Below are 55,525 nucleotides of genomic sequence, written 5' to 3'. Positions count from 1 at the left end.
GCAACTGGGCAAGAATCGGCGCTGGACGCCGGGCAACGCGGACAATCGCAGCCATGGCACCGTGCGCCTGATCGACGCGCTCGCGCGCTCGTACAACCAGGCCACCGTGCGCATCGGCATGAAGGTCGATCCGGAACGGCTGGCCGAGCTGCTGCGCGTGCTGGCCGGGATCAAGGCCGACGCCAATCCCGCGTTGATCCTGGGTTCGACCGACCAGAGTCCGTATGCGATCGCGCAGCTGTACCAGTTCCTCGCGTCCGGTGGCGAAATCCAGCCGTTGCACGCGGTGCGCGGCGTGCTGGATCCCAACGGCAAGCTGCTCAAGCGCTACGACAAGACGCCCGCGCCCGCGCAGGAGGGCGATTCCATCGCCGCCAACCTGATCAGCGTGGCGCTGCAGGAAGTGGTCAGCAACGGTACTGGCCGGCGACTGCTTGGCGACGGTCTGGGTCGCTTGCAGTCGGCCGGCAAGACCGGCACCAGCAACGATGGCCGCGACAGCTGGTATGCCGGTTACACCGGCGATCACCTCGCGGTGGTCTGGATGGGCAACGACAAGAACGAACAGACCGGCCTGCAGGGCGCCACCGGCGGCATGCGGGTGTGGTCCAACCTGTTCGCGCGACTGCCCAGCGCACCGCTGAACGTGTCCGGAAAGGGTCTGGACTGGCAGTGGGTGATGGGTTCCAACACCACCGATCCCGGCTGTCCCGGTGCCCGCCAGTTGCCGTTCGTGGCCGGCTTCGCGCCCGCCTACAGCGCCTGTGTCATCGAGGCGCCGGTGGCGCCGGAAGAAGAGAGCGGCGGCTGGCGCAGCTGGTTCGGCCTGGATCGCAAGCCTGAAGAAGCCCCGCCCGCCGAAGACACTCCCCCGCCCGCATCACCGCCATGAAGATGAAGTCGTTTCCGCGCACCGCCATCCTTGCCATTGCCACGGTATCGCTGGCCGCCTGCGTCACCACGCCGCCCGAGCCCGAGGCGCCCGCCGTCGCGCTGCGCACGCCCGCGCAGATGCTGGGTGCGGTCCACAAGGCCGCGCAGGGCGGCGACGAGCGCGAACTGAACGTGCAACCGCTGCGCGATCCGGAGGTCGAGGATCTGCGCGATACCGCCGGCAAGGCACTGGCCGCGGGCGATGCCGCCGCCGCCGCCGCCGCGCTGGACAAGGCGCTGGGCATCGTCGCCGACGACCCGGCGGTGTTGCAGGAGCGCGCCGAGGTCGCGCTGGCGCAGGGCGAATTCGATCGCGCCGAGCAGTTCGCCGCGCGCGCCACCGCGCTCGGTTCGGCGGTCGGCCCGCTGTGCCGCCGGCACTGGGAAACCGTCCGCCAGGTCCGCGAACGCCGTCGCGAGCAGGTGGCCGCGCCGCTGAAGCGTCCCAACCAGGCGCAACTGGACGAACAGGCGGCGAAGCTCGCGGCGCTGGATCGCGCCATCGGCGAGGCCGGCCAGCAATTCGATGCCTGCACGGTGCCCGGCATCAATAGAATGTAAGGATGTCCCAGCTTGCCCAAGCCAGTTGCGAAGCCCTCAGCGAGGGCGGCGCCATGGCCAGCCGTCTCGATGCTTTCGTTCCCCGCGAGGCGCAATTGCGCCTCACCCGGGCCATTGCCGATGCCTTCGATCAGCGCGATGTGCTGATCGCCGAGGCCGGCACCGGCACCGGCAAGACCTTCGCCTATCTGGTGCCGGCGCTGCTGTCCGGGCTGAAGACGATCGTGTCCACCGGCACCCGCGCACTGCAGGACCAGCTCTATCACCGCGATTTGCCGCGCGTGCGCGACGCGCTGGGCATCGGGTTGAAGAGCGCGCTGCTGAAGGGCCGCGCCAACTACCTGTGCCGCTACCGGCTGGAACAGGCCAAGGGCGAGCCGCGCTTCACCTCGCGCGAACAGGTCGACCAGTTCCAACGCATCGTCGCCTGGGGCGGACGCACCCACTTCGGCGACATGGCCGAACTGGCGACGCTGCCCGACGACTCGCCGCTGCTGCCGATGGTCACCTCCACGGTGGACAACTGCCTGGGATCGGATTGCCCGTTCTGGGAGGACTGCTTCGTGGTGCAGGCGCGCCAGCGCGCGCAGGCGGCCGATCTGGTGGTGGTCAACCATCACCTGCTGCTGGCGGACCTGGCACTCAAGCAGGAAGGCTTCGGCGAAATCCTGCCGGGCGCGCAGGCCTTCGTGATCGACGAGGCGCACCAGTTGCCCGAACTGGCGGCCAATTTCTTCGGCGAAGGTTTCGGCATGCGTCCGCTGCAGGAACTGGCGCGCGATTGCCTCAGCGAGTGCAAGGACGTGCCCGGCGCGCTGGCCGCGTTGCAGGCGCCGGTGCAGCGGCTGGAACTGGCGCTGCGCGACTTGCGCCTGGCGATGGAGGGGTTGCCGGTACGCGGTACCCGCGAACGCGCGCTGGGCAAGATCGAGGTGAGCGAGGGTTTCGATCACGTGGTCGAAGCGCTGGCCGAGCTTTTCCAGTGCGTGGTCGGCATGGCCGAGGCGTCCATCGGTCTGGATGCCTGCGCCGCCCGCGCGCGCGAATTGTCCACGCGGCTTTCGCGCTGGCTGGGCGAAGGCGAGAGCGAGGCGATCCCCGGATTCGACGACGACGAACACGCGCATGACGCCGCCGGCGACGTGTTCTGGTACGAACTCACCCAGCGTGGTTTCCGCTGCCAACGCACGCCGCTGGACGTGTCCGCGCCGCTGCGCCAGCACCGCGAACAGTCGCGTGCGGCGTGGGTGTTCACCTCGGCCACGCTGGCGGTGGGCGGTCGCTTCGACCACTACGCCGAACGCCTGGGCCTGGAAGATCCGCCCACCCTGCTGCAACCCAGTCCGTTCGACTGGCCGCGGCAGGCGCTGTGCTACCTGCCCGGCAGCCTGCCGGATCCTGGCTCGCGTGATTTCGGCCGGGCGGTGATCGAAGCGGTCAAGCCGGTGCTGCATGCCTCGCAGGGGCGCGCGTTCCTGCTGTTCGCCTCGCATCGCGCGCTGCGCGAGGCGGCGGAACTGCTGCGCGGCGGTCCGTGGCCGCTGTTCGTGCAGGGCGAAGCGCCGCGCGCGCTGCTGCTGCAACGGTTCCGCGAATCCGGCAACGGCGTGCTGCTGGGCGCGGCCAGCTTCCGCGAAGGCGTCGACGTGGCCGGCGATGCGCTGTCGGTGGTGGTGGTCGACAAGCTTCCGTTCGCGGCACCGGATGATCCGGTATTCGAAGCGCGCCTGGACGCCATCCGCCGGCATGGCGGCAATCCGTTCCGCGACGAACAGCTGCCGCAGGCGGTGATCGCGCTCAAGCAGGGCGTGGGCCGGCTGATCCGCAGCGAGACCGATCGCGGCGTGCTGGTGCTGTGCGATCCGCGCCTGCTCGGCAAGTCCTATGGCCGGGTGTTCCTGGATTCGCTGCCGCCGTTCGCGCGCACCCGACGGGTGGAAGACGTGCAGGCGTTCTTTGCGCCAGAATCGGCGGGCCAGAGGGAAATGGATCTGTCATGAAGCTGCTTGCATTCGAGACCGCCACCGAAGCCTGTTCGGTGGCCCTGTATCTGGACGGCGAAGTGCGCGAGCGCTTCGAGATCGCGCCCCGCAGGCATGCCGAACTGGCGTTGCCCTGGGCCGATGCACTGCTGGCGGACGCCGGGGTGGCGCGGACCGAACTGGATGCCATCGCGATCAGCCGCGGGCCCGGCGCGTTCACCGGCGTGCGCCTGGCGATCGCTTTGGCGCAGGGCATCGCGATGGCGCTGGACCGGCCGATCGTTCCGATCTCCACCCTCAAGGTGGTGGCGGCGTCGCTGGTGCTGCCGTATGCCACCGAGCCGGTCGGGGCGAAGCAACGCATTCTAGCCGCCATCGACGCGCGCATGGGCGAGGTGTATGCCGGTGCCTTCATGCGCGATGGCGCGGATCTGGTGGCGCTGTCGGAAGAGACCGTGTCCGCGCCGGACGCGGTCGTGCTGCCCGACGAGGACGGCCGCTGGCATGGCGCCGGCACCGGCTTCGCCGCGCTCGACGGCGCGCTGCAGGCACGCCTCCAGCCCTGGCTGGCCAGCGTGGATCCGCAGGTGCTGCCGCATGCGTCCGATCTGGCGCAGTTGGCATCGCTGGCTTATGCGCGTGGCGAAACCGTCGCGCCGGAGCGGGTGGAGCCCGCCTACCTGCGCGACAACGTCGCGCTGACGCTGGCCGAGCAGGAAGCCTTGCGGGCATCCAAGTAGGCAGGCGCGGCCGTCCCACATCCCGCCCGCGCGATGGCGCGGACGGGATGTCCCGCTTCATGCGCGGCGCTTGCGCGCATGGACCTCGACGACGTCCAGGATCAGCGGACGCTGCTGCTTCGGTGCCTCGCGGAACAACTGCAGCAGGGAGCGTTCGTCACTGTCACGGGCGAATTCTTCCGGGGCGGCGACCAGATGCGGAGATTCCTGATCGTCGTTCCCCGCGCCGCGCCCCGTCGCCAGCCATTCGAAGCTCACGCCGGTGAGTATCGCCAACCGGATCATGTGTTCGACCGTGGGCGTGACCTCGGAGTCGGACTCCCAGTTGGCGACCGCGCCGCGGGTAACGCCGATTCGCTCGGACAATTCCTGTTGCGACAGCCCGGCATTCTGGCGGGCGATACGGATGCGTGATGTGAGTTTCATGTCGTCATTCCAGCAGTGAAGGAGCAACGAGCGTAGTGCGCGCATTCGCATCGCTGCAACTAACATTGACTCTCACATTGCAAGTTGCGTTTGCGAGAATTGTTCGCCAACGGCTGTCCGCTGTTCCGGATTTGGATGAGCGGATGAACGAAATCAAGAAAGAAGTTTGTTCGAATGCAAGGAGCAAATGCTCCGGATAAATGCCGCGTATTGATGGAGTCAAGACTCGCTTGGTGAACTAGCGCATGGAAACGCCCAATGTTAATTGACCGGGGTGCAAACCGTGTACGAGAAAGGGGACGGAAAAATCCGGCCGAGATGTCGCCGAATTTTCCTGCCCCGGGCGCAGGGGATATACGTCGTCTTCAGGAGTAAGGAAATGCGTGAACTTTCAATGAGCGAGACGGCAGCGGTTGGAGGCGGTATCGCGCCGGTGGTAGTAGTGGCGATCGGAATCTTGCTTGCCACTGGCCCAGGGTGTGCCACCACGGGCGGCTTGCGGAAGGGGGAGAAACCATCCGGTGAAGTCGTGGATCCCGAGTAGGTGATTCCGAAGCATGGTCGATCGCTGCCTCTGCCATGCGATTCGCATGGCAGAGGCTTTTCTCGCGCGGGTGGGGGATGAACATATATCGGGTGTTTTATCGGACGCTCGGCGTCACTTTGCTGTTGTTGGCCATGAATCTGTTCGACGCCCTGCCAGGGTTGCGAATCGAGGTGGTTGCAGGCTGCCTCGTCGGCGCGGGCATGTGTGCGGTTCTTGCGCTGGGATTCCGCCGGGATTGGAAAGGAGGCCGCGTGACCATTCCCCTGCTGGCTGGTGCGGCCTTCATCGTCGGTGGAGCGGCATTCGACATCTACGCGACGTTGCACCACTCACCGGATCTGGAACACGAAGCGAATCCGCTGGCCAGGACGCTCCTGGATGAAGGATTGGCGCCGGCAACGGTGTTGATGCTGGGAGGAATTGGCCAAACCTGCCTTGTTTTCACTTCGCTCATGATCTGGATGAACCTGGTAATCCGGTTCAAATGGTATGAAGGAAAGATCGGGACATCGGAGAGATCCGGGCTGGCCGGCAGGATGCTTCTGGCGAACAGGATGTTTGGCGCCCCGGACAACGGACTGGCGTCCTTGCTGGGGATGCGCACGGATCCCGAAGTCCTGATCTGCGGGGTCGGATTCCTGATGCTGCCCCTGTATGCCTATCGCTGGTATCTGGGGCTGGAATGGTTCGGACTCGTTCCCATTTCCAGAATCGTCGTGCCCGTGTCGCTGGTGGTGCTTGCGCTCGCGGTGCAATTCATCTGGGCCACACGCGTGTCGCGCGCCTTCCCGGGTTGATCCATTGTTGGCTGGATGCAGCGGGTTGCCGCAGATCAGCGCTTCCGGACGCACGCTGAGGCGGCGGCGGGCATCGGCGGCTGGCGACTACTCATCCCGTACTTCACCGCCGGGCAGGAAATTCCAGGTGCGGGTGACGTGCAGGATGTCGATGTGCTCGTCGGTTTCCGGCAGCGGCGGGAAGGGTTCGGCGAGGCGGACGATGCGCAGCGCGGTGGAGTCGAGCAGCGGGATGCCGCTGGACTGGATGATGCGGGTTTGCTCGATCGAGCCGTCGCGACGTACCGCCACGCTGATCACCAGCTGCCCGGCCAACCGCTTGCGGCGCGCCTCGTCCGGATAGTTGAGATTGCCCACGCGTTCGGCGCGATCGACCCAGGCGCGCAGGTAGTTGGCATAGGCGTACTCGCGGGTGCTGGCGGAGACGAACTTGCGCTTGGGTCGCTTGGCGTACAGCTCCGAGCGCAGATGGATTTCGGCGGCCAGCCGCGCCATCTCGGCGTCGTGCTGGATCTTGCGCTCGCCCCGCGGCAGGTCGGGGCGTTCGATCGGTGGCGTCGATTCGGCCGGCGGCACCCGCTGCGCGCTGTCGCGGGTGGTGATGACGCGCGCCTCCGGCGGCGGTGCGGGCGCCGGCGATTGCGCGCGCAACGGCTGCGGCGCCAGCCCGGTCTCCTGCTGCGGCACCCAGCCGGCCTGGCTGTCGCGCGGACGCCTGGCCTTGTCGTGGTCGCCGCCGCCCTGCTGATTGGCGGCGGCCAGGAAGTCGGCTTCCTTCGGGGTCAGCGGGGTCTGGGTCTGGCTGAGCACCACGTCCAGGGTGGGCACCACCGGCGCCGCCTCGTCCAGGCTGAAGCCCACGCCCAGCACCAGCATGCCGTGCAGGATCAGCGACAGCGCCAGGGTCGCGCCCAGGCGTTCGTTCTCGCCGACGCGGGGCGGGGCAACGGCAACCGCGTTCATGTCAGCCGGCCAGCTTGCGCTCGATGACGTCGAACAACTGCCCGGCGATGTTCAGCCCGAACTGGGCATCGAGCTCGCGCACGCAGGTCGGGCTGGTGACGTTGACCTCGGTCAGGTAGTCGCCGATCACGTCCAGGCCGACGAACAGCATGCCGCGGCGCTTCATTTCATGGCCGACCTGACCGGCGATCCAGCGGTCGCGCTCGCTCAGCGGGCGGCCTTCGCCGCGGCCGCCGGCAGCGAGGTTGCCGCGGAATTCGTCGCCTTGCGGGATTCGCGCCAATGCGTAGTCCACCGGCTCGCCATCGACCAGCAGGACCCGCTTGTCGCCGTCCTTGATGCCGGGAATGAAGCGCTGGGCCAGGGCCAGGTGGCCGGGGCCGACCAGGGTTTCCAGGATCACGTTGGTGTTGGGATCGCCGGCGCGGACCCGGAAGATCGAGCGCCCGCCCATCCCGTCCAGCGGCTTGAGCACGGCTTCGCCATGCTCGTGGACGAAGGCCTTGAGCGCGGCCGGGTCGCGACTGACCAAGGTGGGCGGGCAGCACTGCGGGAACAGCAGCGCGGCCAGCTTCTCGTTGAAATCGCGCAGGCCCTGAGGATCATTGACCAGCAGGGCACCGGCGGCCTGGGCCACCGACAGGATGTGGGTGTCGTACAGGTACTCGCCGTCCACCGGGGGGTCCTTGCGCATCAGCACCACCTGGCCGGGGCCGAAGCGCTGGTCGACCGGTTCGCCGAGGATGAACCAGCCGGCCTTGTCGTCCTTCACCGCCAGCGGGGCGGTGCGCGCCCAGGCCTCGCCGCCGCGCAGCGACAGCCCGCCCGGGACCACGTAATGGAGCCGATGGCCGCGGCGCTGGGCTTCCAGCAGCATGGCGAAGGTGGTGTCCTTGGCAATCTTGATGGACCCGATGGGGTCCATGACGACGATGACATCGAACGGCATGGCGGGGAGGTGGCGGACCGGTGCGGAAAGTGCCGCGATGGTAGCAGGCCGCGCCCGTCGAACCCGCCGGGAAGCCTGCGAGCCAAGTGAGACGGAGTTCGCATCGCCGTGTTCAGCTGGGGCCTTTCCCGAGGCTCAACTTGACAGTCCGCCCCGGGGCTGGAATATAGGGGCATCGCAGCGACGCCGGTTGGTCAATGAAGCGTCGCGCGCACGGGGATTCCAGTAATGACGCAGAACGCTGACCGGGCCGGGGAACTCAATGGCCTCCGGGTCATGGTTATCGATGACTCGAAAACCATCCGCCGCACCGCGGAGACCCTATTAAAACGAGAAGGTTGCGAGGTGGTGACCGCGACGGACGGCTTCGAGGCCCTGGCCAAGATCGCCGACCAGCAGCCGCAGATCATCTTCGTCGACATCATGATGCCGCGGCTGGACGGTTATCAGACCTGTGCGCTCATCAAGAACAACCAGGTGTTCAAGAGCACCCCGGTGATCATGCTGTCCTCCAAGGATGGCCTGTTCGACAAGGCCCGCGGCCGGATCGTCGGATCCGAGCAGTACCTGACCAAGCCGTTCACGCGCGAGGAACTCCTCGGCGCGATCCGCGCGCACGTCAGCACTTGAGTGCCGTGACGCCGACTGCCACACCGCGCACTGGGAGCGGGACATGAGTCGTACGCCGTTCGATATCCTCGCAGAATACGAGCGCCGCAGCCTGGCGCATGCGGTCGTGCTGCCTGCCGTCGAGCAGGCGCCCGACCAATGGCGCGGGGTCGGCTACCGGGTCGGCCAGCGCCGGCTGGTGTCCAACTTCGCCGAAGTGGTGGAAATCGTGCCGCTGCCGCCGATGACGCAGGTGCCGGGCGCGCAACCCTGGCTGCTGGGCATCGGCAACCTGCGCGGCAACCTGTTTCCCGTTGTCGATCTCAAGCAGTTCCTGGAAGGCGAGCGCACCGTGCTGCACGAGGGGCAGCGGGTGCTGGTGATGCGCCAGCCGGGCGGGGATGTCGCCCTGACCATCGACGAGCTGTACGGACAACGCAGTTTCAATGAAACCCAGCGGACCGAGCCGGGGAGACTGGCCGAGGGGCGTTACGGATATTTCGTCGACCGTGCGTATCACGGCGACGAGCACGATTGGGGGGTGTTCGCGCTGTCGTTGCTGGCGCGCACACCGGAGTTCCGACAAGCCGCGCTCTGACGCGGACGACAACTAGAAACAGCCAGGGGTTTGGAAATGAGCACTGCGGCGGATTCCCCCAACACCAGCAAGCTGGGCGGCCTGGGCAGCACGTCCTGGCTGGTCCTGCTGGTGATTGCGGTATTGCTGTTCGGCGCCAACACGGGCGTCGCCACCTGGCAGGGCAGCCGGTTGTCCGGCGCCAGCACCGGCGCATCGGACATGCGCGTACTGTCGCAACAGCTGGCCAACTACGGCCGCGAGGCAGTGGCCGGCAACGCCGATGCGTTCAAGGCATTCCGGACCACCAAGGAACGCATCGACACCACGGTCACCGAACTGGAAGGCCGGTTCGGCAAGGAAGGCGCCATCGTCGGACCGCTGACCCAGCTGAAGACGACCTGGGCGCCGCTGGACAAGAGCGCCGACCAGATCATCGCCAGCGAGGCAGCGGTGCTGGCCCTGTCCGGCAACGCCGATCGCTTCGCCGGCCAGGTGCCGCAGTTGCAGGCGCAGTTGAACGAGGTGGTGCGCGCGATGTCGGCCGGCGGGGCGCCGTCCTCGCAGATCTACAGCGCGCTGCAACAGGTCGTGCTGGCCGGCACGATGGCCCGTCGCGTGACCGAAATCCGCGCCGGCGGCGCCGGCGCCTCGATGGCCGGCGACGCGCTCGGCCGCGACGCGGTGCTGTTCGGCCAGGTGCTGGAAGGCCTGCGCAACGGCAACGCCGACCTGGGCATCGCCGCGGTCCGCAACGCAGGCGCGTTGTCCGCGCTGGACCAGTCGCAGGCGCTGTGGAACAACATGAAGAAGGATCTGGACGCGATCCTCGGCAGTTCGCGCAACCTGTTCGGCGCGCAGTCCTCGGCCGCGGCGCTGACCAATGGCGCCGGCAAGATGCTGGAGGACAGCACCCGGTTGTTCGAGGCGTTCACCGCGTTCGGTTCCGTGCGCGATACCCGCCTGTTCCCGAACTTCTGGATTTCGGTGGGTGCCGGCTTCCTGCTGCTGGTCTCGATCGGCGGCTTCCTTTTCAGCCTGTACCGCAATCGCCAGCGCGAACAGGAAACGCGCTACCAGACCCAGGTCGAATTCAACAGCCGCAACCAGCAGGCGATCATGCGGTTGCTGGACGAAATCAGCTCGCTGGGTGAAGGCGATCTGACGGTCAAGGCCTCGGTGACCGAGGACATGACCGGCGCCATCGCGGACGCCATCAACTACGCGGTGGACGAACTGCGCAACCTGGTGACCACCATCAACGACACTTCGGTGCAGGTGGCCGCCTCGACCCAGGAAACCCAGGCCACCGCGCTGCAACTGGCCGAAGCGGCCGGCCACCAGGCCGACCAGATCACCAACGCCTCCGAGCGCATCAACGAAATCGCGGTCAGCATCGACCAGGTGTCGCGCAACTCCACCGAATCGGCGGACGTGGCGCAGCGCTCGGTGCAGATCGCGACCGAGGGCGCCGGCGTGGTCCGCGAGACCATCCGCGGCATGGACCAGATTCGCGACCAGATCCAGGAAACCTCCAAGCGCATCAAGCGCCTGGGCGAGTCCTCGCAGGAAATCGGATCGGTGGTGGAACTGATCAACGACATTTCCGAACAGACCAACATCCTGGCCTTGAACGCCGCGGTGCAGGCCGCTTCGGCGGGCGAGGCGGGCCGCGGTTTCGCGGTCGTGGCCGACGAAGTGCAACGGCTGGCCGAACGCACCTCCGGCGCGACCCGCCGCATCGAGTCGCTGGTGCAGGCGATTCAGGCCGACACCAACGAGGCGGTCAGTTCGATGGAACAGACCACCGCCGAAGTGGTGTCCGGCGCGCGCCTGGCCGAGGACGCGGGCACCGCGCTGGGCGAGATCGAGCGCGTGTCCAGCGATCTCAACGACCTCATCAAGAACATCTCCGGTGCGGCCCAGCAGCAGTCGGCCGCGGCCTCGGACATCACCGAGACGATGGGCGTGATCCGCCAGATCACCTCGCAGACTTCGCTCGGCGCCAAGCAGACCGCCGATTCGATCGGCCACCTGGCGCAACTGGCGGCGGACCTGCGTCGTTCGGTCGCCGACTTCAAACTGCCGGGCTGAGGACGGAACGCACGGATGAAAGCCCGAATTTCCACCGCATGGCACCCGTCCCGGACGGGCTGCCGCTCGCTTGCTGACGGAGCGTGCCGATGAGCGCGTTGCGCGAGGCCATGAGCCATGCCGTCCTGGGTTGGGTCAAACCCGAGCTGGACGAGACGCTGCGCCTGGCGCGCGGCGAGATCGAGGCGTTCGTCGAGACCCCGACCGACGGCAGCCGGATGCGGTTCTGCGCCGGTTACCTTCACCAGGTCCAGGGCACGCTGCGGATGGTGGAACTGTATGCCCCGGCGATGGTCGCCGAGGAGCTGGAACAGCTGGCGCAGGCATTGCAGGAAGGGAACGTCACCGACCGCGAGGAGGCCTGCGCCACCCTGATGCGCGGCGCGGTATTGCTGCCGGACTACCTGGAGCGCCTGCAGGACGGCCATCGCGACATCCCGATCGTGCTGCTGCCGCTGCTCAACGAAATCCGCAACGCCCGCGGCGCGTCCGGATTGAACGAAAGCATGTTGTTCCCGCCGGGAACCCAGGCAGCCGAGGCGCCGCAGCCGAGCGCCGAGGAAATCGATCACGCGCGCAGCAGCATCAGCGGACGCAACCGCGAACTGCTCGACACGGTGGGCGGCGCGGTCAAGGAAGAACTGCTGCGGGTGAAGGACGCGCTGGATCTGCACCTGCGCACGCGCGGCGATGCCGCATCGCTGCAACAGCAGGTTGCCGAACTGGGCAACGTCGCCGACACCCTGGGCATGATGGGCCTGGGCGTGGCGCGCGATGTCGTGCAGCAGCAGCGCGACGCATTGCGCGACGTGGCCGAAGGCCGCCGCCAGGCCGACGAGGGCACGCTGCTCGACATTGCCGGCGCGCTGCTCTACGTGGACGCGTCGCTGGACGACCAGGTCGCGCGCCTGGGCGGCCCGGCCGACGAAGGCCAGCAGGATCCGAGCGCGGTCGAATCGCAGCGCACCGTCGAGGTGCTGGCGCAGGAGGCGATCATCAATTTCGCTTCGGCGCGCGAGAAGTTCGTCGCCTTCATCGAGACCAACTGGGATCATGCCGAACTGGCCGAAGTTCCGCGCCTGCTGGACGAGGTCGCCGGCGCGATGCGCATGCTGGAACTGGATCAGGCCGGCGACTACCTGCTGGGCGTGCGCCGTTACGTCAGCAACGAGCTCATCGGCAAGCGCCGCGTGCCCGGCGGACAGCAGCTCGACACGCTCGCCGACGCGCTGGCCAGTCTGGAGTATTACCTGGAGGCGCTGCGCGAGCGGCGCCCCAATCGCGACGACATCCTGGAAATCACCCGCAGCAGCCTGGAAAACCTGCGGTACTGGCCGTTGCCGGAGGAAGCTCCGGCCGGCGCGCCCATGGAGGAGCCGCAGGCGCCGGCGCAGCCGGAAACCGTGGCGCCGACGGCAGCCCTCACCGCGTCCATCGACGGCACCGATGAGCCGGCACATCCCTTCGACCCGGTGGGTTTCGAGTTCACCGAGGAAGCTCCGCCGGCGCCGAGCACGGTCCCCGTCAGCTGGGAACCGGTCGAACTGGAAATCGAATCCGATACCGCCGACGACGACGAACTCGCCGCGGTGATGGCCGACATCGACGCCGCGGCCAGCGCGCTGGCCCCGTCCGGTGACGGCCACGCCATGCCGCAGGGCGCTCCGCAGGTACCGCACGCGCCGCCACCGGTCGCGGCGGTGACCGCGCTGGCCGGCGGGTTCGAAGTCGAGGGTGGCGACATCGACGACGAGATCCGGGAAGTGTTCCTGGAGGAGTTCGACGAGGAAATCGTCAATCTGCGCCAGCTGTTGCCAGCCTGGCGGATGGTGCCCGAGGATCTGGAACGGTTGCGTCCGATCCGCCGCGTGTTCCATACCCTGAAGGGCAGCGGCCGCCTGGTCGGCGCCAAGGCGCTGGGCGAGTTCAGCTGGAAGGTCGAGAACATGCTCAACCGCGTGCTGGACCGCACGCGCGCACCGAGCACCGCGGTGGCGGTGCTGCTGGAACAGGCTTGCGACGTGCTGCCGCAATTGAACGCGGCGCTGCGCGGACAGGCGCCGGTCAGCGCGGACCTGGAAGGCATCAAGGCCGTGGCCGATCGGATCGCGGCGGGCGAGGAAGCGTTCTACTCGAAGCAGGACGCGGCGGACGCCGAAGCCATCGAGGCGATCGAGGATGGCGAACCCGCGGCCCTCGAGCCGATGGTGGCCGCGGCCGCGGACAGCCGCAGCGCCGAACCGGAACCGGACTTCCTCTCGGGTACGCCGGCTTCGGTGGACTCGGTCCTGCGGGAGATCCTGGAAGCGGAAGTCGCCACTCATCTGGAGACCGTCCACGGCTGGCTGTCGGCGGCGCGGATCGCGCCACAACCGGCGACCGAACCGCTGCTACGCGCGATGCACACGATGAATGGCGCGTTCGCGATGGCGGACGTGCCCGAAATCATCGAGGTCACCGCACCGGCCGAGCAGTACATCAAGCGGTTGCTCGCCGTCGCCGGCACACCCGCGCCGGAAGGCGTGGACGCACTTTCCGACGCCGCCGCGGCGATTGCCCGCAGCATCGACGCACTCAACAGGCCTTCGCCGCGCATCCCGGTGTTCGCGGCGCTGTCCGCGCGCCTGGCCGCCCTGCGCGACAGCCTGCCCGACGTGCGCGCAGGCGCCCAACTGGTCAACGACAGTGCCCAGGGCACCTATGTCGAAACCGTGTCCGGCACCGCGGGCCCGGCACCGCTGGAAGACGTGCAGTTGGCGCCGCACGATCTGTCCCGCTTCATCGAGCCTGCGCAGGCCGACGCGCTCGGCGTCACCGGCTGGCGTGACGCGACCGGAACAGCGGCAACGACGGACGCAGGCGACGTGCAGGAGACCGGGGCGTTGCCACCGGTGGAAGCGGACGAGCCGCTTGCGCCTGCAGCGCTCGATCCCGCAATGGTCGATTCGACCTCGTCCGAAGCCGCCCCGTCCGAAGGCGCGCCGGAGGCGTCGGTCGCGGATGCCACCGCGGCGGCGCAGGCCGCCAGCACCATCAACTTCTACGATGTGCACGACGTGCGCACCTCGTATGTCTATACGCCCTGGTCCGATGCCGGATCCGTCCCCGCGATCGATGCGGCGTCCGGTTCCGCCGATGATGCGACGCCGGCTGCCGAGCCTGCACCGGAAACGACGGTCGAGACAACGGCCGGGCTTTCCGGCGATGCGCTGGTGGTCGAGGAGATTGGCCTCGACGCGACGGATGGAGAGGTCGGCGAGGAAATCGCGCTCGACGATGCCACGACCGTTGGCGATACCGCGAGCCTGGACGACGCGCTGGTATGGGAAAGCGTCACGCTGGTCGAGGAAGCCAGCGTCGAGCCCGCGTCCCCTGTGTCCGCCGCGCGCGACGACGCCGACGAGCCGGATGGTCGGGAAGAAGACACCGTTGCTTCCCTGGATTCGGAAATCACGCCCGTGGAAGTGGAAGCTTCCGCGGCCGACGCATTCGTCACGGAAAGCGCCGGCCAGCCAGGGCCGGAAGCGGATGGAGAACCGGTTTCCGCTGCCGTCGACGTTGAAGTCGCCGACATTGAATCGGAGGCATCTTTCGCCACGCCGGAGATCGGCGCGGGCGACGAACCGACGTCCGACCTCGAAGCCGGCGACGCCGGTTTGATCGCCGCCGGATTGGCCGAAGCGGAACCCGAACCGGAACAGGAACCGGATCTGGCGGAAGCCGGATTTGCGGAAACCGAAGCCACCGAAGCCACCACCGCGACCGAAACCACCTTCGATGCGGCCGTGATCGAGGCGGAATCCGAAGCCCTGCCCGCGGCCGGGCCGGCCCCGGAACACGTGGAAGCGGAGACCGCAGGTGCGGACGCGGATACGTCGCCGGCGCCGGCGGCGTTCGAGACCGCCGCTGCGGCGGAAGACGCGGTACAGGCATCCGCCGAGGCTGCAGCCATGGAAGAACAGCCCGAAGACGCGCTCGATCTGACCGGTCTGGATCTGGATCTGGTCGAGATTTTCGTCGAGGAAGGCAACGACCTGCTCGACCATTCCGACGACCTGCTGGCCAGGCTGCGCGAAACGCCGGAAGACCGCAGTCTGGTGACCGGCCTGCAGCGCGATCTGCACACCCTCAAGGGTGGCGCGCGCATGGCCGGCATCCACGCGGTCGGCGATCTGGGCCACGCGATCGAATCGATGCTGGAATCGATCGTGGCCCAGCGCACCGAACTGGATCGGCGCGGCGTGCAACTGCTCGAACGTGGTTTCGATGCGTTGCACGAACAACTCAAGCGGGTGTCCGCGCGTCGCGCGGTCCGCCTGCCGGAGGGGCTGATTGGCGAATTCGTCGCGCATGCGCGCGGGCTGGAGCCGCCCGCCGGACCCGAACGCGTGGTCGAGCCGGCGCCCGCGCCGGTCACGCTGGCGCCGCTGTCGGCACCGGTCGAGACCGAATTCGCGCAGGACGAGGAGTTCTTCCCCCATAGCCAGCAGGAGCAGGTACGCGTACGCGCGGATCTGCTGGACCGTTTGGTCAACCACGCCGGCGAAGTGGCGATCTACCGCGCCCGTCTGGAGCAGCAACTCGGCGCGTTCCGCGGCGCGATGGCCGAACTGGAGCGCACCAACATCCGCCTGCACGACCAGTTGCGTCGCCTGGACCTGGAGACGGAGGCTCAGATCGTCGCGCGCTACCAGCGCGAGCAGGATCACCAGGACGCCACCTTCGACCCGCTGGAGCTGGACCGCTTCTCCACCCTCCAGCAGCTCAGTCGCGCGCTGGCCGAGTCGGCCGCCGACATCAGCGGCCTGCAGGGCGTGCTGGACGATCTGGCGCGCAACTACGACAGCCTGCTGCACCAGCAGTCGCGCGTGAGTTCGGAACTGCAGGACGGCCTGATGCGCGCGCGCATGGTGCCGTTCGAAGGCATCGTGCCGCGCCTGCGGCGCGTGCTGCGCCAGGCGGCGGCCGATACCGGCAAGCAGGTCCGCCTGTTGCTGGAAGGCACCCACGGCGAAATGGACCGCAACGTGCTGGAGCGCATGACCGCGCCGCTGGAACACCTGCTGCGCAACTCGGTGGCGCATGGCCTGGAGTCGCCCGACAGGCGCACCAAGGCGGGCAAGCCGGAGGAAGGCACGGTGCAGGTCCACCTGCGCCGGGAAGGTTCGGAAATGGTGCTGAGCGTCCGCGACGACGGCGCGGGCCTGAACCGGACGGCGATCCGCGAGCGCGCCGAACAGCGCGGCCTGCTGCAGCCGGGCGCGGCCATCGACGACATCGATCTGGATCGGTTGATCCTGGAGTCGGGTTTCTCCACCTACGACAGCGTCAGCCAGTTGGCCGGACGCGGCGTCGGCATGGACGTGGTCTACAACGAAGTGCGACAGCTGGGCGGATCGCTGGACATCGCTTCGCGCCAGGGCGAGGGGGCGGAGTTCACCCTGCGCCTGCCGCAGACGCTCGCGGTGACCCAGGCCGCGTTCGTGCAGATCGGCGAAACCCAGTTCGCCGTGCCGGTCGCCTCGGTCAGCGGCATCGGTCGCATCAGCCATGCGCGCTTCGAAGCCGGCGAAGGCGGTTACGTCTACGGCGGCGAGGAGTACACCCTGTACAACCTGGGCCACCTGGTCGGCCATGCGCCGGCGCGCGCCGAAGGCGAGGCGCAGGTGCCGCTGCTGCTGATTCGCGCCGGCGACATGCGCGCGGCGGTGGCGGTGGATCAGGTGCTGGGCAACCGTGAAATCGTGGTCAAGGCGGTCGGTCCGCAGCTGGCCTCCATCCCCGGCATCTACGGCGCCACGATCACTGGCGACGGCAGCGTGGTGGTCATCCTGGACATCGCACCGCTGGTGCGTCGCCACCTGGCCCAGCCGCAGCAGCCGGCGTCGGCGGCACCGGTGCAGGAGCAGCGCCGCGTGCCGCTGGTGATGGTGGTCGACGACTCGTTGACCATGCGCAAGGTGACCGGCCGCGTGCTGGAGCGCCACAACTTCGAGGTCACCGCCGCGCGCGACGGCGTCGAAGCGCTGGAGAAGCTGGAAGACCGGGTGCCGGACCTGATGCTGCTGGACATCGAGATGCCGCGCATGGACGGCTATGAACTGGCGACCGCGATGAAGGCCGACCCGCGCTTCAAGGACGTGCCCATCGTCATGATCACCTCGCGTACCGGCGACAAGCATCGCCAGCGCGCGTTCGACATCGGCGTGCAGCGCTACATGGGCAAGCCGTACCAGGAACTGGATTTGATGCGCAACGTCTACGATCTGCTGGGAATCGCCCGTGTCCGCGAATGAGGTCAAGCGCGTCGCCCTTCTGGCCCGCTCCGGGCCGGCGCGGGAACGCCTGCGCAGCGCGCTCAACGAGGTGGGCGCGGACATCGTGCTGGAAGACGATCCGGCGGCGATCGATGCGCAGACGGTGACCGACGCGGCCCCCGAAGTGGTGCTGGTGGCGCTGGAGCCGGCCATCGAGGACAGCCTCGCCCGCTTCGATGCCGTGCTCGACGATCCGGCGATCGCCGTACTGTTCGAGGAGGCCGAACTGGCGGCCCGTCGCGATGGCTGGGAAGCACGGCGCTGGGCACGCCACCTGGCGGCCAAGATCAACGGCCACGACGATGTGCTGCCACCCGGCCGCGAAGAGGATGCATCGCTTGCGCTGGAACCGGGCCTGCCGCCCACGCCCGCGCAGATGCACGCCGATGCCGCGATCGAACCGCACGTGCACGAGGCGGTGGATCGCGCCTGGGAACTTCCCGACGACGACTTCGCCTACCGGCCGCCATCGGCGGCGGCCCAGTCCGCGGTGGTCGACGCGGACGATTGGCTGCGCGGCGCGGCGCCGAAGGAAGAACTTCGCGCGGAGACTCCATTGCCTCCGCCGCGTCCGCCGGCCATCGAGCCGGTCTGGGATCTGGCGCTGGAGCCGGTGACCACCGAACCCGCGCCTTCCTCCCCGGCATCGCCGTCCGTCCCGCCGTCGTCGCTGGACGGGAACCCGGCCCCGTCGAAGTGGGAACTGTCACTGGAACCGCTGGAACCGACGGCGGCGGGCGGCGGTCCGCGCACGCCCGGCGCGGTGCTGGTGTTCGCCGGCATCGGCGGCCCGGATGCGATACGCAAGCTGCTCGCCGAGCTCCCGCCCGATTTCGGCCGTCCGTTGGTCATCCACCTGAAGCTGGATGGCGGACGCTATGACAACCTGGTGCGGCAGATGGCGCGCGTCTCGACGATGCCGGTGATGCTGGCCGAGGCCGGGCACGCCGCCGAGGCCGCGCACGTCTATGTGCTGCCCGGCGATGTCGGCATCGGCGTGGAGCAGGACGCGATCGATTTCCGTGCCCATGGCGAACTCGAAACCGCGATCGCGCAGTTGCCGCCACGCGATAGCGCGGTGCTGCTGCTGAGCGGCAGCGACAGCCAATGGGTCAACGCGGCCTGGGCGTTGAACGCGCAGGGCGCCTGGGTCGCCGCGCAGGCGCCGGAAGGCTGCTACGACCCGACCGCGTCGCACGCATTGGCGGCACGCGGCGGAACGCTGGCGACGCCGGTCGAGATGGCCAGGCAACTGGCCGAACGCTGGATCTGAGGAGAATTCCCGCATGGCACATTCGAACGACGAGATCCGTGGCGTATTGGTACAGAGCGGCGATGACCGCCTGCTGTTGCCCAACGCGACGATCGCCGAAGTGCTTTCGCGCGCACCGATCATGCCGATCGAGGATGCGCCCGCCTGGCTGGCAGGCGCCATCGACTGGCACGGCTGGCGGGTGCCGCTGGTCGCCTTCGCCCGGCTGACCGGACTGGGCGGCGAAACGGCGCAGGCCAACAACAAGATCGTGGTGCTGAAAGCGTTGGGCGGTCGTGCCGAGCTGCCTTACTACGCGCTGCTGACGCCATCGTTCCCGCGTCTGGTCTCGGTGCCGCGCGACGGGCTGCTGGCCGACGCGACCGAGGAAGAGCTGCCGGCGGGCGTGCAGGTACGCGTGCTGCTCGGCGACGAGGTCGCGATCCTGCCGGACCTGCAACTGGTCGAGGATCGCATCCACGAGGCGCTGCAGGCGGCCTGAGCGCACACCCGTTCACGCCGTTTCCACCGCGCTGAACTTGCGCTGGCGCGGCGACACGCATTCACGCCCGGTTTGCGGCGGCGGTGACAGCGTGATCGTGCTGCCGAGCGCAGCTTGTCCACCGCGAAACGGGAGGCCATCATGAAAGCCTGGATCCTTCTTCCCCTTTGGCTGCTGACCGCGCAGGCCGTTGCCCAGCAGGCATCCCCGCAGCCGGTGCGCACCGAATCGCTGACCGCGTATCACGGCGGCGGCCAGAGCCGTCAGCTGCAGGAGCAGAGCGGCCCGGTCACCGTGCGCTGGGGACAGCCGGAAGCGCTGCCCAACGCCGCCGATTACCGGGTTACCGTGACCGATCTCGATCGCAACGGCGATGGCGTGGTAAGCCGCGACGAAGTGCCGGAGGGCCACGCGCTGGCGAGCGAATTCAAGCTGGTCGATCGCAACCACGACGGCCGCATCAGCGCCGAGGAACTGGCCGCCTGGCGATGAGACGCGTGACTCGCGCCTAGGCGAGATCGCCGAAACGCGCCTGCAAGGCCGCGATCGCGGCCAGGCCGGCGGTTTCCGTGCGCAGGATGCGCGGCCCCAGCCGCATGCCCTGGAATCCGGACGCCAGCAGGATCTCGCGATCACGCGGCGACCAGCCGCCCTCCGGCCCGATGGCGACGACAACGCCGGCGTCGGGCGGCAAGGTCATCGCGGCGAGGGACAGCTCGCCGACCGGATCCAGCAGCAGCCGCAGGTCGGACGCCGCGCACGCCTGCGCCGCCTGCATCAGCCCGGCCGGCGGCGCCAGTTCCGGTACCTGGCCGCGGCCGCTTTGCTCGCAGGCCGACACGATCACGCTGCGCCAGTGCGCCACCCGCTTGTCCAGGCGCTCGGCATCCAGCTTCACTTCGGTGCGCTCGGCGTTCACCGGCTGGAACCGGGCGACGCCGAGTTCGGTCGCCTTCTGCAGGATCAGATCCATCTTCTCGCCGCGGGCGATGCCCTGGATCAGGGTCAACCGCAGTGGCGATTCGCGATCGACCGGCAGCGCGGACAGGATTTCGGCGCGCACCTCGCGCTTGTTCACCTCGACCAGGCGGGCGGCGTAGTCCTGGCCGTCGCCGTTGAACAGCACGCACTCGTCGCCTTCGCGCAGGCGCAGGACCCGGCCGAGATGGTTGGCTGCGGACTCCGGCAGCGTGAAGGTCCGCGCCGGCGCCAGCGGCAGGTCGACGTGGCAACGGGTCAGGCGCATGCGATGGCTTCCTCGATGGCGGCGCGGGTGGTGGCGGCCAGCAGTTCGAGCTGCGCCTCGTCCACGCAATAGGGCGGCATCCAGTACAGCACGTCGCCGAGCGGCCGCAGCACCACGCCGCGGGCCAGCGCCGCGCGGTAGGCGTGCAGGCCGATGCGTCGACCGGATTCGAACGGATGGCGGCGATCGCCGTCGCGGGTCAGCTCGATCGCCAGGATCATGCCGGCCTGGCGCACGTCGGCGACCCAGGGCAATTCCTTCAGCGGCGCGGCCAGCGCCGCCATGCGGCCGGCGGTGGTCCGATTGCGGGCCAGCACGTCATCCTGGGCGAAGATGTCCAGGCTCGCCAGCGCAGCGGCGCAGGCCAGCGGGTTGCCGGTGTAGCTGTGCGAGTGCAGGAAGGCGCGTTCACGGGAATCATCGAGGAACGCGTCGTAGATCGCCTGCGTGGCCAGCACCGCGGCCAGCGGCAGGAAGCCGCCGGTCAGGCCCTTGGACAGGCACAGCAGATCCGGCATGACGCCACTCTGTTCGCTGGCGAACAGGGTGCCGGTGCGACCGAAGCCGACCGCGATCTCGTCGGCGATCAGGAACACGCCGTGCGCATCGCAGAGTTCGCGTGCGCGTCGCAGATAATCCGGATGGTGCATGCGCATGCCGCCGGCGCACTGCACCCGCGGCTCCAGGATCAACGCGCAGATTTCACCGGGGTGGCGGTCCAGCAGGTCCGCCAAGGCATCGGCCGCGCGCGCGGCGACATCGGCGTCGCTCTCGCCCGGTTCGGCCTGCCAGGCGTCGGGCGAGGGCGTGAACAGCGCTTCGGCGAGCAGCGGCGCATAGATGCGCCGGTACAGCGGAATGTCGCCGACCGCCAGCGCCCCCAGGGTTTCGCCGTGGTAGCCGTTCTCCAGCGCGATGAACTTCGTCCGCCGCGCCTCGCCGCGATTGTGGAAGTAGTGGAAGGCCATCTTCAGGGCGACTTCCACCCCGGCCGAACCGTTGTCGGCATAGAACACTTTCGCCAATGGCGCGCGTCCGGGTTGCCGCGGCGCCAGCGCCAGCAGGCGCTCGGCCAGTTCCACCGCGGGCGGGTGGCTGAAGCCGGCCAGGATCACCTGTTCCAGTTGCCCGGCCTGGCGTGCGATGGCGGCCGCGATGCGCGGTTCGGCATGGCCGAACAGGTTGGTCCACCAACTGCTGACCGCGTCCAGATAGCGCCGTCCGTCCTGGCCGATCAACCAGGCGCCTTCGCCCCGGGCGATGGGAACCAACGGCAAGGTATGGGGATGCTCGCGCATCTGGGTGCACGGATGCCACAGGACCGCGAGATCGCGCGAACGCCAGGCGTCGGCCTCTGCTAGCATTCGGGTTTCATGATTCGTTTCCGCCATCCCGCCATGATATCGGCGTGCCTGCCCTTCCGTCGCCCGGTTCCTGTCCGCGGAGCGCAGCCATGAGCCGGCGCCTGCCGATCATCCACGGCGTGACCGAGCGATCCGGCGGCCCGCTGGATCGCAACGTCGAGGAACTCGATCTGGAGTTCAGCAACGGCGAGCGCCGGCGCTTCCATCGCGTTCGCGCGGAAGGGCATGGCGCGGTGGTGGTGGTGCCGCTGATCGACGACGACACCGTGCTGCTGGTGCGCGAGTACGCCGCCGGCGTGCATCGTTACGAGCTGGGCCTGGTCAAGGGTCGCATCGACGCCGGCGAAACGCCGGAACAGGCCGCCGATCGCGAACTCAAGGAAGAAGCCGGCTACGGCGCGCGTCGCGTCGACGTGCTGCGCAGCCTGACCCAGGCGCCCCTGTACATGAGCCACCAGTCCTGGCTGGTGGTCGCACGAGATCTGTATCCGGAGCGCTTGCCCGGAGACGAACCCGAGGAGTTGGAAGTAGTGCCGTGGAAGCTTGATGCCCTCGACCAGCTGATGCTGCGCGAGGATTTTTCGGAAGGTCGTTCGCTGGCCGCGTTGTTCATCGCCCGCGAATGGCTGCGTACCTCGGCATGAGCCGGATGACCTCGGATCTGCACGAAGCCGTACTCGTCATCGCCCGCGAAGCCGGCGAGGCGATCATGGCGGTGTACGAACAGGGCTTCGACGTCACCCGCAAGGCCGACGACAGCCCGCTGACCGCGGCCGACCTGGCCGCGCACCGGGTGATCTCGGAGGGCCTGCGCCGGCTGACGCCGGAATGGCCGGTGCTGTCGGAGGAAGCGGCCGACATCCCCTGGCAGACCCGCTGCGCCTGGCCGACCTACTGGCTGGTGGATCCGCTGGACGGTACCCGCGAGTTCATCAAGCGCAATGGCGAGTTCACCGTCAACATCGCGCTGATCGAACAGCACATCCCGATCTTCGGTGTGGTGCAGGCGCCGGTCACCGGCGAGATCTGGCATGCCGAACGCGGCCGCCACGCATATCGGCGGCGCGGCCAGGTGGACGAACAGTTGCGCAGCCGCGCGCCGGCCAAGGCGCCGCTGCAGGTGGCCGCCAGCCGCTCGCACCGCGACGCGCGCACCGAGTCGGTGCTGGCGCGGATGGGCGACATCGAACTGGTGGGGCTGGGTTCGTCGCTGAAGTTCTGCCGCATCGCCGAAGGCACGCTGGACGTGTATCCGCGCTTCGGGCCGACCTCGGAATGGGATACCGCCGCCGCGCAGTGCGTGCTGGAAGCCGCCGGCGGCGCGCTGCTGGCGCCGGATGGACGCGCATTCCGCTACAACCGCCGCGAGACCCTGCTCAATGGCGATTTCATCGCCCTGGGCGATCCCGCGCTGCCGTGGCGCGAATGGCTGGAGGACGGCGCCGTTGAACAGACCGCCTGATCCGCGCGACATCCGTGAACTGCTCGACATCATGGCGCGCCTGCGCAATCCCGACGGCGGTTGCCCGTGGGATCTGGAGCAGGACTTCTCCACCATCGCGCCGTACACGATCGAGGAAGCCTACGAAGTCGCCGACGCGATCGACCGTGGCGATCTGGAGGATCTGAAGGACGAACTGGGCGACTTGCTGCTGCAGGTCGTGTTCCATGCGCAAATGGCGAAGGAGCAGGGTGCGTTCGCGTTCCCGGACGTGGTCGCGGCGATCTGCGACAAGATGATCCGGCGCCATCCTCACGTGTTCGGCGAAGCCAGTTTCGAGGATGCCGAAGCGCAGACCCGCAACTGGGAAGCGATCAAGCAGGCCGAACGCGCCGCCGCCGGCAACGCCGACACGTCCGCGCTGGCCGGCATTTCGCGCGGATTGCCGGAGTGGCAGCGCGCGGTGAAATTGCAGTCGCGCGCGGCGCGGGTCGGTTTCGACTGGCCCGGCCCGGCGCCGGTGATTGACAAGCTTCACGAGGAAATTGGCGAAGTGCAGGCCGAGCTGGCGCAGGGCGATGTCGTGTCCAACCATGATCGGCTGGAGGACGAGATCGGCGACCTGCTGTTCGTCGCCGCCAACCTCGCGCGCCATGCGAAGGTCGACCCGGGCGCGGCGCTGCGTCGCGCCAACCTCAAGTTCGAACGCCGCTTCCGGGCGATGGAAACCATCGCGGCCGAACGTGGGGAAGCAATGAAGGATCTCCCGCTGGAGCGGCAGGAAGCGCTCTGGCAGCAGGCCAAGCAGCGCGAGCGGGGCACGCCGGAGTGAGTTTTCGTATCGGTGCCGGCGAAGGAGGGGACACATGAAGACCCTGCTGCTGTTCGTCATCACCGCGCTGGCGGAAATCCTCGGCTGCTATCTGCCGTACCTGTGGCTGCGCAAGGGCGGCAGCGCCTGGCTGCTGGTGCCCGCGGCCGCCAGCCTGGCCCTGTTCGCCTGGTTGCTGACCCTGCACCCCACTGCCTCAGGTCGCGTCTACGCGGCCTACGGCGGCGTCTACGTCACCATCGCGATTGGCTGGCTGTGGGCGGTCGACGCGGTCAAGCCGACGCGCTGGGATCTGCTGGGCGCGGGGCTGTGCCTGCTCGGCATGGCGGTGATCATGTTCGCGCCGCGGACGGGCTGAATTCCAGCGCGGCGTTGCGCCGGCCACCGCGCGGCGCCATCATCTCCGGCGATCGCCGCGCACCGGGGCGCACCAGGGTCGGGAGAGCGAACCATGGGCCGTTTCGCCAGTTTCCGCGAGTTCTATCCGTTCTATCTGAGCGAGCACAGCAACCGCACTTCGCGGCGGCTGCACTTCGTCGGCAGCTGCGGCGTGCTGCTGCTGGTCGCCTGGGCGTTCGCCTCGGGCAACTTCTGGTGGTTGCTGGCCGCGCTGTTCTGCGGCTACGGTTTCGCCTGGGTGGGGCATTTCTTTTTCGAGAAGAACCGCCCGGCCACCTTCCGCCATCCGTTCTATTCCTTCGCCGGCGACTGGGTGATGTTCAAGGACATCCTGACCGGCAGGATTCGCTTCTGAGCCTGCGCGCTCAGGCCACCTCGGCCAGGCCGCGCTCCCGGTGGGGGGCGAACAGGCGGCGGCCGATATCGAAGGCGGTCGCCAGATGCCGCGCGGGCGCTTCGTCTCCCAGCGGCGCCAGCAATTCGGACGTGGACACCCGCGCGCCGCAGTACTCGAAGATGCCGTGGTCGACCTGGGTGCGCATGGCGCCAAAGTAGCCGTGGCGCGCATAGGTCCGCATGTCGGCGCCGCCGATCGCCAACAGGTGCACGCTCAGCCGGCCCAGCCTGCGCTCGTCGCGCCCCTCCCTTTCCTGGTAGGCCCAGCCCTGCGAGAACACCCGGTCGATCCAGCCCTTGAGCAGGCCGGGCATCGACCACCAGTAGACCGGGTACACCAGGGCCAACGCATCGGCGCGATCGATGCGCGCCTGCTCTGCCAGCACGTCGGCGTCGGCCGGTCCCTGCTGGAGGAAACGGGCGATATCCGTCGCGGTGAAGCGGGGATCGAAGCCTTCCCTGGCCAAGTCGGCGATCTCGGCGGTGTGCCCGGCATCCTCCACGCCATCGGCCAGCCGGCCGGCCACGGCATGGGTGAACGATTGGGACAACGGATGGGCGGTGACGATCAGGGCATGCACGGCGAACTCCGGGAGGGGACGGGTATATACTTCGAGTAACTTACGAAACGTAACTTACTTTTGGTATATAACGATGTCAAGCCGCCGGAAAGCCACCCGGGAGATTCCCGCCGCCGACACGCCCGCCCCGCGCCGGCGGCTCGCGCGCGAAGATCGCTACCGGCAACTGCTCGATGCCTCCTGGCGCCTGATCGGCGAAGAGGGCACCGAGGCCCTGTCGCTGGGACGCCTGGCGGAAGCGGCCGGCGTAACCAAGCCGGTCGTGTACGACCACTTCGGCACCCGTGCCGGCCTGCTGGCCGCGCTCTACCAGGATTTTGATTCGCGCCAATCAGCGCTGATGGACGAGGCGCTCCGCCACGGGGCCGAAGACCTGCCCGCGCGCGCGCACATCATCGCGTCCTGTTTCGTGGACTGCGTGCTGTCGCAGGGGCGCGAGATTCCGGGCGTGGTCGCCGCGTTGACGGGTTCTCCGGAAATGGAGCGGATCAAGCGCGAGTACCAGGGCGCCTTCATGGCCAAATGCCATGGTCTGCTGGCGCCGTTCGCGCCACGTCGCGCGCTGCCGGCGGCCAGTCTTTGGGCCTTGCTGGGCGCGGCGGAATCGCTGTCCTATGCGGCGGCGGCGGGCGCCATCGACGCGGCGCAGGCGCGGCATGCGCTGGCCGACCTGGTCATCGCGATCGTGCAGCGCGGCGAAGGCGTGCCGGCCTAGCGTCCCGGCTTACTCGTAGAACATCAGGAACGCGGCGCCGACGATCAGCGCGAACGCGGCGTAGTGGTTCCACTTCAGCGGCTGGCCCAGGTACCAGGTGGAGAAGCCGGCGAACACCACCAGGGTCAGGATTTCCTGGATGGTCTTCAGCTGCACCACCGAGTAGACGGTGCTGCCCAGGCGGTTGGCCGGCACCATCAGGGTGTACTCGAAAAAGGCGATGCCCCAGCTGGCGAAGATGGCCAGCAGCAGCGGTGCGCTGCGGTACTTGAGATGCCCGTACCAGGCGAAGGTCATGAAGACGTTGGAGCCGAGCAGCAGCAGCAGGGGCAGGATGCGGGCGAGCATGGGAGGGAGTCGGCGGGAGGACGCGCAAGCCTAGCTTCACTGGCGGCTGAATGGCAGGGTTTCCCTTCACGTGACCTCAACCTGGGGCCGGGTAGCTTCACAAACCTGAAGCACAGGAGCCTCATATGCGCCATTCACAGGAAACCGCGGGACTGGTCCTGGTTGTCGAAGACAACCGCAACATTTCGGAAATGGTCGGCGAGTATCTGGAAGGTCGGGGATTCGAGGTCGATTACGCCTCGGACGGACTGGACGGCTACCGGCTGGCCACCGAGAACAGCTACGACGTGGTCGTGCTGGATCTGATGCTGCCGCGCATGGACGGCATGGAAGTCTGCAAGAAGCTGCGCAATGAAGCGCGCAAGTCCACGCCGGTGTTGATGCTGACCGCCCGAGACACCCTGGACGACAAGCTGACCGGGCTCAGTTCCGGCGCCGACGACTACCTGACCAAGCCTTTCGCCATCCAGGAACTGGAAGCGCGCCTGCGCGCGCTGATCCGGCGCGAGCGCAGGCAGGTCGGCGCCGAAGTACTGAAGGTCGCCGATCTGGTGCTCGACCCGGTGAGCATGCGCGCGACCCGCGGTGGCAACGAGCTGATGCTGTCGCCGATCGGCCTGCGCTTGCTGACCATCCTGATGCGCGAATCGCCGCGGGTGGTCACCCGGCAGGAAATCGAGCGCGAAATCTGGGGCAACGGGTTGCCGGACTCGGACACCCTGCGCAGCCACCTCTACAACCTGCGCAAGGTGATCGACAAGCCGTTCGACAAGCCGCTGCTGCATACCGTCCAGAGCGCCGGCTATCGGATCGCGGACATCGGCTGAGGGCCACGGCATAATCCGGCCGGGGAGGGGAGCCGTCATGCCGCAGGGGTTGCCGCGAAAGCTACGCATTGCCTTCATCCTGCAGGCGGTGATGGTGAGCCTGGCGATCGTGCTGGGCGTCTACCTGATCTCGGCGGTCATCAAGCACAGCCTGATGAACACCGCCCTGCAGGAGGAGGCGACCCACTTCTGGGAGCTGTACGACGCCTCCACCGCGCAGCCGCCGCCGAACACCCACAACCTGCGTGGCTACCTGGTGGTCAAGGGCCACTCCAACCTGGTGCTGCCGGACAACCTGCGCGGCCTCAAGCCCGGTTTCCACGAGCTCAAGGACGACGACATGCTGGTGCTGGTGGACGAGCAGCCCGCCGGTCGGCTGTACCTGGTGTTCCTGCGTTCGCAGGCCGAACGGCTGGCGTTCTACTTCGGCACCCTGCCGATCATCCTGACCCTGATCGCCATCTACGTGGTGTCGTGGCTGACCTATCGCGCGTCCAAGCGGCTGGTGTCGCCGGTCAGCTGGCTGGCGCGGCAGGTGGCCGAATGGGATCCGCGCCGGCCCGACGTCAGCGGGCTGGCGCCGGATCGCCTGCCGGCCGAGGTGCAGGGCGAGGCCCGACAACTCGCGTCGGCGCTGCACGGCCTGGCCCAGCGCGTGGCCTCGCACGTGGCGCGCGAGCGCGACTTCACCCGCGACGCCAGCCATGAGCTGCGCACCCCGCTGACCGTGATCCGGGTCGCCAGCGATATGGCCATGGCCGAGGAGGCCTCGCCGCGAGTGGTGCGTTCACTGCAACGCATCCAGCGCGCCGGCCGCGACATGGAAGCGGTGATCGATGCCTTCCTGATCCTCGCCCGCGAGGCCGAGGTCGAGCCGCAACGCGAGGATTTCGATGTCGCCGACATCGTGCTGGACGAAGCCGAGAATGCGCGCGCGCTGTTGATCGGCAAGCCGGTCGACCTGGAGGTCACCTGCGTGGCCAAGCCCCGCCTGCACGCACCGCCGCGGGTATTCCAGGTGGTGGTCAGCAACCTGCTGCGCAACGCGTGCAGCTACACGGACACCGGCCGTATCGACGTGCTGGTCGAGGCCGACCGGGTGATCGTCAAGGACACCGGCATCGGCATGTCCGCCGAATCGATGGAGCGGGTGTTCGAGCCGTTCTATCGCGCCGATCCTTCCCGTCCGCGCGGGAGTGGGCTGGGCCTGTCGATCGTCAGCCGGCTGTGCGACCGGTTTGGCTGGAAGATCGAGTTCGAGAGTGAACTGGGCAAGGGCACGGCCGCGACCATCCGCTTCACCTGAGCATCTCCACCTGAGCATCCACGGGAAGGGAAAAATGAGCGGCAGCCCAACGGGCGCGGCCGCCGTCCATGCGCTGTCAACCGCCGTGCCCGGCGTGCGTTAATGGGCCCATACCTCTCCACCGACATTGCCGACTTGCCCGCATGAGCCAGCCGTCCCGCCGTCGTTCCGCGCTGATTTCCCGCATCGTCCTCGGCATCGCCGTCCTCGCCATCCTTGGCGCGGGCGCCTGGTACTGGAAGGGACGCCAGGCCAAGGCCGAAGAGGGCGCCTACCGCACCGCCCAGGTCGAGCGGGGCAACATCCGGGTGGCGATCTCGGCCACCGGTACCCTGAGCGCCATCTCCACCGTCACCGTCGGCAGCCAGATTTCGGGCCAGGTGACCGACGTGCTGGTGGACTACAACAGCCCGGTGAAGAAGGGTGACGTGCTCGCCCGCATCGACCCCAAGACCTACGAAGCCCAGATCGAACAGGGCACCGCGCAGATCGCCGCCGCGCGCGCTTCGCTGGCGCAGGCCCAGGCGACCCTGCGCAACGCCGAGCTGGACTACCGCCGCAAGGCCGATCTCGGCCAGCAGAAGCTGGTGGCGCAGAGCGACGTGGATCTGGCGCGCGCCGCGCTCGACCAGGCCCGCGCGCAACTCAACTCCGCCCAGGCGCAGATCCGCCAGCAGACCGCCTCCACCCAGACCACCCGGGTCAACCTGGAACGCACGGTAATCCGCTCGCCCGTCGATGGCGTGGTGCTGACCCGCAGCATCGAGCCGGGCCAGACCGTGGCCGCCAGCCTGCAGGCGCCGGAGCTGTTCACCATCGCCGAGGATCTGCGCAAGATGAAGATCGAACTGGCGGTGGACGAGGCCGACATCGGCCAGGTCAAGGTCGGGCAGACCGTGTCCTTCAGCGTCGACGCCTTTCCGGATCGTCAGTTCAAGGGCCTGGTCGAACAGGTGCGACTGGCCGCCACCACCACCAACAACGTGGTGACCTATCCGGTGGTCGTGACCGTGGACAACGCCGACGAGATCCTGCTGCCGGGCCTGACCGTCAACGCCGAGATCGAGGTCAGCAAGCGCGACAACGTGCTCAAGGTGTCCAACGCGGCGCTGCGCTACAAGCCTACCACCGAGGATGAGCAGGCGCAGGGCGCCCCGCAGATGGCGCAGGTTCGTGGCGGCGGCGTCACCGAGGATATGGAGCGTATCGCCGGCAGCCTGCAACTGAAGCCCGAACAGCGCGCCGCGTTCGACGCGGCGGTGAAGGCGGTACGCGATCGGCAGGCCGCGCGGATGGCCCAGGCCCAGCAGGATGGCGGCAACCGCCTGTTCGCCGGCGGGCCCGGTGGCGGCCCGCGCATGGTGACCAGCGGCGGCAACGGCGGCGCGATGCAGGCGCAGCAGCGCCAGCGCATGGCCGAACGCTTCCAGCAGGACTTCGCCGCGTTCCGCGCCAGCCTGGAGCCCGCACAGCAGCAGCGCTGGGACAACGAACTCAAGGCGCTGCTGTCGGCCAAGCGCGCGCCGCTGTACAAGCTGGTGGCTGGCAAGCCGGAACGGATCATGGTGCGGCTGGGCGCCAGCGACGGCAGCGCGACCGAGGTCGCGGGCAACCTGAAGGCCGGTGATCAGGTCATCGTCGGCGAGCGCGCCAAGGAATGAGTGCCATGAATACGTCCGCCGGCGAGGTGCCGGTGATCCAGACGCGGGCGTTGAGCAAGGTGTACTCGCCCGGCACCGAGGCCGAGGTGGTCGCGCTCAAGGGCGTGGACGTGCGCATCGGCCGGGGCGATTTCGTCGCCATCATGGGACCGTCTGGCTCCGGCAAGTCGACCCTGATGAACCTGATCGGTTGCCTGGACACGCCTTCTTCCGGCACCTACCACTGCGACGGCGTCGACGTGGCGACGCTGGACGCGGAGGAACTGGCGGTGCTGCGCCGGGACAAGATCGGTTTCGTGTTCCAGGGCTTCAACCTGCTGCCGCGGATGAACGCGCTGGAGAACGTCGCGATGCCGCTGGGTTATGCGCAGGTGCCTCCGCACGAGCGCACCGAACGCGCGCGCAAGGCGCTGGCGGCCGTGGGCCTGGCCGAGCGCGGCGGCCATCGGCCCAGCGAACTGTCGGGCGGCCAGCAGCAGCGCGTGGCGATCGCCCGCGCGCTGATCAACGAACCACCGATCATCCTGGCCGACGAACCCACCGGCGCACTCGACAGCCGCACCGGCGAGGAAATCCTGGCGCTGTTCAAGCGCCTGCGCGACGAAGGCCACACGGTCATCCTGATCACCCACGACGCCGATGTGGCCGCCCACGCCGATCGCATCCTGGTCATGCGCGACGGCGAGTTGCATGAGGAACCGGGATTCGGGAAACGGGATTCGGGATTGGGGGAAAGCAGCCGATGAACTTCACCGATATTCTGCGCACCGCGATCTTCGCCTTGCGTGGCAACTGGATGCGCAGCGCGCTGACCTCGCTGGGCGTGATCATCGGCATCGCCGCGGTCATCGTGATGGTTTCGGTCGGCCAGGGCACCCAGGCGGAAATCGACAAGCTGGTGTCCGGCCTGGGCTCGCAGCGACTGGACATCAACCCCGGTGCCGGACGCAGTGGTGGCGGCGTGCGCATGAGCGGGAGCAGCTTCTTCACCCTGCGCGAGGGCGACGTCGACGCCATCCGCAACGAAATCTCGGAGGTGCAGTACGTCGCCGGCGCGCTGCGCGGCAGCAGCCAGGTCGTGTATGCCGAGAACAACTGGTCGAGCAGTTGGCAGGGTGTGCAGCCGGACTACTTCGACATCAACAGCTGGACAATCGCCAACGGCGACGGTTTCGATGCGCAGGACTACAGCGGCGCCGGCAAGGTGGTGATCCTGGGCGAGACCGTGCGCCGCGAACTGTTCGGCGAGGAAACCGGCATCGGCCAGACCGTGCGCATCGGCCGGGTGCCCTTCACCGTGGTCGGCACGCTGGCGCCGAAGGGGCAGGGCGGTTTCGGCCAGGACCAGGACGACGTGATGATGGTGCCGCTGGAAACCGCGCGCCGCCGGTTGATGGGCTCGATGGGCCTGCCGCCCAGCGCGGTGATGCAGATCGCGCTGACCGTGGCCGACGCCAAGGACCTGGGCTACGTGCAGGGCGAGGTCGAGGCTTTGCTGCGCCAGCGGCACAAGATCGCGCCGGGCGAGGATGACGATTTCAACGTCCGCAACATTTCCGAAATCGTCGCCACGCGCACCGCCACCACCCGCCTGATGTCGCTGCTGCTGGGTGCGGTCGCGACCATCTCGCTGATCGTCGGCGGCATCGGCATCATGAACATCATGCTGGTGTCGGTGACCGAGCGCATCCGCGAGATTGGCCTGCGCATGGCGGTCGGCGCCGGACCGAGCGATGTGCGCAGGCAGTTCCTGGCCGAGGCCATGCTGATCTCGCTGATCGGTGGCGTGCTCGGCATCGCCATCGGCATCGTCGGCGCGCTGCTGGTGGGCAAGTTCAGCGAGCTGCCGGTGGCGTTGAACGGGCAGGTCGTCGGCCTGGCCGCGGGCTTCTCGGTGGCCACCGGCCTGTTCTTCGGCTACTACCCGGCACGCAAGGCGTCCCAGCTGGATCCGATCGAGGCGCTGCGCTCGCAGTAGGCCGGCTCCGCCGGCCACGCTTCTGCGGCATCATCGGCGGATGGATCTGGAGACCTATCGCGAATTGCGTTCGCAGGCGCGCCGGCTGGCGCGCTCCGCCGCCGACGCCGAGGATCTGGTGCAGGACACCCTGACCGCGGCCCTGGCCGCCGGCCGCGCCGATGCACCCTGGCTGGCCGGGACGATGCGCAACCTGGCCGCGATGCAGGCGCGCACCGCGGTGCGCCGCCGTCGCCGCGAGGCGCTGGTCGCGGACGACGACCCGTCCGGGGAAGCGACGGCCGGGATGGAATCCCCGGCGGTTCCCGGATGGCTGCACGCCTGGCCCACCAGCCTGCGGCGGGTGGCCGTGCTGGCGTTGCATGGCCTGTCGGCCGATGAAATCCGCTGGATCCTGGCGCTGTCGCCCGAGGCGTTCCGCCAGCGGCTCAGCCGCATCCGCAAGGCGCTCGGCGAACTGCCGCCCGCCGCGCGCGCGGAGAGCCTGGCCATGGCCTACGTGCGCGATCCGGCGCGCAGTGTGGATCTCCAGTTCGGTCTGATCCGCCGCGGGCTCCGGGCCGCGCTCGGCGGCGGCGCCGGACTGGCCACCCATGATGTCGACGGCCACCTGCTGGTGATCCGCCGTCCCGGTCACACCTGGCGTCCCGGCGGCAACGGATAGACGGGACCACAAACAACCACAAGGAGGACTCCCATGCTTTCCCAATGCAAGGTCGGCGCCATCGTCTTTTTCGTCAGTGATCTGGCCCGCTCGGTCGCTTTCTACCGCGATACCCTCGGCCTGCCGGTCAACGCGATCGACGGCCATGACGGCCCGTTCGCGCTGGCCGAGGTCGGTGAGCTGACCCTGGTGTTCATCGTCCAGGCGGTCCGCCCCGGCGAATCGCCGGTGGTGGTGTTCAGCCTGGACGGCGGCATCGACGACTACGCCGAGGCGCTGGCCGGGCGCGGCGTGGAGATCGTCGTGCCGGTCAGCGAGTCGCCGGACGGCGGACTGTCGCTGGACTTCGTCGATCCGGATCGTAATGTGCTGAGCCTGCACCAGGATGCAGGCCTGGCGCGCCGGAAATAATCCGGGGCACGAGCCTGTCGATGCGACGCCGCCCGCGGATCCTGCATCCGCGGGCGCGTCGTGCATGCATCAGGTGGATGCCTGCTGTTGCGACCAGGCTTCCATCCGCCGCTGCATTTCTTCCGGCGCGACGTCCTCGACATGGGTCGACAGCGACCACTTGTGTCCGAACGGGTCCACGACCGAACCGATGCGGTCGCCCCAGAATTCCTGCTTGACCGGACGGTCGGCGCGGGCGCCGGCCTTGACCGCGCGCGCATAGGCGGCGTCGGCGTCCTCGACGTAGATCATGAAACTCGAGGTCGCGCCGCCGCGGGTGTTCGGCGACAAGGCGTTCATGTCCGGCCATTCGTCGGACAGCATCAGCACGGTGTCGCCGATGCGGGTTTCGGCATGGCCGATGCGGTCGCCCATCGGCAGCCGGTACATTTCCTCGGCGCCGAAGGCGTCGCGGTAGAAATCCAGCGCCTTGGCGGCGTCGTCGACGATCAGGTAGGAAGTGACGCTGTGGTAGCCCTGCGGCCGGTACGAGGTGGTAGCCATGGAGGGGTCTCCTCTGCGGGAGGCCGACGCTACGCCTGCCGGAGTTATGTCCCCGTCTAGAAAAAGCCGCTGTCCGGAAAACGGGAAGGGCCCGTGCGCCCGAGGCTCAGTTCACGTAGGGAGCCAGCAGCTCGCGCCAGATCGCGTAACCGGCCGGATTCATGTGCAGCCGGTCGGCCAGGAACAGGTCCTCGCGCGGCTTGCCGCCCGCGTCCAGCATCGGCGTGAACACGTCGATGTAAACGAAGTCGTGACGCGTGGATTCGGCCTTGATCAGCGCGTTGGCCTCGCGTTGCGCGTCGAGCAGGTGCGCGCGGGACGGGCTCGGCTTGGTGGAGATGTAGACCAGGCGCGTCTTCGGCAGCTTGCGATGGATGAGTTCGGCGAAAGCGACGAAGTCGTCGTGCAATTGCCGTGGCGTGCGCCCGCTGGCGAGGTCGTTGTCGCCCGCGTACAGCACCACCGTTCCCGGCTTGTAGGGCAGCACGATGCGCGGTGCGTACCAGGTGCTGTCGCGGATTTCCGAGCCGCCAAAACCGCGATTGATGACCGTGGCGTCGGGGAAATCCCGGGCCAGCGATTCCCACATCCGGATCGAGGAACTGCCGACGAACAGCACCGCGTTCTGCGGCGGGGGATGGCTGGCGTCCTCGGCGGCGAACCGCTGCATGTCATTCTCCCACTCCGCGTTGGAGACCTCGGCAGGGATGGCCGGCGCCCGCTTCGGGCCGGAACCGTCGGACCAGGTGGCGCAAGCGGAGAGCGCCAGCAGGGCCGGCAACAGCAGGCAGGCCAGGCGGTGCGCGGGCAGCGGGAAACGGGACATCGGCGCGGGTCTCCGGGACGGGAAGAGGGGCCAGTGAACCAGCCGGGACCGCCAAAGGCAAACCGATACGCGCCGGGAAGGTCTCCCGATATGGCAAGATCGGGGTTCTCACGGACCCTCCGCACTCCATGCCCGCTGCCGCGACGCCCCGCCTTCCGCATTGCCCGCCCGCCCGTATCGCGGGCTGACCGGAGATCCAGGAATGGCGGACGAAATCGGACACATGCCCCGGGGTCCCGGGCGCATCCTCAAGGCGGCGATCTGGTCGATGCAGGGATTGCGCGCGGCCTGGCTGCACGAATCCTCGTTCCGGCTGGAGGTCTACCTGCTGATCGTGCTGGCGCCGCTGGCCTTGTGGCTGGGCGACACCGCGGTGGAGCGGGTGCTGTTGATCGGCAGTTGCCTGCTGGTGCTGGCGGCCGAACTGCTGAACTCGGCGATCGAGGCGGTCATCGAGCGCTACGGGCCCGAGCACCACGAACTGGCCGGACGCGCCAAGGACATGGGTTCGGCGGCGGTGTTCGTGCTGATGATGAACGTATTGCTGTGCTGGGGCCTGATTCTCTGGCCCCGCCTGTCCGAACTTTTCTCCTGATATAGCAAGGTTGCAAATCGAATGAGTCTCGAGTTCCTGGCCGACCCCAATGTCTGGCTGACCCTGGTGACGCTGAGCGCGCTGGAAATCGTGCTGGGCATCGACAATCTGGTGTTCATCTCGATCGCGGTGAGCAAGCTTCCGGCCCACCAGCGCCCGACCGCCCGCCGCTTCGGCATCGCGGTGGCCTGCATCACCCGGATCGCGCTGCTGGTGTCGCTGGCGTTCCTGGCGCGCATGCAGAACGACCTGTTCACCGTCGCCGGCATGGGCATCTCCATCCGCGATCTGGTGCTGATCCTGGGCGGCATCTTCCTGCTGGTGAAGGGCGGCATGGAGATCAAGGAACTGATCACCGGCGGCGAGGACGAGGACCCGTCCACCACCAAGGCTTCGGCGGTGTTTGGCCTGGTCATCGCCCAGATCGCGATCATCGACATCGTGTTCTCGCTGGACTCGGTCATCACCGCGGTCGGCATGGCCCAGCACATTCCGATCATGGTCGCGGCGATCCTGCTGGCGGTGGCGGTGATGCTGCTGGCGGCCAATCCGCTGGGCCGCTTCATCGACGCCAACCCGACCATCAAGATGCTGGCGCTGGCGTTCATCGTGCTGATCGGCGTGGTGCTGATCCTGGATGGCCTGGAAATCCACGTGCCCAAGCCGTACGTGTACTTCGCGATGGGCTTCTCGGTGATGGTCGAGTGGCTGAACCTGATGATGCGCCGCCGCGCCGCGCAGAAGCACATCCCGGGCGCCGGCAACTGGTAAGCCGCCGCTGGCGTTTCCGTCTCCCCGACGCCCGGCTTCCGCCGGGCGTCGGCGTTTGGGGGTAGCTGACGGGGCGGCAACGGTGGTGCCGCCGCCGCGCCGGCGCGGTTGCATCCTTCACCGGCGGATGCTGCAATGCCGCCGTCCCTGCCGAAGGAGTGGTGTCATGCGCCTGTTCGTCCGTTCGCTCGCACTGGTCGCCCTGGCGGCCCTGCTGTCCGGTTGTGGCTACAACTCGATCCAGCAGAAGGATGAAGCGGTCAAGGCCGGCTGGTCGGAAGTGCTCAACCAGTACAAGCGCCGCGCCGATCTGATTCCCAACCTGGTCAAGACCGTGCAGGGCTACGCCCAGCAGGAACGGCAGGTGCTGACCGACGTCACCAACGCGCGCGCGCGGGTCGGCCAGATCCAGGTCAACGCCGACGATGCCGCCTCGCTGCAGCAGTTCCAGCAGGCGCAGGGCGAACTGTCCAGCGCGCTGTCGCGCCTGCTGGTGGTCACCGAGAACTACCCGAACCTGAAGTCGGATCAGTCCTTCCGCGATCTGCAAGCGCAACTGGAAGGCACCGAGAACCGCATCACCGTCGCGCGCGGCCGTTACATCCAGACCGTGCAGGACTACAACACCTTCATCCGCTCGTTCCCGCAGGTGATCACCGCCAAGATCTTCGGCTACAAGGAAAAGCCGAACTTCACGGTGGAGAACGAGGCGCAGATCCAGCAGGCGCCGCAGGTCGACTTCGGCACGCCGGCGCCGGCTCCGCAGGCGCCGCAGCCGGCCCAGCCGCCGGGTCCGGAGCCCGCGCCCGCGCCGGCCAACTGACCGACCGCGAACGCGCCGATGCTGCGCCGCGCGCTGTCCGGGCTGCTGCTGTGGTGCTGCCTGCTGCTGCCGGCGGCGGCCCAGCAGTTGGCGGCCATTCCCGCCCTGGACTCGCCGGTGGTGGATACCACCGGCACCCTGGATGCCGCGCAGAAGCAGCAGCTGGAGCAGCAGGCACTGGCCCTGCAGCAGCGCAAGGGCAGCCAGCTGCAGGTACTGATCGTTCCGAGCACCGAGCCGGAGAGCATCGAGCAGTACACCCTGCGCGTGTTCGAGCAATGGAAGCTGGGACGAAAGGGCGTGGACGACGGCGTGCTGCTGCTGGTCGCCAAGAACGACCGGCGCGCGCGCATCGAACCAGGCTATGGCCTGGAAGGCGCGATTCCCGACGCCATCGCCAACCGGGTCATCCAGGAATACCTGGTGCCGAAATTCCGTGGCGGCGACTACGGCGGCGGCATCACCGACGCGACCGCGGTGCTGGTCAAGCTCATCGACGGCGAGGCACTGCCGGCGCCAATCAGCGACCACCGGCCGGAGCGTTCGCGTGGCGGTGACTGGCTGTTCGCGCTGTTCGCCGCCTTCATCATCGCCAGCATCGTGCGTGGCGTGTTCGGGCGTGCACCCGCCGGCATCCGCGGGTTGTTCACCGCCGGTGCCGCCGGCGGCACCGCATTCCTGCTGTCCTCGCTGATTCCCGTGGCCGGCATCGCCGGCGTGTTCGGCCTGATCTACGGCCTGCTGTCGGTTTCCACCAGTGGTCGTTATGCCCGCCATCGCGACTGGGGTGGGTGGGGCGGTGGCGGTGGCTGGGGGGGCGGAGGAGGTTTCGGCGGCGGCGGTGGCTTCGGAGGAGGCGGCTGGGGCGGCGGCGGCGGCATGTCCGGAGGCGGTGGCGCCTCGGGGAGCTGGTGATGCGGCTGCTGCGCCATCTATTCCCGCCTTCCGCGCGCCGCTTGTTCCCGGCCGACAGCCTGCAGCGCATCGCCGACGCCATCCACCAAGGCGAACAGCGCCATCGCGGCGAAGTGATGTTCGCGGTGGAGGCGGATCTGCCCCTGCTTGCGGTGGTGCGTGGCATGCAGGCCCGCGCGCGCGCGCTGGAAGCGTTCGCGCGACTGCGCACCTGGGACACGGAAGCCAACAACGGCGTGCTGATCTACCTGCTGCTGGCCGATCACCGCATCGAGATCGTCGCCGACCGCGGGCTGCGCGGCCGGGTCAGCGACGAGCAATGGCGCGGCGTCTGCCAGCTGATGGAAGAGCGTCTGCGCGCCGGTGAAGCCGAAGCCGCGGTGATCCGCGGCATCACCGCGGTGTCGGACCTGCTGGCGGCGTTCTTTCCGCAGGATGGCAGCCAGCGGGATGAGGACGAACTGCCCAACCAGCCGCACGTCTTCTGAGCCGGCACCGGAACGCGAGTCCGGCCGCAAGCCTTGCCGCCGGCTGTCCCCGGGGCGGGACGGACGGTGCAAGCCAACCCGGCTGGGGCAAAATAGGGTATTCCCTGCCGGTCCCCGAGGCGCATGATCTACCTTCACCAGATTGACCCGATTGCCCTGTCGCTGGGGCCGCTGAAGCTGCATTGGTACGGCCTGATGTACCTGCTGGGTTTCATCGCGGCGTGGTGGCTGGGCCAGCGGCGGGTGCGGGCAGGCCGGTTGCCGGGCGTGGACGCCAACGGATTCTCGGATCTACTGTTCTACGCGATGATCGGCGTGGTGCTGGGCGGGCGCCTGGGTTACATCCTGTTCTATGGCCTGGAAGGGTTCCTCGCCAATCCGCTGTCCATCTTCAAGGTCTGGGAAGGCGGCATGAGTTTCCACGGTGGCCTGCTCGGCGTGATGACCGCCGCGCTGTGGTGGTCGCGCCGCCAGCGCATGCACTTCTTCGACACCATGGACTTCGTTGCTCCGCTGGTGCCGCTGGGGCTGGGGTTCGGCCGGATCGGCAATTTCATCGGCGCCGAGTTGTGGGGCAAGTACACGAAGGCGGATTGGGGCGTGATCTTCCCGACCGATCCGGCATTGAAGGACTTCAGCGCCGCGCAGTTGCAGGCGCAGTACGCGGCCGGCGCGCTGGATCAGTTCGCGCGCCACCCTTCGCAGCTGTACCAGGCGTTCCTCGAAGGACTGGTGATGTTCGCCGCGCTGTGGTGGTTCTCCCGCCAGCCGCGGCCGCGCTACGCGGTCTCCGGCCTGTTCGCGCTGCTGTATGGTGTGTTCCGTTTCCTGGTCGAATTCGTGCGGGTGCCGGACGAGCAGCTCCAGTACCTGGCCTTCGGCTGGCTGACCATGGGCCAGCTGCTGAGCGTGCCGTTGATCCTGCTGGGTTTGTACCTGCTGTGGCTGTCGCGCCGCTCGCCCGTCCTGCAACCCGTCGTTCCAGCCAAGGAATCCGCATGAAGCCCTATCTCGATCTGTTGCGCCATGTGCTGGAGCAGGGCGCCGAGAAATCCGATCGCACCGGCACCGGCACGCGCAGCGTGTTCGGCTGGCAGATGCGCTTCGATCTCGCCGAGGGTTTCCCGCTGGTCACCACCAAGAAGCTGCACCTGCGTTCGATCATCCATGAGCTGCTGTGGTTCCTGAAAGGCGAGACCAACATCGCCTACCTGAAGGACAACAAGGTCAGCATCTGGGACGAATGGGCCAACGCCGACGGTGAGCTCGGCCCGGTCTACGGCAAGCAATGGCGCCGCTGGGCGACCGCCGATGGCGGCGAGATCGACCAGATCAAATGGGTCGTCGAGGAGATCAAGCGCAACCCGGATTCGCGCCGGCTGATCGTCAGCGCCTGGAACGTCGCCGATCTGCCGAAGATGGCGCTGATGCCGTGCCACACGATGTTCCAGTTCTACGTGGTCGACGGCAAGCTGAGCTGCCAGCTGTACCAGCGCAGCGGCGACATCTTCCTGGGCGTGCCCTTCAACATCGCCAGCTACGCGCTGCTGACCCACATGGTCGCGCAAGCCACCGGGCTGGGCGTGGGCGACTTCGTGCACACGCTGGGCGATGCGCACCTGTATTCCAATCACTACGAGCAGGCGCGCGAACAGCTGGCACGCGAGCCGCGCAAATTGCCGACGCTGCGGCTGAATCCGGACGTGACCGATCTGTTTGCCTTCAGCTACGAGGACATCGAAATCCTCGGCTACGACCCGCATCCAGCCATCAAGGCGCCGGTCGCGGTATGAGCGGTGTTGACGAGGCGGCGGAGATCGGTTTCCGCCGCGACGATGCCTACCTGCGCGAGCAGTACCTCAAGTGGTGGTGGTTCCGCAGTGGCTGGCGCCGCTGGATCTGGGGGGCGTCGCTGCTGCTGGGACTCATCGCGCTGGCGATCATTTTCCTCGCGGATTCTCCCGGCCTGCGCCTGCCCGCCGTGGTGATCGCCGCCGCCGGCCTGGCGCAGGGCGTGATGCCGTGGCTGGAATTCCGCCGCTGGAAGCGGACCGCGCTCGGCGGCCTGGACACCATGCCGGACCTGCGCCTGTCGGTGGAGGCGGGCGTGCTGCGGTTCGGTGCCGGACCGAACGTGCGCTACGAGGCTCGCGGCGACGTGGTGCGCGTGGCGGGCGGACGCTTCATCTACGAGCAAGGGCAATCCGGCCGGCACGCCTACGTGCCGGACCGCTGCTGGAACGAGCCGCGCACGCAGGCGCTGCTGGCGACCTGGCAAGCCGACGCCGCGCCGCGCTAACGCGGCGTGGTGTCGCGGCAACCGGCAATGCAGCGGAAGTATGCGGCGGCGCCGGGATAATCCACGGTCATGATGAAGTGGCGGAACGCATTGCCGCCCAGCGCACCGTCCACCCGCGCGTCCATGAAGCTGGACATGAAGTCGTGGAAGTTGCGGTTCTCGCGGTGGGTGAACCACACCGGCCCCACCTTGTAACCGGCGATGATCACTTCCGGCACCTCGATCATCGCCGAGCCCATGCCTGCCTGCGCGTTATCGATCACCCGCCAGTCCGGATGCGCCTTGCGCCAGGCCTGGAACACGCTGTCGGCGATCATGCTGGTGGCGCGCTCGGAGGGACCGCCATCGGCGAGTTCGGCCTGCGCGTTCGGCGTCAGCACCGTCATCGCGCCGGTATCCAGCAGCAGCGAATGCGTCTTTCCGTCGATGACGACCTGCAGGCGCGGGAAGTCGGTTACCCGGTTGCCGTGCCCGTCGGTCTTGAAGCCCAGCGCCAGCCGGCGCAGTTCCGGCGAAGGCTTCCAGTCGCCGGCTTCGCGGCGGAAGCGGCGCGCGGGATAGTCCCAGGTCCAGATGCGGCCGGAGAACCACGCCTGCCCCAGGATGCCATCGTCCTGGCTGGTGCCCGGCAACTGCGGGCCGGCGAGCGCGCTCGGCAACACCATCATGCGGCCATCGTCGGCCAGCGGCGGCGGGATGCCGGCCTCCACCGCGAAGGCGGGCAGGCGGGTGACCTTGGCGCGATCGCCGAGTTCGCGGCGCGCTTCCGGGTCCTCCAGTGGCGACAGCGGCAGCTTCAACCGCTCGACCGCTTCCTGCTTGAGGAAGAGGCCGCCACCGGTGTCTGTGTACAGGCGCAGGCGTTCACCGGTGGCTCCCTGCGCTTCCAGGTAGACGCGGTCGGATTCGAAGCGCGCCGGCAGGGACTGGCCGGCGTCGGCGGCCGCGGCCAGCAGCAATCCGCCGGCCAACAGCATCGTTCTGGCTTGCGAGGGCATCCGGCCTTCCCCGAAGATGGTGTGTGGCGAAAGTACGCCGCGTTCCCCCCGCCTGCAATACGCCGGAAGTCAGCCCGCATGAATCCATCCGTTTCCCTGTCGCTGATCGCCGCGCTCGATCGCCGGTACGCCATCGGCCGCGACAATGATCTGCCCTGGCGGTTGCCCGACGATCTCAAGCGCTTCAAGGCGCTGACCCTGGGCAAGCCGGTGCTCATGGGCAGGCGCACCGCCGAGTCGCTCGGTCGCGCGCTGCCGGGCCGGCGCAACCTGGTGCTGACCCGCCGTGGACAGGTGCCGTTCGCCGGCATGGAGGCGGTGGCGTCGCTCGAGCAGGCGCTGGCCTGGGCGGCCAGCGAGGACAATCCGGAAATCTGCGTGATCGGTGGCGGCGAGATCTACGCGCAGACCCTTTCGCTTGCCGACGCGCTGTACCTGACCCATGTCGATACGTTGGTCGAGGACGCGCACGCGCACTTTCCCCGCTTCGACCCCACCGAGTGGGACGTGGTGCGGCGCGAACCGCATCCGGCCGACGCGCGCCATGCGCATGCGTTCGAATTCATCGACTACCTGCGGGTGCGGACGGCCTGAGCCGGAGTCGCCGCGCGCTTACGGAAGCAGCGGCCGGTAGTGGCCGATGATGGGGTGCCGGAACAGCAGATCCTCTTCGCGGGTTCCCGCGCCGATGTTGTGCAGGATCAGCGGCACGCCGTCGGCACCCCGGCGGTCGGAGACGATGCCGATGTGCAGCAGGCCGCTGCCTTGCAGCTTCCAGGCGACGATGTCGCCCGGCGCGTAGTCCGTCGCCCGTGCGCCGATGGCGCGTTGCCAGCCCTGTTGCTTGAACCAGTGCATCTGGTTGGGCACCCGGCGGTGGTCGATGTTCCGATCCGGGCCGGACATGCCCCAGTCCTGCGGATAGGCGTGGAAGCGGGCCCGCATGTCCTCGTGGATGGCCTGCTGGAGATCCAGTCCCTGCGTGCGCAGGGCGCGGATCACCACGTCCGTGCAGACACCACGATCCTGCGGGACATCGCCGCCTGGATACGCCAGCCGGACATACGCGGGATCGTAATTGCGGGTGACGCCGACCTGCGACCGGGCGGCCGCGACCAGGGGAGGGGAGGCGGCGGAAACAGCGCTTGCGGGCGCGCCCATCGCGGCGGAGACCGCGGTGGGCACGGGAACTCGCGGGGACGTTGCAGTGGCCGGAGCACGTCCACATGCCGCCAGCAGCTGGGCGGACAGCAGGGCCATGGCCAAGGTGCGCGGAGGGACCGTCGGAATACGCATGGCCCGATTGTAGAGGAGCAACCTCCTACCGGTACGCCGAGATCGGTGAACTGAAAACAGCCGCAAGCCCGATGTTCGGGAGGCGTCAGTCCCGGCCCGCGAAGGAAGCGGGATCCACGTCGCGTCCGGGTACCTGCACGATCCGCAGTTCGTCGGTATCCAACTGCAGCGCGGTGAGCTTGCCGCCCCACACCGCGCCGGTATCGATCGCGTGCACGCCGTGGCCGATCATCAGGCCCAGGGTCGACCAATGGCCACAGACGATCTTCAGATCGCGCGGGGCGCGGCCGGGCACCTCGTACCAGGGATACAGGCCCTGCGCCTGGGTGCCGGGTGCGCCTTTCTCCTCGATCGCCATGCGCCCGCGCGGCGTGCAATAGCGCATGCGGGTGAGCACGTTGATGATGGCGCGCGCGCGGTCGTAGCCGGACAGGCCGGAGGACCAGTTGGGCTTGTCGCCGTACATGTTGCGGAACAGCTTGCGATAGCCGCTGCCGTGCAACTGCTGCTCGACCTCGCGCGCGTAGCGCTCGGCGAGGCTGGTGGTCCATTTGGGCGCGAGCCCCGCGTGAATCATCATCCAGCCCAGTTCGCGGTCGGCGTGGACCAGTTTCTGTCCGCGCAGCCAGTCCAGCAGCACGCGTGCATCGTCGGCCAGCACCACCCGCTGCAGGTCCGGATTGACCTTGCGCTGCTCGTCCGGCGAACGTTCGCCGATCGCCAGCAGGGACAGGTCGTGATTGCCCAGCACCACCACGCTCTGCTCGCGCAGCGAATGCACCAGCCGCAGGGTTTCCAGTGATTGTCCGCCGCGGTTGACCAGATCGCCGCAGAACCAGAGCCGATCCCGTGCGGGATCGAAACGCAGCCGCTCCAGCAGCCGCTGGGTCGCGTCGTAGCATCCCTGCAGATCGCCTATCGCCCAGACCGCCATCAGTGCAGCGTCCGCGGAACCGAGAGGGTGAACTGGGGAATGGGGGCGTCGAAGCGGGTGCCGTCGTCGGCAATCATGTCGTAGCTTCCTTTCATGGTCCCGATGTCGGTTTCCAGCACCGCCCCGGAGGTGTATTCGAAGTCCTCGCCCGGCTGCAGCCATGGCTGCTCGCCGACCACGCCGGCACCTTCCACTTCCCGGACCTTGCCGTTGGCGTCGGTGATGACCCAGTGGCGGCCCAGCAGGCGCGCGGGCACGTCGCTCCGGTTGCGGATGCGGATGGTGTAGGCGAACACATAGCGCCCGTCCTCGGGCGCGGATTGATCGTCGAGGAAGCGGGTGGCTACGTCGATGTCGATGGCGTAGTCGTGTTTCATGCCGGACAGTGTATGCATTGCGGCGTGAAACGGGAAACGCCGCGCGGGCGCCGGAACGGTCAGGCCGCTGGCGCCACCGGTGCCTGGTTGGCCAGGCGGATGAAGGCGGCCACTTCCACCTGTTCGGCGCGCGCGTCGGGACTGATTCCTGCGGCTTCGATCGCGGCCCCGTCGCAGACCCCGCCCAGGGCGTTGCGCAGGGTCTTGCGGCGCTGGCCGAATGCGGCGCGCACGATTTCGGTGAAGCGCTGCGGATCCGCGACGCCAATCTCGGCGGGCGGGCGGGGCACCATCCGCACGACCGCCGAATCCACCTTCGGCGGCGGCCGGAACGCCCCGGGGGGAACCACGAACAACGGCGTCACCGTGCAGTACGCCTGCAGCATCACGCTCAGGCGGCCATAGACCTTGCTGCCGGGACCGGCGGCCATGCGATCCACCACTTCCTTCTGCAGCATGAAGACCATGTCGCGGATCGACGCGGCGTGTTCGAGCGCATGGAACAGGATCGGCGAGGACAGGTTGTAGGGCAGGTTGCCGACCAGGCGCAGGCGATCGTCACCGGCCAACTTGCCGAAGTCCACCGCCAGCACGTCCTTGTGGATGATGGTGAGGCGGCCGACGCCTTCGGATGCTTCCATCAGCGGGGTGATCAGATCGCGATCGAACTCGATCGCGGTCAGTTCGCCGTGCCGGCGCAGCAGCGGCAGGGTGATGGCGCCCTGGCCGGGGCCGATTTCGACCAGCCTGTCGCCCGGCTTGGGATCGACAGCCAGCACGATCCGCTCGATGTAGCTGCGGTCGGTGAGGAAGTGCTGGCCCAGCGATTTCTTGGGTGGCGCCTTGAAGGGGGGCATGGCGAGGTAGGGATTGGAGATTGGGGATTGGGGATTCGAGCGGGCAGGAAGCAGGGTATGCGTTTGCTAGCTTGCGGATTTCAGGGTGGCGATGCGGGCGCAGGTCTGTACCGCGGCGAACAGGCTGGACGGATCGGCAATGCCCTTGCCGGCCAGGTCCAGCGCGGTGCCGTGATCGACCGCGACGCGCGGATACGGCAGGCCCAGGGTGAGGTTCACCGCCTGCTCGAAGCCGCTGTATTTGAGCACCGGCAGGCCCTGGTCGTGATACATCGCCAGCACCGCATCGAAGCCGGCGAGCTTCTGCGGCAGGAACGCGGTATCCGCCGGCAGCGGTCCGATCAGGCGCATGCCTTCCCCGCGCAGCGCGGCCATCACCGGCTCGATGACTTCGATTTCCTCGTGGCCGAGATGGCCGGCTTCGCCCGCATGCGGATTGAGGCCAAGCACCGCGATCACCGGATCGCCGATGCCGAAATCGTCGCGCATCGCAGCGTGGGTGATACGCAGCACGGAGGTCAGCGCGTCGGTGGTGATGGCGTCGGGCACCTGTCGCAGGGGCAGGTGGGTGGTCGCCAGGGCGACCCGGACGATGTCGTTGGCCAGCATCATCACCACCTCGCGGCCAGCGCGCGCGGCCAGCAGTTCGGTAGTACCGGTGTAGGCGATGCCGCCGGCGTTGATCGCGGCCTTGTGTACCGGGCCGGTGACCACTCCATCGAATTCACCGCTCAGGCAGGCGTCGGAAGCCTGGGCCAGGGCGGCGATGACGGTGGCGGCGTTGCGGGGATCGGGTTGGCCGAACCGGGTCGGGGCGGGATTGGCCAGCGGCCGCAGGCACAGCTCACCCGATGCGCGGGCTTCCTGCTGTTCGTCGAGCAGCCGCAGTGGCAGATCCAGCGCGGCCGCGGCCGCCTGCATCACGCCCGGGTCGGCAAACGCCACCAGCCGGCAATCCCGGCGTGGCTGCTGGGCAAGCCTGACGCAGAGTTCGGGCCCGATGCCGGCCGGCTCACCCGGGACCAGCGCCAGGCGGGGCAGCATGCTCAGCCGCCGGGAGCGGGCGCGGGCGTTTCAGCCGGTGCCGCCGCCGGCGCATTGGCCGGCGTGCCGTCGGTCTGGGCCTGAGCGCCGGTACGGATGTTCACGTAGGCTTCGCCGCGCATTTCCTGCAGGAATCGGTTGTATTCGTCTTCCAGCTTGCGGCGGCCGATGGTCTCGCGGACCTGGGCACGCTGGTTTGCATCGGTGACGTCGCTCTGGCGCGCTTCCACGCGCTGCACGATGTGCCAGCCCGCATCGGTGCGGAACGGCTCGGTGACCTGTCCGTCGCCGACACCGGCCACCTGCTCGCCGAACGCGGGACCGAAGGCATCGCCGGGGAACCAGCCCAGATCGCCACCTTCACCACGGCTGTTGGGATCCTCGGAGGATTCCTTGGCGACGGTGGCGAAATCCGCGCCACCGGCGATGCGGGCACGCAGGGTGTCGATCTTGGCCTTGGCCGCGGCGGCGTCCTGGGCCTCTGTGATGCGCACGAGGATGTGGCGGGCGTGGTATTCGGTGACGGTGCGCTTTTCCGCCTGCGAGGCGTCGCGGGTCTCCACCAGCTTGAGCAACTGGAAGCCGCTGGCGCCGCGCAGCGGGCCGACGACCTGGCCGGCCGTCATCGTCTTGAGCATTTCCACGAATGCGGTCGGGATTTCGTCCATGCTGCGCCAGCCCAGATCGCCGCCATCCAGCGCGTTGGGGCTGTCGGAATAGCGCACGGCCGCGGCGTTGAAGTCCATCTCGCCCTTGTCCAGCAATGCCTTGATGCCATCGATCTTCTGCTGGCCCGTGGTGATCTGCTCGGCGGTGGCGCCATCCGGCAGCGCGACCAGGATGTGCGCCAGGTGGTATTGCTGGCCGGAGCTGGCCTGCATCGCCAGGGCGGCGTCCACTTCACCCTCGCTGACCTGGATCTTGCTCTGGGCGAAGCTCTGGCGCAGACGCTGGACGGTGATTTCGTCACGCAGCGAGTTGCGGAAGTCGTTGAAGGACATGCCGTCCTGGGCCAGGCGCGCGCGCAGGGCGTCGACGGTCATGCCGTTCTGCTGGGCGACTGCGGCGACCGCGCCATTGATTTCCTGATCGCCGACCTGGATGCCGCTGCCATTGGCGCGTGCCACCTGCAGCTTCATCAGGATCAGGCGTTCCATGACCTGGCGCTCCAGCACTTCCCGCGGCGGCAACTGGCCGGGCTGGTTGGCGTACTGGTTGACCACGTTGGCGACCGCGCGGTCCAGCTCGCTCTGCAGGATGACGTCCTCGTCGACGATCGCGGCGATCCGGTCCAGCGGCTGGAGCGTCTGGGCCGACAGCGGGAGCACGCAGGCGGCGGCCAGCAGGACGGCGGCGAGGGGGCGGTACAACTTGATGGTCATGGCAGCATATCCGGAGCGTAGCGGTTGTCGTCGTCCGGATCCGGCGCGGTATTGCTCGGCGGGACGAGATAGAGGTCGTCTCGGTAATAGCCGAGGATACCACGGCGCAGGGTGCGCTCCGTGTCCTGGCCGGCTGAGCCGAGGCCCTTGAGGACGAATTCGACCTGGATGGAATTGTTCATTTCCCCCTCGCGGTTGCGCACGTAACGGCGCACCACCGCGCGGACCGCCAGGCAGCAGCTATCCCACTGGACGCCGGCGATGCCTTCCAGCAGCTTGTTTTCCATGAACGAGTGGTAATAGCGGCCGACGATGCTCCAGGACGGGCTGATCGGGTACAGGAACGAGAAGTCGCCCTGTTCCAGCAGGTCCCGGCGATGGCGGTAGGTCAGGTTGACCACGCCGTCGTCGCCGATCAGGTAGCGCGCGCGCAGGCTGGCCAGATCTTCCCGACGGAACTTCGGATCCCACTGGTAGGAGGCGCCGATGGTCCAGCGATCGGTGGGGGCGTAGTTGGCATCGGCAATCCAGGCCGATTTGCCCTTCAGCAACGGGGCCTCGGAGGGGGATAGGGTAACTTGGCTGTCCTCGAAATACCGGATCTGGCCGAGGCTCATGGACGCCCGTTCGAACCCATCGGACTGACGAAGGAAACGGGTGGTCAATGCCATCGTCAATTGGTTGGCGTCCGACTGGCGATCCGGACCCGAATAACGGTTGTCACGGAACATCTGGCCCCAGCTGAAGGTGAAGGGGCGGGTGTCGAACAGCGGGATGCCATCCTGCTCGCGATACGGCACGTTGAGGTAGAACAGCCGCGGTTCCAGCGTCTGCAGGAAGCGGCTTCCCTTGATCTCGGTTTCGCGGTCGAAGAACAGGCCCATGTCCACCGAGCCGATGGGCAGGCTGCGGTTGGGTGATTCATCGTAGTACGGCCGCATCATTGCGTCGGTGACGCTGCCGGCAGGCACGCCCAGCGCGCGCGCCGCGCGGGTGACCGCAATGCTGCGGGCCAGGCCGGGATCCAGGCGATAGTCGGTATAGCGCCAGGCCAGGGTGGGACGGATGTACCAGGACGGTCCCTCGAAGTTCAAGCCGACGGTCGGCTTCAAATCCAGTCGGGTTCCGCCGTCATGCAAATCGTGCTGGAAGCGCACGGCCTCGCTGCGCAGGCCGATATTGAGCCACTGGCCCAGTGGACGCTCGTAGTTGAAATAGGCGCGCGGCAAACGGTTGTACGGCAGCGAAGCCTTGGTCAGGTTGAAATCCGACAACTGCCAGGCATCGGCCATGATGCCACCGTTCCAGAACTGACCCACGCCGTACAGGCCGGCGGTACTGGTGAGTGTGCTGGCGGTCAGGCCGCCGAGGTTGTTGGCGAAGTCCTCGACGTAGCGGGAATCGCTGATCCAGACCAGGTTGGCGCGCGCCTGCCAGTGCTTGCCGAGATTGTGGTAGCCGTTGAAGCGGAACAAGCCGCGGCTGTCGTCCGGATCCGGGTTGCGCTCGGGCACGAATTCCGGCTCGTGGGAGCGCGTCTCCAGCAGATCGTCGCGATGCATGTAATTGCCCTCCAGCTTGCCGGCACCGCCCCTGTACAGGTAGCGGAACTCGGCCCCGAGGGCGAAACCGCGCTCGCTCATGTAGCGCGGATTCAAGGTGGCGTCGTAATTCGGTGCCAGGTTCAGGTAGATCGGCTGGCGGTAGTCGAAGCCGTTGCGCCCGGAATGGCTCAGCGCCGGGTACAGCAGGCCGGTGTGGCGCTGGTCGTCGATCGGGAACTTGAACCACGGCATGTACAGCACCGGCACATGGCCAAGCCGCACGGTCGCGCCGTGGGCCACGCCCCAACCGGTTTCGGTGTTCACGTCGATGCGCCGCGAACGCAGTTCCCAGCGTCGATCGGAGGGATCGCAGGTCGAGTAGGTGGAATGCAGCAGGCTGCCTTCCGGCCCCTTCATGTCGATGCGATCGGCGCCGCCGTTGCCGCGTCGCGACACCAGCTGGTACTGCAGGTTGTCGATCTGGTGGCGGTCGGCGTTCTGATCGCCGCGCGCGCTTTCGGCGACCAGGCGGATGCCGGCGTCCTGGTAGCGCACGTGGCCATCGGCGGAATAGGTGTCGCTTTCCTGATCGTAGGTCAGGTTGTCCGCGCCCAGGAACTGGTCGCCGCGGACCAGGGCGACGTCGCCCTTGTACTCCAGGTTCTGTTCGGTGCCACCGAGCTGGTTGCCCTCGATGTGGGTGTCCTGGTTCGCGCGCGCGGCCCGGGCCTGCTCGGTGTTGGCGCCCGCGGCGGGCTGGGGTACGCCGGCGAAGGCCGGGACGGGATCCTGGATCGGACACAGCGCCCAGCTCTCGGGCTTCTCGTCCGCCAGCGCCGGCAGGCACAGGGCGATACTGAACGGCAGGGGCAGCAGGCGAAGGACTGGACGCACGCGGTACCGGGCTCCGGGATGGTTCGGTTCAGAAACGGCGGTTAGCTTGCCGGATCGCCGGCATGGCGGCAATGAATACCCCCGGCCGGTTTCGGGTCTGGTTCATGCAGCCCGAAGGCGTCGCCAGCGGGTACGCTCAGCGCAGTTCGTCGACATGGGCGGCGGCGCACTCTTTCAGTGCCTCCAGGTCGTAGCCACCCTCCAGCATCGAAACCATCCGCCCGTCGGCGTGGCGGCGGGCGATCCGGCGCAGTTCCCGGGTCAGCCAGCCAAAATCCTCGGTTTCCAGCATCAGGTCGGCCAGCGGGTCGCGCATGTGGGCGTCGAAGCCGGCGGAGATCAACAGCAATTGCGGGCGGAATTCCTCCAGCGCCGGCAGCAACTGGTCAGCCCAGGTGTTCTGGAAGCGGAAGCCGCCGCTGCCCGGCGGGAGCAGGGCGTTGAACACATTGCCCGCGCCGCGCTCGTAGGGCGCGCCGCTGTAGGGGAACAGGCCCGATTCGTGGGTACTGAAGTAGGCCACCCGGGGATCGTCGTAGAAGATCGCCTGGGTGCCATTGCCATGGTGCACGTCGAAATCGACGATCGCGACCCGCTCCAGGCCGTGTTTCTCCAGCGCGTGGGCGGCGGCCACGGCGATGTTGTTGAACAGGCAGAAACCCATCGCCGTGCCGGAAGTGGCGTGATGGCCAGGGGGGCGCACCGCGCAGAAGGCGGTGCCGGCTTCCCCGTGCATGACCGCGTCGACCGCGGCGATGCCGGCGCCGGCGGCACGCAGCGCGGCCGCGCGCGAGGCCGGGACCATCACCGTGTCCGGGTCCAGCATGCGGTGGCCTTCGAAATCGGTGTCGAGCACGTCCTTCAGCAGCGTCTCGTCGTGCACGCGGCGCAGATCGCCCAGTTTGGCCAGCGGCGCTTCGCGCCACTCGAGGTCGCCATGCGCGCGGCGCAGCACCTCCAGCACCACCTCCAACCGTGCCGGCCGCTCCGGATGTTCGGGACCGGGGTCGTGCGACAGGCAGGCGGGATGGGTATAGATGATCACGGCGTCAGGTGGGACGCCGCCGCTCGTGGTTCCAGAGCACTTCGCCGTGGCCGTCCGCGCGGGCCAGCACCCGCGCCAGCACGAACAGCAGATCCGACAGCCGGTTGAGGTAGCGGATGGCTTCCGGTCGCACCGCATCGTGGCGGGCCAGGGTGACGGTCTCGCGTTCGGCCCGGCGCACGATGGTGCGGGCCAGGTGGCAGCGCGCGGCGGCCTCGCCACCCGCCGGCAGGATGAAATCCTTCAACGGTGGCAGCGCTTCGTTGTAGTGATCCAGGCGCGCTTCCAGCGCGTCCACGTCCTCGCCGGTGATGGCGGCGTGGCCGGGAATGCACAGTTCGCCGCCCAGGTCGAACATCTGGTGCTGTACTACCGTCAACAGCGCGGCGACGTCCTCGGGGACATTGGGCGCGGCGAGAATCACGCCGATGGCCGAGTTGGCCTCGTCGACCGTGCCGTAGGCGTTGACCCGCGCCGAATCCTTGCCGACCCGGCTGCCGTCACCGAGTCCGGTGGTGCCATCGTCGCCGGTGCGCGTGTAGATCTTGGAAAGACGGTTGCCCATCGCGGTATCCCTCCGCTCAGCGCGATGCCTGCTGGTGACCCAGGCGCGCCAACTGCTCCACGCCGACGTGGGCGATCACGGCCAGGCCGACGTAGATGGCCGCCACGCGCAGGTAGGGGACGAACCAGTCGCTGTAGTTCTTCCACCAGCCGGCGACGGTGGGATTGGGCACGACGTCGCTGGACAGCCAGTAGAAGCTGCCCTGGCTCAGCAGGTGGCAGACCACCACCGAGGCGAACAGGCTGGCCACGGTCACCGCCAGCACGCGGCCATGCTGGCCGCCATGGCTGGCATGGAAACGACGGACCAGCAGGCCGCCCGCCCACAGGGCGAAATAGGCCGGGACCAGGAACCAGTACGCCGCCGAGGTGCAGTAGTGCGCCCAGAAGTTCATGCCCTGGCCGCTGATCACCACGTAGTCCACGGCGACGGCCAGCACCATCAGCAGCGGGAACGCCCAGCGGGTCCAGCCGCGCAGGTAGAAGCCGCCAAGGAAGAACACCGCCCAGGAAGCATCCGGCACCGGGCCGAAGTGGGTCAGCGTGGCCGGCAGGTGCAGGCGGGTGGCCGTCATCAGCAGGGCCAGCAGGACGAGGACGGCGGCGCGTTGGGAGTTCGTGTTCATGCAGACGGATTCCGGAGGCTCAGCGGACCATTCTAGCGGACCGCGGCGCGCACCGGGCCGGTGGGCGCGTGGTCACCGGTCCGTGCCGGCCAAGCCGGTATCATGTCGGCATGACGCAACGGCATGACGTGGTAATCGTGGGAGGTGGCCTGGTCGGCGCCAGCCTGGCCATCGCCCTGGACCGCCTGGGCATCGACGTGGGCCTGGTGGAGGCGACGCCGGGCACGACGATGCCGGCGGTGTTCGACCAGCGCAACCTGAGTTTCGCCGCCGCCACGGTCAACGCGCTCACCGCGCTGGGCGTGATGCGGAAACTGCGGGCCGCGCCCGGACCGATCCGCCGCATCCACATCAGCCGCCAGGGCGATTTCGGGCGGGTGCGCCTGGAGGCCACGGATTACGGCCGCGACAGCTTCGGCCAGGTGGTGGTGGCGCGCGATTTCGGCGAGGCGCTGGAAGCGCGGCTGCGCGAGCTGGACCATGTCACCCGCTACCGCCCCGCGCGCTTCGTGGCCCTGGAGGAAGGCGGCGAAGGGGGCCGTCGGCTGCGGCTGGCGGGTGAAGCCGGCGAGCAGATACTGGACGCGCGCCTGCTGGTGGCCGCCGATGGCACCCGTAGCCAATTGCGCGATGCGCTGGGCATCGGCGCGCAGGAACACGATTACGCGCAGACCCTGTTCGTCGCCCGCGTGCGCGCCGAACACGCACCGGACGGCACCGCCTACGAACGCTTCACCGCGACCGGCCCGACCGCGTTGTTGCCGCGCGGTGATCGCCACTTCGGCGCGATCCACGGCGTGCCTTCGGAACAGGCGGCCAACGTCGCGGGATTGGACGAAGCCGCCTGGCTGGGGCGCCTGCAGCAGGCGTTCGGCTGGCGGATCGGACGCTTTCTGGCCAGCGGCGAACGCAGCGCGTATCCGATTGCCCGCGTGGTGGCCGAACGCCTCACCGCGCCGCGCGCGGTGCTGGTGGGCAATGCCGCGCAGACCCTCCATCCGATTGGCGCGCAGGGATTCAATCTGGGCCTGCGCGATGCGCTGACCCTGGCCGAGCTGATCGGGCAGGGCGGAGATCCGGGTGCCGACAGCTTGCTGCGGACCTACGCCGACCGACGCGCCGAGGATCGCCAGCGCACCCTGGCATTCTCCGACGGGCTGGCCCGGCTGACCGCCAATCCGGCACCGCTGCTGCGGCCGCTGCGCAGCCTGGGCCTGGCGGCCGTGGACGTGTCGCCAACGCTGCAGGCCTATCTGGTCGGCGGCGCAATGGGCTTCCGTGGTGATGTACCGGCGCTGTGCCGCGAGGTGGCGGCGTGAGCAGGCGCGGACAGATGGACGCGGTCATCGTCGGCGGCGGCGTGGTCGGCGCGGCCTGTGCGCTGGCACTGGCCGAAGCGGGCCTGGAAGTGGCGCTGATCGAAGGGCGCGAACCGACGCGCTGGTCGCCGGACGCACCGGACCTGCGCGTCTATGCCTTCGCGCCGGACAACGCCGCGCTGCTGGAGACGCTGGGCGTGTGGCGTGCGATCCGCGAGGCGCGCGTGCAACCCTATCGGCGCATGTGCGTCTGGGACGCGGCCGGCGGTGGCGACATGGTGTTCGACGCCGACACGCTCGGCCATGCGCAACTGGGCTGGATCCTGGAGAACGCCCTGCTGGTCGATCGCCTGTGGGCGGCGCTGCCGGCGGCCGGCGTGCGCCTGCATTGCCCGGCGCGCGTGCAGGAGGTCGAACAGGACGATGCGGGCGTGCGCTTGAAGCTGGAGGACGGCACCCGCCTGGATGCGCGCCTGGCGATCGCCGCCGACGGCGCCGATTCCAGCCTGCGCGAGGCGGCCGGCGTGGCAGTGTCGCAGCACGACTATGCCCAGCGCGGCGTGGTCGCCTACATCCAGACAGAACGACCGCACGAAGACACGGCATGGCAGCGTTTCCTGACCACCGGTCCGCTGGCGTTGCTGCCGTTCACCGAAGGCCGCAGTTCGATCGTCTGGACACTTCCGGAAGCCGAAGCCTTGCGCGTGCTCGCGCTGGACGACCAGGCGTTCGCGCGCGAACTCACCCAGGCATCGGCGGCCCGCCTCGGCGAGGCACGGCCGGTCTCCGCGCGGGCTGCATTCCCGCTGCGCCGGCAACTGGCGCAGCACTACGTGTCGGGACGGATCCTGCTGGTGGGCGATGCCGCGCACGTGGTGCATCCGTTGGCGGGGCAGGGCGTCAACCTCGGCCTGCGCGACGTGGCCGGGCTGCATGCGCTGGTCCGCGATGCCCAGTCACGCAGGGTCGACTGGAGCGCCCCGCACCGTCTTGCACGCTGGGCACGCCAACGCCGCAGCGAAAGCACGACCGCCGCCTATGCCTTCGACGGCATCAACCGCCTGTTCTCCAACGACGAGATGCACCTGACCCTGCTGCGCGGACCGCTGCTGGGCCTGGCCGGCCGCCTGCCACCGCTGGCCAATCTGTTCTGGCGCCGCGCCTCCGGCCTGTAATCGTAGAGCGGAGCTCGCTCCGCTGCTCTTCTTGGAGGCGCCCCAACGCAAGTGCGGCGTGTCGTTTCCGCGCGATGACAGGATTGCCCCCATCCCAACCTTCCCCCGCAGGCGGGGGAAGGGGCGACACCCGCGAGGAAACGAGCGCAACACGCAAACGGCTCCCTCCCCCGCGTGCGGGGGAGGGGGGGCGCTCCAACGCAAGCTCGGCGCTGCGGGCAGAGTCGTGCTCACTCCGCTGCTCTCGCGGTTGAGCGCCGCGGCCGCCGAGCAAGCTCGGCGCTACAAGTGGACTTGCCCGGCGCCCGGCTCTGCCAATCACCCCGGCAGGAACGGGAAAACAAGCTTGAGCAGCGCCTTCAGGCCGCCTTCGGCGGTGCTGGCGATGGCGTCCGCGCCCAGGCTGTTGAGGGCATTGCGGGCATCCTGCCAACGCAGCTTGCCGACATCCTTCTTCAGCAGTTCGGCGACTTCCTCCGACGCGGGCGCCAGCTTCTTCAACTCGCTGCGAATGTGCGCCGGATCGGTCTGCAGGAAACCCCAGCGCTCGGCGATCGCCAGCAGGGTGTCGAAACGCACCGCCACCACTTCGCGGTTGCGTTCGTAGACCGGCAACGCGCCGACATCCAGGATCGCCTGCTCGAACTGCTGCTGGTCATCCGGATGCTCGATGCGCACGGCCAGGAAACCGTCCTTGCGACTGCGCTCGCTGACGTGCTTCGCGCCGGCGCGCAGGTTGGCCTCGGTCAGCACGGTGGCGACGATGCGTTGCAGCGCCGCCTCGCGCTCCTC

General features: G+C 68.2%; 57 protein-coding genes (2 of these 57 cut by a window edge). 36 read left to right on the top strand and 21 right to left on the bottom strand.

What is annotated here, in order from left to right; all coding sequences use genetic code 11:
• The 4 genes in view from mrcB to tsaB are tightly spaced (at most 2 nt apart) and all read left to right on the top strand, a layout consistent with a single transcriptional unit that may run on beyond the window.
• Positions 1–892: the end of a penicillin-binding protein 1B gene (gene mrcB, locus IB228_RS06505; RefSeq protein WP_183641175.1), read on the top strand. The gene continues 1,529 nt to the left of window position 1, outside the view; 892 of the gene's 2,421 nt are visible here — the last part of the coding sequence; the start codon falls outside the window, past its left edge; it ends in the stop codon at positions 890–892.
• Positions 889–1,494: a tetratricopeptide repeat protein gene (locus IB228_RS06500; protein ID WP_183638894.1), complete on the top strand. Its 606-nt coding sequence runs from the start codon at positions 889–891 to the stop codon at positions 1,492–1,494. The genes mrcB and IB228_RS06500 overlap by 4 nt, the downstream gene beginning before the upstream one ends.
• Before the next feature lie 2 nt (positions 1,495–1,496).
• Entirely contained in the window at positions 1,497–3,494 is a 1,998-nt protein-coding gene (locus tag IB228_RS06495) for an ATP-dependent DNA helicase (protein ID WP_183638892.1), read from the top strand.
• On the top strand, positions 3,491–4,216 hold the full coding sequence (gene tsaB / locus IB228_RS06490) for a tRNA (adenosine(37)-N6)-threonylcarbamoyltransferase complex dimerization subunit type 1 TsaB (protein ID WP_192197931.1): 726 nt from the start codon (positions 3,491–3,493) through the stop codon (positions 4,214–4,216). The genes IB228_RS06495 and tsaB overlap by 4 nt, the downstream gene beginning before the upstream one ends.
• 57 nt (positions 4,217–4,273) lie before the next feature.
• On the opposite strand, the gene IB228_RS06485 is transcribed toward tsaB, so the two are convergent.
• A complete protein-coding gene (locus tag IB228_RS06485; protein ID WP_183638888.1) occupies positions 4,274–4,642 on the bottom strand; it encodes a helix-turn-helix transcriptional regulator in 369 nt (122 codons plus the stop codon).
• Between the two features lie 678 nt (positions 4,643–5,320).
• Here IB228_RS06485 and IB228_RS06480 point away from each other — a divergent pair.
• The gene (locus IB228_RS06480) at positions 5,321–5,986 is read left to right on the top strand and encodes a hypothetical protein (protein WP_192197930.1); all 666 of its coding nucleotides are present in this window, start codon (positions 5,321–5,323) and stop codon (positions 5,984–5,986) included.
• Positions 5,987–6,073: 87 nt separating this feature from the next.
• Here the strand turns inward: IB228_RS06480 and IB228_RS06475 are convergent, their stop codons facing one another.
• Both IB228_RS06475 and gshB read right to left on the bottom strand, forming a co-directional pair.
• Entirely contained in the window at positions 6,074–6,949 is an 876-nt protein-coding gene (locus tag IB228_RS06475) for a TonB family protein (protein WP_183638881.1), read from the bottom strand.
• Position 6,950: 1 nt separating this feature from the next.
• Positions 6,951–7,898, bottom strand: a complete 948-nt coding sequence (gene gshB, locus IB228_RS06470) for a glutathione synthase (RefSeq protein ID WP_192197929.1) — start codon at positions 7,896–7,898, stop codon at positions 6,951–6,953.
• 228 nt (positions 7,899–8,126) lie between these two features.
• Between gshB and pilG the strand changes: the two genes are divergently transcribed.
• The 7 genes from pilG to IB228_RS06435 all read left to right on the top strand — a co-directional run bounded on the left by pilG (position 8,127) and on the right by IB228_RS06435 (position 19,741).
• Entirely contained in the window at positions 8,127–8,528 is a 402-nt protein-coding gene (gene pilG, locus IB228_RS06465) for a twitching motility response regulator PilG (RefSeq protein WP_141455768.1), read from the top strand.
• A gap of 43 nt (positions 8,529–8,571) precedes the next feature.
• Positions 8,572–9,105 carry a chemotaxis protein CheW gene (locus IB228_RS06460; protein ID WP_192197928.1) on the top strand — a complete coding sequence of 178 codons (534 nt, stop codon included), beginning with the start codon at positions 8,572–8,574 and terminating at the stop codon, positions 9,103–9,105.
• Positions 9,106–9,141: 36 nt separating this feature from the next.
• Positions 9,142–11,178: a methyl-accepting chemotaxis protein gene (locus IB228_RS06455; protein WP_183638877.1), complete on the top strand. Its 2,037-nt coding sequence runs from the start codon at positions 9,142–9,144 to the stop codon at positions 11,176–11,178.
• Between the two features lie 89 nt (positions 11,179–11,267).
• Positions 11,268–17,474 carry an Hpt domain-containing protein gene (locus tag IB228_RS06450; protein ID WP_192197927.1) on the top strand — a complete coding sequence of 2,069 codons (6,207 nt, stop codon included), beginning with the start codon at positions 11,268–11,270 and terminating at the stop codon, positions 17,472–17,474.
• Entirely contained in the window at positions 17,461–18,768 is a 1,308-nt protein-coding gene (locus tag IB228_RS06445; RefSeq protein ID WP_343227055.1) for a chemotaxis protein CheB, read from the top strand. Before IB228_RS06450 ends, IB228_RS06445 begins: the two co-directional genes overlap by 14 nt.
• Before the next feature lie 13 nt (positions 18,769–18,781).
• Positions 18,782–19,249 (top strand): chemotaxis protein CheW, encoded by a 468-nt coding sequence (locus IB228_RS06440; protein ID WP_192197926.1) that lies wholly within the window; start codon positions 18,782–18,784, stop codon positions 19,247–19,249.
• 141 nt (positions 19,250–19,390) lie between these two features.
• Positions 19,391–19,741: a hypothetical protein gene (locus IB228_RS06435; RefSeq protein WP_192197925.1), complete on the top strand. Its 351-nt coding sequence runs from the start codon at positions 19,391–19,393 to the stop codon at positions 19,739–19,741.
• Positions 19,742–19,757: 16 nt separating this feature from the next.
• On the opposite strand, the gene IB228_RS06430 is transcribed toward IB228_RS06435, so the two are convergent.
• Both IB228_RS06430 and bioA read right to left on the bottom strand, forming a co-directional pair.
• A complete protein-coding gene (locus IB228_RS06430) occupies positions 19,758–20,495 on the bottom strand; it encodes a 16S rRNA (uracil(1498)-N(3))-methyltransferase (protein WP_192197924.1) in 738 nt (245 codons plus the stop codon).
• A complete protein-coding gene (bioA, locus tag IB228_RS06425; protein WP_183638869.1) occupies positions 20,486–21,859 on the bottom strand; it encodes an adenosylmethionine--8-amino-7-oxononanoate transaminase in 1,374 nt (457 codons plus the stop codon). The genes IB228_RS06430 and bioA overlap by 10 nt, the downstream gene beginning before the upstream one ends.
• 89 nt (positions 21,860–21,948) lie before the next feature.
• On the opposite strand from bioA, the gene nudE reads away from it, so the two are divergent.
• The 5 genes from nudE to IB228_RS06400 all read left to right on the top strand — a co-directional run bounded on the left by nudE (position 21,949) and on the right by IB228_RS06400 (position 24,886).
• Positions 21,949–22,503, top strand: a complete 555-nt coding sequence (nudE, locus tag IB228_RS06420) for an ADP compounds hydrolase NudE (protein ID WP_192197923.1) — start codon at positions 21,949–21,951, stop codon at positions 22,501–22,503.
• A complete protein-coding gene (gene cysQ / locus IB228_RS06415; protein WP_192197922.1) occupies positions 22,500–23,321 on the top strand; it encodes a 3'(2'),5'-bisphosphate nucleotidase CysQ in 822 nt (273 codons plus the stop codon). Before nudE ends, cysQ begins: the two co-directional genes overlap by 4 nt.
• The gene (gene mazG, locus IB228_RS06410; RefSeq protein ID WP_225562303.1) at positions 23,305–24,132 is read left to right on the top strand and encodes a nucleoside triphosphate pyrophosphohydrolase; all 828 of its coding nucleotides are present in this window, start codon (positions 23,305–23,307) and stop codon (positions 24,130–24,132) included. Before cysQ ends, mazG begins: the two co-directional genes overlap by 17 nt.
• A gap of 34 nt (positions 24,133–24,166) precedes the next feature.
• Entirely contained in the window at positions 24,167–24,490 is a 324-nt protein-coding gene (locus IB228_RS06405) for a YnfA family protein (protein WP_183638865.1), read from the top strand.
• Positions 24,491–24,583: 93 nt separating this feature from the next.
• Positions 24,584–24,886 (top strand): DUF962 domain-containing protein, encoded by a 303-nt coding sequence (locus tag IB228_RS06400; protein WP_192197920.1) that lies wholly within the window; start codon positions 24,584–24,586, stop codon positions 24,884–24,886.
• Positions 24,887–24,896: 10 nt separating this feature from the next.
• Here the strand turns inward: IB228_RS06400 and IB228_RS06395 are convergent, their stop codons facing one another.
• Entirely contained in the window at positions 24,897–25,508 is a 612-nt protein-coding gene (locus IB228_RS06395; protein WP_192197919.1) for an NAD(P)H-dependent oxidoreductase, read from the bottom strand.
• A 103-nt stretch (positions 25,509–25,611) separates the two neighbouring features.
• Between IB228_RS06395 and IB228_RS06390 the strand changes: the two genes are divergently transcribed.
• Complete coding sequence (locus tag IB228_RS06390) at positions 25,612–26,223, top strand: TetR/AcrR family transcriptional regulator (RefSeq protein ID WP_218533550.1); 612 nt, start codon at positions 25,612–25,614, stop codon at positions 26,221–26,223.
• A gap of 9 nt (positions 26,224–26,232) precedes the next feature.
• Here the strand turns inward: IB228_RS06390 and IB228_RS06385 are convergent, their stop codons facing one another.
• The gene (locus IB228_RS06385) at positions 26,233–26,571 is read right to left on the bottom strand and encodes a DMT family protein (RefSeq protein ID WP_183638857.1); all 339 of its coding nucleotides are present in this window, start codon (positions 26,569–26,571) and stop codon (positions 26,233–26,235) included.
• A gap of 125 nt (positions 26,572–26,696) precedes the next feature.
• Here IB228_RS06385 and IB228_RS06380 point away from each other — a divergent pair, with 125 nt between their 5' ends.
• The 7 genes from IB228_RS06380 (at position 26,697) to IB228_RS06350 (ending at position 33,418) form a co-directional block, all read left to right on the top strand.
• On the top strand, positions 26,697–27,398 hold the full coding sequence (locus IB228_RS06380) for a response regulator transcription factor (RefSeq protein WP_079724910.1): 702 nt from the start codon (positions 26,697–26,699) through the stop codon (positions 27,396–27,398).
• Between the two features lie 37 nt (positions 27,399–27,435).
• Positions 27,436–28,704: a HAMP domain-containing sensor histidine kinase gene (locus IB228_RS06375; protein WP_183638855.1), complete on the top strand. Its 1,269-nt coding sequence runs from the start codon at positions 27,436–27,438 to the stop codon at positions 28,702–28,704.
• Positions 28,705–28,847: 143 nt separating this feature from the next.
• The gene (locus IB228_RS06370) at positions 28,848–30,365 is read left to right on the top strand and encodes an efflux RND transporter periplasmic adaptor subunit (RefSeq protein ID WP_192197918.1); all 1,518 of its coding nucleotides are present in this window, start codon (positions 28,848–28,850) and stop codon (positions 30,363–30,365) included.
• A 5-nt stretch (positions 30,366–30,370) separates the two neighbouring features.
• Positions 30,371–31,111 (top strand): ABC transporter ATP-binding protein, encoded by a 741-nt coding sequence (locus IB228_RS06365; protein ID WP_192197917.1) that lies wholly within the window; start codon positions 30,371–30,373, stop codon positions 31,109–31,111.
• Positions 31,108–32,343 carry an ABC transporter permease gene (locus IB228_RS06360; RefSeq protein ID WP_192197916.1) on the top strand — a complete coding sequence of 412 codons (1,236 nt, stop codon included), beginning with the start codon at positions 31,108–31,110 and terminating at the stop codon, positions 32,341–32,343. Before IB228_RS06365 ends, IB228_RS06360 begins: the two co-directional genes overlap by 4 nt.
• A 40-nt stretch (positions 32,344–32,383) precedes the next feature.
• Entirely contained in the window at positions 32,384–33,007 is a 624-nt protein-coding gene (locus IB228_RS06355; RefSeq protein WP_192197915.1) for a sigma-70 family RNA polymerase sigma factor, read from the top strand.
• 33 nt (positions 33,008–33,040) lie between these two features.
• Positions 33,041–33,418, top strand: coding sequence for a VOC family protein (locus IB228_RS06350; RefSeq protein WP_183638846.1), 378 nt, complete (start codon positions 33,041–33,043; stop codon positions 33,416–33,418).
• A gap of 69 nt (positions 33,419–33,487) precedes the next feature.
• Here IB228_RS06350 and IB228_RS06345 read toward each other — a convergent pair whose 3' ends face one another.
• Together IB228_RS06345 and IB228_RS06340 are read right to left on the bottom strand one after the other, a co-directional pair.
• Positions 33,488–33,961, bottom strand: a complete 474-nt coding sequence (locus tag IB228_RS06345) for a VOC family protein (RefSeq protein WP_183638844.1) — start codon at positions 33,959–33,961, stop codon at positions 33,488–33,490.
• A gap of 106 nt (positions 33,962–34,067) precedes the next feature.
• Complete coding sequence (locus IB228_RS06340) at positions 34,068–34,772, bottom strand: SGNH/GDSL hydrolase family protein (protein WP_225562331.1); 705 nt, start codon at positions 34,770–34,772, stop codon at positions 34,068–34,070.
• A gap of 217 nt (positions 34,773–34,989) precedes the next feature.
• Between IB228_RS06340 and IB228_RS06335 the strand changes: the two genes are divergently transcribed.
• From IB228_RS06335 to IB228_RS06300, 8 genes are all read left to right on the top strand, one after another.
• Entirely contained in the window at positions 34,990–35,382 is a 393-nt protein-coding gene (locus tag IB228_RS06335; RefSeq protein ID WP_183638840.1) for a diacylglycerol kinase, read from the top strand.
• A 21-nt stretch (positions 35,383–35,403) separates the two neighbouring features.
• Positions 35,404–36,153 carry a TerC family protein gene (locus IB228_RS06330; protein WP_192197913.1) on the top strand — a complete coding sequence of 250 codons (750 nt, stop codon included), beginning with the start codon at positions 35,404–35,406 and terminating at the stop codon, positions 36,151–36,153.
• A gap of 166 nt (positions 36,154–36,319) precedes the next feature.
• The gene (locus IB228_RS06325; RefSeq protein WP_183638837.1) at positions 36,320–36,976 is read left to right on the top strand and encodes a LemA family protein; all 657 of its coding nucleotides are present in this window, start codon (positions 36,320–36,322) and stop codon (positions 36,974–36,976) included.
• Positions 36,977–36,994: 18 nt separating this feature from the next.
• Positions 36,995–37,891, top strand: a complete 897-nt coding sequence (locus tag IB228_RS06320) for a TPM domain-containing protein (RefSeq protein ID WP_192197912.1) — start codon at positions 36,995–36,997, stop codon at positions 37,889–37,891.
• Positions 37,891–38,379, top strand: a complete 489-nt coding sequence (locus IB228_RS06315; RefSeq protein ID WP_183638833.1) for a TPM domain-containing protein — start codon at positions 37,891–37,893, stop codon at positions 38,377–38,379. Before IB228_RS06320 ends, IB228_RS06315 begins: the two co-directional genes overlap by 1 nt.
• A 123-nt stretch (positions 38,380–38,502) precedes the next feature.
• The gene (lgt, locus tag IB228_RS06310) at positions 38,503–39,381 is read left to right on the top strand and encodes a prolipoprotein diacylglyceryl transferase (RefSeq protein WP_183638831.1); all 879 of its coding nucleotides are present in this window, start codon (positions 38,503–38,505) and stop codon (positions 39,379–39,381) included.
• Positions 39,378–40,172, top strand: a complete 795-nt coding sequence (locus IB228_RS06305) for a thymidylate synthase (protein ID WP_183638829.1) — start codon at positions 39,378–39,380, stop codon at positions 40,170–40,172. The genes lgt and IB228_RS06305 overlap by 4 nt, the downstream gene beginning before the upstream one ends.
• On the top strand, positions 40,169–40,678 hold the full coding sequence (locus IB228_RS06300) for a hypothetical protein (protein ID WP_183638827.1): 510 nt from the start codon (positions 40,169–40,171) through the stop codon (positions 40,676–40,678). The genes IB228_RS06305 and IB228_RS06300 overlap by 4 nt, the downstream gene beginning before the upstream one ends.
• Here IB228_RS06300 and IB228_RS06295 read toward each other — a convergent pair.
• Positions 40,675–41,676 (bottom strand): hypothetical protein, encoded by a 1,002-nt coding sequence (locus IB228_RS06295; RefSeq protein WP_183638825.1) that lies wholly within the window; start codon positions 41,674–41,676, stop codon positions 40,675–40,677. The genes IB228_RS06300 and IB228_RS06295 overlap by 4 nt on opposite strands.
• Before the next feature lie 78 nt (positions 41,677–41,754).
• Between IB228_RS06295 and IB228_RS06290 the strand changes: the two genes are divergently transcribed.
• Complete coding sequence (locus IB228_RS06290; protein ID WP_192197911.1) at positions 41,755–42,270, top strand: dihydrofolate reductase; 516 nt, start codon at positions 41,755–41,757, stop codon at positions 42,268–42,270.
• An 18-nt stretch (positions 42,271–42,288) separates the two neighbouring features.
• Here IB228_RS06290 and IB228_RS06285 read toward each other — a convergent pair whose 3' ends face one another.
• From IB228_RS06285 to IB228_RS06240, 10 genes are all read right to left on the bottom strand, one after another.
• The gene (locus tag IB228_RS06285) at positions 42,289–42,837 is read right to left on the bottom strand and encodes a DUF1287 domain-containing protein (protein WP_225562330.1); all 549 of its coding nucleotides are present in this window, start codon (positions 42,835–42,837) and stop codon (positions 42,289–42,291) included.
• A 220-nt stretch (positions 42,838–43,057) separates the two neighbouring features.
• Complete coding sequence (locus tag IB228_RS06280) at positions 43,058–43,906, bottom strand: symmetrical bis(5'-nucleosyl)-tetraphosphatase (RefSeq protein WP_183638818.1); 849 nt, start codon at positions 43,904–43,906, stop codon at positions 43,058–43,060.
• Positions 43,906–44,283, bottom strand: coding sequence for a Co2+/Mg2+ efflux protein ApaG (gene apaG / locus IB228_RS06275; protein WP_183641171.1), 378 nt, complete (start codon positions 44,281–44,283; stop codon positions 43,906–43,908). Before apaG ends, IB228_RS06280 begins: the two co-directional genes overlap by 1 nt.
• Positions 44,284–44,342: 59 nt before the next feature.
• Positions 44,343–45,140, bottom strand: a complete 798-nt coding sequence (gene rsmA, locus IB228_RS06270) for a 16S rRNA (adenine(1518)-N(6)/adenine(1519)-N(6))-dimethyltransferase RsmA (RefSeq protein WP_183638816.1) — start codon at positions 45,138–45,140, stop codon at positions 44,343–44,345.
• Between the two features lie 66 nt (positions 45,141–45,206).
• Positions 45,207–46,184 (bottom strand): 4-hydroxythreonine-4-phosphate dehydrogenase PdxA, encoded by a 978-nt coding sequence (gene pdxA / locus IB228_RS06265; RefSeq protein ID WP_183638814.1) that lies wholly within the window; start codon positions 46,182–46,184, stop codon positions 45,207–45,209.
• 2 nt (positions 46,185–46,186) lie between these two features.
• The gene (locus IB228_RS06260) at positions 46,187–47,566 is read right to left on the bottom strand and encodes a peptidylprolyl isomerase (protein WP_192197909.1); all 1,380 of its coding nucleotides are present in this window, start codon (positions 47,564–47,566) and stop codon (positions 46,187–46,189) included.
• Positions 47,563–50,004 (bottom strand): LPS assembly protein LptD, encoded by a 2,442-nt coding sequence (lptD, locus tag IB228_RS06255; protein ID WP_192197908.1) that lies wholly within the window; start codon positions 50,002–50,004, stop codon positions 47,563–47,565. Before lptD ends, IB228_RS06260 begins: the two co-directional genes overlap by 4 nt.
• 136 nt (positions 50,005–50,140) lie before the next feature.
• Positions 50,141–51,049: a histone deacetylase family protein gene (locus IB228_RS06250; protein ID WP_183638807.1), complete on the bottom strand. Its 909-nt coding sequence runs from the start codon at positions 51,047–51,049 to the stop codon at positions 50,141–50,143.
• 4 nt (positions 51,050–51,053) lie between these two features.
• A complete protein-coding gene (locus IB228_RS06245) occupies positions 51,054–51,614 on the bottom strand; it encodes a cob(I)yrinic acid a,c-diamide adenosyltransferase (protein WP_141455809.1) in 561 nt (186 codons plus the stop codon).
• 16 nt (positions 51,615–51,630) lie between these two features.
• Positions 51,631–52,239, bottom strand: a complete 609-nt coding sequence (locus tag IB228_RS06240) for a hypothetical protein (RefSeq protein ID WP_192197907.1) — start codon at positions 52,237–52,239, stop codon at positions 51,631–51,633.
• A 110-nt stretch (positions 52,240–52,349) separates the two neighbouring features.
• Between IB228_RS06240 and ubiH the strand changes: the two genes are divergently transcribed.
• Together ubiH and IB228_RS06230 are read left to right on the top strand one after the other, a co-directional pair.
• The gene (ubiH, locus tag IB228_RS06235) at positions 52,350–53,558 is read left to right on the top strand and encodes a 2-octaprenyl-6-methoxyphenyl hydroxylase (protein ID WP_192197906.1); all 1,209 of its coding nucleotides are present in this window, start codon (positions 52,350–52,352) and stop codon (positions 53,556–53,558) included.
• Complete coding sequence (locus IB228_RS06230) at positions 53,555–54,733, top strand: UbiH/UbiF family hydroxylase (RefSeq protein WP_343205534.1); 1,179 nt, start codon at positions 53,555–53,557, stop codon at positions 54,731–54,733. The genes ubiH and IB228_RS06230 overlap by 4 nt, the downstream gene beginning before the upstream one ends.
• 318 nt (positions 54,734–55,051) lie before the next feature.
• Here IB228_RS06230 and IB228_RS06225 read toward each other — a convergent pair whose 3' ends face one another.
• Positions 55,052–55,525, bottom strand: partial view of a hypothetical protein gene (locus IB228_RS06225; RefSeq protein ID WP_192197905.1) — the 3' portion only. 249 nt of this gene lie beyond the right edge of the window; only the last 474 of its 723 coding nucleotides appear in the window; its start codon lies beyond the right edge, outside the window; it ends in the stop codon at positions 55,052–55,054.

The organism is Pseudoxanthomonas sp. PXM04 (genome assembly GCF_014851695.1).
Lineage (GTDB): Bacteria > Pseudomonadota > Gammaproteobacteria > Xanthomonadales > Xanthomonadaceae > Pseudoxanthomonas_A > Pseudoxanthomonas_A beigongshangi.
This window is presented reverse-complemented; position numbering and strand designations above follow the sequence as displayed.

Coding starts and splice junctions, on each gene's coding strand:
- cysQ (WP_192197922.1), top strand. CDS start 22,500: ATGAGCCGGATGACCTCGGATCTGCACGAAGCCGTACTCGTCATCGCC.
- IB228_RS06430 (WP_192197924.1), bottom strand. CDS start 20,495: ATGCGCCTGACCCGTTGCCACGTCGACCTGCCGCTGGCGCCGGCGCGG.
- IB228_RS06460 (WP_192197928.1), top strand. CDS start 8,572: ATGAGTCGTACGCCGTTCGATATCCTCGCAGAATACGAGCGCCGCAGC.
- IB228_RS06355 (WP_192197915.1), top strand. CDS start 32,384: ATGGATCTGGAGACCTATCGCGAATTGCGTTCGCAGGCGCGCCGGCTG.
- IB228_RS06325 (WP_183638837.1), top strand. CDS start 36,320: ATGCGCCTGTTCGTCCGTTCGCTCGCACTGGTCGCCCTGGCGGCCCTG.
- IB228_RS06240 (WP_192197907.1), bottom strand. CDS start 52,239: ATGAACACGAACTCCCAACGCGCCGCCGTCCTCGTCCTGCTGGCCCTG.
- IB228_RS06440 (WP_192197926.1), top strand. CDS start 18,782: ATGGCACATTCGAACGACGAGATCCGTGGCGTATTGGTACAGAGCGGC.
- pilG (WP_141455768.1), top strand. CDS start 8,127: ATGACGCAGAACGCTGACCGGGCCGGGGAACTCAATGGCCTCCGGGTC.
- IB228_RS06290 (WP_192197911.1), top strand. CDS start 41,755: ATGAATCCATCCGTTTCCCTGTCGCTGATCGCCGCGCTCGATCGCCGG.
- IB228_RS06485 (WP_183638888.1), bottom strand. CDS start 4,642: ATGAAACTCACATCACGCATCCGTATCGCCCGCCAGAATGCCGGGCTG.
- IB228_RS06495 (WP_183638892.1), top strand. CDS start 1,497: ATGTCCCAGCTTGCCCAAGCCAGTTGCGAAGCCCTCAGCGAGGGCGGC.
- IB228_RS06285 (WP_225562330.1), bottom strand. CDS start 42,837: ATGGGCGCGCCCGCAAGCGCTGTTTCCGCCGCCTCCCCTCCCCTGGTC.
- IB228_RS06365 (WP_192197917.1), top strand. CDS start 30,371: ATGAATACGTCCGCCGGCGAGGTGCCGGTGATCCAGACGCGGGCGTTG.
- nudE (WP_192197923.1), top strand. CDS start 21,949: ATGAGCCGGCGCCTGCCGATCATCCACGGCGTGACCGAGCGATCCGGC.
- IB228_RS06345 (WP_183638844.1), bottom strand. CDS start 33,961: ATGGCTACCACCTCGTACCGGCCGCAGGGCTACCACAGCGTCACTTCC.
- IB228_RS06455 (WP_183638877.1), top strand. CDS start 9,142: ATGAGCACTGCGGCGGATTCCCCCAACACCAGCAAGCTGGGCGGCCTG.
- IB228_RS06500 (WP_183638894.1), top strand. CDS start 889: ATGAAGATGAAGTCGTTTCCGCGCACCGCCATCCTTGCCATTGCCACG.
- IB228_RS06360 (WP_192197916.1), top strand. CDS start 31,108: ATGAACTTCACCGATATTCTGCGCACCGCGATCTTCGCCTTGCGTGGC.
- IB228_RS06435 (WP_192197925.1), top strand. CDS start 19,391: ATGAAAGCCTGGATCCTTCTTCCCCTTTGGCTGCTGACCGCGCAGGCC.
- IB228_RS06320 (WP_192197912.1), top strand. CDS start 36,995: ATGCTGCGCCGCGCGCTGTCCGGGCTGCTGCTGTGGTGCTGCCTGCTG.
- IB228_RS06260 (WP_192197909.1), bottom strand. CDS start 47,566: ATGACCATCAAGTTGTACCGCCCCCTCGCCGCCGTCCTGCTGGCCGCC.
- IB228_RS06480 (WP_192197930.1), top strand. CDS start 5,321: ATGAATCTGTTCGACGCCCTGCCAGGGTTGCGAATCGAGGTGGTTGCA.
- IB228_RS06380 (WP_079724910.1), top strand. CDS start 26,697: ATGCGCCATTCACAGGAAACCGCGGGACTGGTCCTGGTTGTCGAAGAC.
- IB228_RS06300 (WP_183638827.1), top strand. CDS start 40,169: ATGAGCGGTGTTGACGAGGCGGCGGAGATCGGTTTCCGCCGCGACGAT.
- IB228_RS06350 (WP_183638846.1), top strand. CDS start 33,041: ATGCTTTCCCAATGCAAGGTCGGCGCCATCGTCTTTTTCGTCAGTGAT.
- IB228_RS06305 (WP_183638829.1), top strand. CDS start 39,378: ATGAAGCCCTATCTCGATCTGTTGCGCCATGTGCTGGAGCAGGGCGCC.
- IB228_RS06335 (WP_183638840.1), top strand. CDS start 34,990: ATGGCGGACGAAATCGGACACATGCCCCGGGGTCCCGGGCGCATCCTC.
- gshB (WP_192197929.1), bottom strand. CDS start 7,898: ATGCCGTTCGATGTCATCGTCGTCATGGACCCCATCGGGTCCATCAAG.
- IB228_RS06370 (WP_192197918.1), top strand. CDS start 28,848: ATGAGCCAGCCGTCCCGCCGTCGTTCCGCGCTGATTTCCCGCATCGTC.
- IB228_RS06385 (WP_183638857.1), bottom strand. CDS start 26,571: ATGCTCGCCCGCATCCTGCCCCTGCTGCTGCTGCTCGGCTCCAACGTC.
- IB228_RS06330 (WP_192197913.1), top strand. CDS start 35,404: ATGAGTCTCGAGTTCCTGGCCGACCCCAATGTCTGGCTGACCCTGGTG.
- IB228_RS06315 (WP_183638833.1), top strand. CDS start 37,891: ATGCGGCTGCTGCGCCATCTATTCCCGCCTTCCGCGCGCCGCTTGTTC.
- IB228_RS06400 (WP_192197920.1), top strand. CDS start 24,584: ATGGGCCGTTTCGCCAGTTTCCGCGAGTTCTATCCGTTCTATCTGAGC.
- apaG (WP_183641171.1), bottom strand. CDS start 44,283: ATGAAACACGACTACGCCATCGACATCGACGTAGCCACCCGCTTCCTC.
- IB228_RS06450 (WP_192197927.1), top strand. CDS start 11,268: ATGAGCGCGTTGCGCGAGGCCATGAGCCATGCCGTCCTGGGTTGGGTC.
- rsmA (WP_183638816.1), bottom strand. CDS start 45,140: ATGCCCCCCTTCAAGGCGCCACCCAAGAAATCGCTGGGCCAGCACTTC.
- IB228_RS06295 (WP_183638825.1), bottom strand. CDS start 41,676: ATGCCCTCGCAAGCCAGAACGATGCTGTTGGCCGGCGGATTGCTGCTG.
- IB228_RS06405 (WP_183638865.1), top strand. CDS start 24,167: ATGAAGACCCTGCTGCTGTTCGTCATCACCGCGCTGGCGGAAATCCTC.
- IB228_RS06280 (WP_183638818.1), bottom strand. CDS start 43,906: ATGGCGGTCTGGGCGATAGGCGATCTGCAGGGATGCTACGACGCGACC.
- IB228_RS06245 (WP_141455809.1), bottom strand. CDS start 51,614: ATGGGCAACCGTCTTTCCAAGATCTACACGCGCACCGGCGACGATGGC.
- IB228_RS06375 (WP_183638855.1), top strand. CDS start 27,436: ATGCCGCAGGGGTTGCCGCGAAAGCTACGCATTGCCTTCATCCTGCAG.
- bioA (WP_183638869.1), bottom strand. CDS start 21,859: ATGCTAGCAGAGGCCGACGCCTGGCGTTCGCGCGATCTCGCGGTCCTG.
- IB228_RS06475 (WP_183638881.1), bottom strand. CDS start 6,949: ATGAACGCGGTTGCCGTTGCCCCGCCCCGCGTCGGCGAGAACGAACGC.
- pdxA (WP_183638814.1), bottom strand. CDS start 46,184: ATGCTGCCCCGCCTGGCGCTGGTCCCGGGTGAGCCGGCCGGCATCGGG.
- ubiH (WP_192197906.1), top strand. CDS start 52,350: ATGACGCAACGGCATGACGTGGTAATCGTGGGAGGTGGCCTGGTCGGC.
- lgt (WP_183638831.1), top strand. CDS start 38,503: ATGATCTACCTTCACCAGATTGACCCGATTGCCCTGTCGCTGGGGCCG.
- tsaB (WP_192197931.1), top strand. CDS start 3,491: ATGAAGCTGCTTGCATTCGAGACCGCCACCGAAGCCTGTTCGGTGGCC.